The organism is Bifidobacterium pseudocatenulatum DSM 20438 = JCM 1200 = LMG 10505, from assembly GCF_001025215.1.
GTDB classification, from domain to species: domain Bacteria; phylum Actinomycetota; class Actinomycetes; order Actinomycetales; family Bifidobacteriaceae; genus Bifidobacterium; species Bifidobacterium pseudocatenulatum.
In genome coordinates, this window is the sequence record NZ_AP012330.1 from 115,343 (window position 1) to 173,013 (window position 57,671).

The 57,671-nt window shown below is 56.5% G+C and carries 42 protein-coding genes and 1 tRNA gene (2 of these 43 running past the window's edge); 30 read left to right on the plus strand and 13 right to left on the minus strand.

Features of this window, described 5'->3' with window-relative positions; genetic code table 11:
• The 3 genes from BBPC_RS00435 to BBPC_RS00445 form a co-directional block, all read left to right on the plus strand.
• Window positions 1–778, plus strand: the 3' portion of a protein-coding gene (locus tag BBPC_RS00435; RefSeq protein ID WP_004223015.1) for a SpaA isopeptide-forming pilin-related protein. The gene continues 758 nt to the left of window position 1, outside the view; the window shows 778 of its 1,536 coding nt (coding positions 759–1,536); the start codon falls outside the window, past its left edge; it ends in the stop codon at window positions 776–778.
• A gap of 325 nt (window positions 779–1,103) precedes the next feature.
• Window positions 1,104–1,610 (plus strand): hypothetical protein, encoded by a 507-nt coding sequence (locus BBPC_RS00440; protein WP_022244792.1) that lies wholly within the window; start codon window positions 1,104–1,106, stop codon window positions 1,608–1,610.
• A 390-nt stretch (window positions 1,611–2,000) separates the two neighbouring features.
• On the plus strand, window positions 2,001–3,515 hold the full coding sequence (locus BBPC_RS00445) for an amino acid permease (protein WP_004223025.1): 1,515 nt from the start codon (window positions 2,001–2,003) through the stop codon (window positions 3,513–3,515).
• Between the two features lie 127 nt (window positions 3,516–3,642).
• Here BBPC_RS00445 and BBPC_RS00450 read toward each other — a convergent pair whose 3' ends face one another.
• The 3 genes from BBPC_RS00450 to thiS all read right to left on the minus strand — a co-directional run bounded on the left by BBPC_RS00450 (window position 3,643) and on the right by thiS (window position 5,676).
• Complete coding sequence (locus BBPC_RS00450; protein WP_003833695.1) at window positions 3,643–4,557, minus strand: thiazole synthase; 915 nt, start codon at window positions 4,555–4,557, stop codon at window positions 3,643–3,645.
• A gap of 83 nt (window positions 4,558–4,640) precedes the next feature.
• Window positions 4,641–5,354 (minus strand): sulfur carrier protein ThiS adenylyltransferase ThiF, encoded by a 714-nt coding sequence (thiF, locus tag BBPC_RS00455; protein WP_004223027.1) that lies wholly within the window; start codon window positions 5,352–5,354, stop codon window positions 4,641–4,643.
• 127 nt (window positions 5,355–5,481) lie between these two features.
• Window positions 5,482–5,676: a sulfur carrier protein ThiS gene (gene thiS / locus BBPC_RS00460; RefSeq protein ID WP_003833700.1), complete on the minus strand. Its 195-nt coding sequence runs from the start codon at window positions 5,674–5,676 to the stop codon at window positions 5,482–5,484.
• A 402-nt stretch (window positions 5,677–6,078) separates the two neighbouring features.
• Here thiS and BBPC_RS00465 point away from each other — a divergent pair, with 402 nt between their 5' ends.
• The 4 genes from BBPC_RS00465 (at window position 6,079) to BBPC_RS00480 (ending at window position 11,573) form a co-directional block, all read left to right on the plus strand.
• Window positions 6,079–7,152 (plus strand): aldo/keto reductase, encoded by a 1,074-nt coding sequence (locus BBPC_RS00465; RefSeq protein WP_193345784.1) that lies wholly within the window; start codon window positions 6,079–6,081, stop codon window positions 7,150–7,152.
• 211 nt (window positions 7,153–7,363) lie between these two features.
• Window positions 7,364–7,855: a MarR family winged helix-turn-helix transcriptional regulator gene (locus BBPC_RS00470; RefSeq protein WP_004223035.1), complete on the plus strand. Its 492-nt coding sequence runs from the start codon at window positions 7,364–7,366 to the stop codon at window positions 7,853–7,855.
• Between the two features lie 107 nt (window positions 7,856–7,962).
• The gene (locus BBPC_RS00475; protein ID WP_004223038.1) at window positions 7,963–9,714 is read left to right on the plus strand and encodes an ABC transporter ATP-binding protein; all 1,752 of its coding nucleotides are present in this window, start codon (window positions 7,963–7,965) and stop codon (window positions 9,712–9,714) included.
• A 14-nt stretch (window positions 9,715–9,728) separates the two neighbouring features.
• Window positions 9,729–11,573, plus strand: coding sequence for an ABC transporter ATP-binding protein (locus BBPC_RS00480; protein WP_033524176.1), 1,845 nt, complete (start codon window positions 9,729–9,731; stop codon window positions 11,571–11,573).
• A gap of 60 nt (window positions 11,574–11,633) precedes the next feature.
• Here the strand turns inward: BBPC_RS00480 and BBPC_RS00485 are convergent, their stop codons facing one another.
• On the minus strand, window positions 11,634–12,695 hold the full coding sequence (locus BBPC_RS00485) for an FAD:protein FMN transferase (protein ID WP_004223043.1): 1,062 nt from the start codon (window positions 12,693–12,695) through the stop codon (window positions 11,634–11,636).
• Window positions 12,696–13,103: 408 nt separating this feature from the next.
• Between BBPC_RS00485 and BBPC_RS00490 the strand changes: the two genes are divergently transcribed.
• The 7 genes from BBPC_RS00490 to BBPC_RS00520 all read left to right on the plus strand — a co-directional run bounded on the left by BBPC_RS00490 (window position 13,104) and on the right by BBPC_RS00520 (window position 21,332).
• Window positions 13,104–14,798: an FTR1 family iron permease gene (locus BBPC_RS00490; protein WP_004223048.1), complete on the plus strand. Its 1,695-nt coding sequence runs from the start codon at window positions 13,104–13,106 to the stop codon at window positions 14,796–14,798.
• An 89-nt stretch (window positions 14,799–14,887) separates the two neighbouring features.
• A complete protein-coding gene (locus BBPC_RS00495) occupies window positions 14,888–15,550 on the plus strand; it encodes an iron transporter (protein ID WP_003833714.1) in 663 nt (220 codons plus the stop codon).
• 345 nt (window positions 15,551–15,895) lie between these two features.
• Complete coding sequence (locus BBPC_RS00500) at window positions 15,896–17,167, plus strand: DUF2318 domain-containing protein (protein WP_003833716.1); 1,272 nt, start codon at window positions 15,896–15,898, stop codon at window positions 17,165–17,167.
• Between the two features lie 16 nt (window positions 17,168–17,183).
• Window positions 17,184–18,548 carry an ABC transporter permease gene (locus tag BBPC_RS00505; protein WP_004223055.1) on the plus strand — a complete coding sequence of 455 codons (1,365 nt, stop codon included), beginning with the start codon at window positions 17,184–17,186 and terminating at the stop codon, window positions 18,546–18,548.
• Between the two features lie 125 nt (window positions 18,549–18,673).
• The gene (locus BBPC_RS00510) at window positions 18,674–19,894 is read left to right on the plus strand and encodes an ABC transporter permease (RefSeq protein ID WP_033524177.1); all 1,221 of its coding nucleotides are present in this window, start codon (window positions 18,674–18,676) and stop codon (window positions 19,892–19,894) included.
• 26 nt (window positions 19,895–19,920) lie between these two features.
• On the plus strand, window positions 19,921–20,718 hold the full coding sequence (locus tag BBPC_RS00515) for an ABC transporter ATP-binding protein (RefSeq protein ID WP_152595402.1): 798 nt from the start codon (window positions 19,921–19,923) through the stop codon (window positions 20,716–20,718).
• A gap of 56 nt (window positions 20,719–20,774) precedes the next feature.
• Complete coding sequence (locus BBPC_RS00520; protein WP_004223060.1) at window positions 20,775–21,332, plus strand: FMN-binding protein; 558 nt, start codon at window positions 20,775–20,777, stop codon at window positions 21,330–21,332.
• Window positions 21,333–21,469: 137 nt separating this feature from the next.
• Here BBPC_RS00520 and BBPC_RS00525 read toward each other — a convergent pair whose 3' ends face one another.
• From BBPC_RS00525 to BBPC_RS00535, 3 genes are read right to left on the minus strand one after another with little or no spacing between them, the layout of a single operon-like run.
• Window positions 21,470–22,123, minus strand: a complete 654-nt coding sequence (locus tag BBPC_RS00525; protein ID WP_004223062.1) for a TetR/AcrR family transcriptional regulator — start codon at window positions 22,121–22,123, stop codon at window positions 21,470–21,472.
• Window positions 22,120–24,312, minus strand: coding sequence for a YhgE/Pip domain-containing protein (locus tag BBPC_RS00530; protein WP_004223064.1), 2,193 nt, complete (start codon window positions 24,310–24,312; stop codon window positions 22,120–22,122). The genes BBPC_RS00525 and BBPC_RS00530 overlap by 4 nt, the downstream gene beginning before the upstream one ends.
• Window positions 24,309–27,056 carry a YhgE/Pip domain-containing protein gene (locus BBPC_RS00535; RefSeq protein WP_004223066.1) on the minus strand — a complete coding sequence of 916 codons (2,748 nt, stop codon included), beginning with the start codon at window positions 27,054–27,056 and terminating at the stop codon, window positions 24,309–24,311. Before BBPC_RS00535 ends, BBPC_RS00530 begins: the two co-directional genes overlap by 4 nt.
• A gap of 370 nt (window positions 27,057–27,426) precedes the next feature.
• Between BBPC_RS00535 and BBPC_RS00540 the strand changes: the two genes are divergently transcribed.
• Window positions 27,427–28,698, plus strand: a complete 1,272-nt coding sequence (locus tag BBPC_RS00540) for a putative ABC transporter permease (protein ID WP_004223068.1) — start codon at window positions 27,427–27,429, stop codon at window positions 28,696–28,698.
• Between the two features lie 18 nt (window positions 28,699–28,716).
• Here the strand turns inward: BBPC_RS00540 and BBPC_RS00545 are convergent, their stop codons facing one another.
• From BBPC_RS00545 to BBPC_RS00555, 3 genes are all read right to left on the minus strand, one after another.
• Complete coding sequence (locus tag BBPC_RS00545; RefSeq protein ID WP_003833732.1) at window positions 28,717–28,953, minus strand: glutaredoxin family protein; 237 nt, start codon at window positions 28,951–28,953, stop codon at window positions 28,717–28,719.
• A gap of 911 nt (window positions 28,954–29,864) precedes the next feature.
• A complete protein-coding gene (locus tag BBPC_RS00550; RefSeq protein ID WP_047749553.1) occupies window positions 29,865–31,682 on the minus strand; it encodes an InlB B-repeat-containing protein in 1,818 nt (605 codons plus the stop codon).
• Window positions 31,683–32,111: 429 nt separating this feature from the next.
• A tRNA-Lys gene (locus BBPC_RS00555) sits at window positions 32,112–32,184 on the minus strand.
• Window positions 32,185–32,342: 158 nt separating this feature from the next.
• On the opposite strand from BBPC_RS00555, the gene BBPC_RS00560 reads away from it, so the two are divergent.
• The gene (locus BBPC_RS00560; protein ID WP_004220350.1) at window positions 32,343–33,998 is read left to right on the plus strand and encodes a C69 family dipeptidase; all 1,656 of its coding nucleotides are present in this window, start codon (window positions 32,343–32,345) and stop codon (window positions 33,996–33,998) included.
• A gap of 212 nt (window positions 33,999–34,210) precedes the next feature.
• Here the strand turns inward: BBPC_RS00560 and BBPC_RS00565 are convergent, their stop codons facing one another.
• Together BBPC_RS00565 and BBPC_RS00570 are read right to left on the minus strand one after the other, a co-directional pair.
• Window positions 34,211–35,242: a glycosyltransferase family 2 protein gene (locus BBPC_RS00565; protein ID WP_004220348.1), complete on the minus strand. Its 1,032-nt coding sequence runs from the start codon at window positions 35,240–35,242 to the stop codon at window positions 34,211–34,213.
• Between the two features lie 301 nt (window positions 35,243–35,543).
• On the minus strand, window positions 35,544–36,353 hold the full coding sequence (locus tag BBPC_RS00570) for a TetR/AcrR family transcriptional regulator (RefSeq protein WP_231857839.1): 810 nt from the start codon (window positions 36,351–36,353) through the stop codon (window positions 35,544–35,546).
• Window positions 36,354–36,519: 166 nt separating this feature from the next.
• Between BBPC_RS00570 and ftsY the strand changes: the two genes are divergently transcribed.
• The 9 genes from ftsY to BBPC_RS00615 all read left to right on the plus strand — a co-directional run bounded on the left by ftsY (window position 36,520) and on the right by BBPC_RS00615 (window position 48,529).
• Window positions 36,520–37,782 carry a signal recognition particle-docking protein FtsY gene (gene ftsY, locus BBPC_RS00575; protein WP_004220345.1) on the plus strand — a complete coding sequence of 421 codons (1,263 nt, stop codon included), beginning with the start codon at window positions 36,520–36,522 and terminating at the stop codon, window positions 37,780–37,782.
• Between the two features lie 322 nt (window positions 37,783–38,104).
• Window positions 38,105–39,400 carry an ammonium transporter gene (locus BBPC_RS00580; protein WP_033500658.1) on the plus strand — a complete coding sequence of 432 codons (1,296 nt, stop codon included), beginning with the start codon at window positions 38,105–38,107 and terminating at the stop codon, window positions 39,398–39,400.
• Window position 39,401: 1 nt separating this feature from the next.
• Window positions 39,402–39,740 carry a P-II family nitrogen regulator gene (locus BBPC_RS00585; protein ID WP_003807443.1) on the plus strand — a complete coding sequence of 113 codons (339 nt, stop codon included), beginning with the start codon at window positions 39,402–39,404 and terminating at the stop codon, window positions 39,738–39,740.
• Between the two features lie 183 nt (window positions 39,741–39,923).
• Window positions 39,924–41,750, plus strand: a complete 1,827-nt coding sequence (locus BBPC_RS00590; RefSeq protein ID WP_004220339.1) for a [protein-PII] uridylyltransferase family protein — start codon at window positions 39,924–39,926, stop codon at window positions 41,748–41,750.
• A gap of 418 nt (window positions 41,751–42,168) precedes the next feature.
• Complete coding sequence (gene dnaB, locus BBPC_RS00595; protein ID WP_003833756.1) at window positions 42,169–43,617, plus strand: replicative DNA helicase; 1,449 nt, start codon at window positions 42,169–42,171, stop codon at window positions 43,615–43,617.
• Window positions 43,618–43,619: 2 nt separating this feature from the next.
• Window positions 43,620–45,146 (plus strand): Mur ligase family protein, encoded by a 1,527-nt coding sequence (locus BBPC_RS00600; protein ID WP_004220338.1) that lies wholly within the window; start codon window positions 43,620–43,622, stop codon window positions 45,144–45,146.
• Between the two features lie 105 nt (window positions 45,147–45,251).
• The gene (locus tag BBPC_RS00605; RefSeq protein ID WP_004220336.1) at window positions 45,252–46,010 is read left to right on the plus strand and encodes a type 1 glutamine amidotransferase; all 759 of its coding nucleotides are present in this window, start codon (window positions 45,252–45,254) and stop codon (window positions 46,008–46,010) included.
• A 198-nt stretch (window positions 46,011–46,208) separates the two neighbouring features.
• Entirely contained in the window at window positions 46,209–46,457 is a 249-nt protein-coding gene (locus tag BBPC_RS00610) for a phasin family protein (protein WP_033512759.1), read from the plus strand.
• Between the two features lie 218 nt (window positions 46,458–46,675).
• A complete protein-coding gene (locus tag BBPC_RS00615; RefSeq protein ID WP_004220333.1) occupies window positions 46,676–48,529 on the plus strand; it encodes an ABC1 kinase family protein in 1,854 nt (617 codons plus the stop codon).
• A 2-nt stretch (window positions 48,530–48,531) separates the two neighbouring features.
• On the opposite strand, the gene BBPC_RS00620 is transcribed toward BBPC_RS00615, so the two are convergent.
• Window positions 48,532–49,551: a LacI family DNA-binding transcriptional regulator gene (locus BBPC_RS00620; protein ID WP_004220332.1), complete on the minus strand. Its 1,020-nt coding sequence runs from the start codon at window positions 49,549–49,551 to the stop codon at window positions 48,532–48,534.
• A gap of 486 nt (window positions 49,552–50,037) precedes the next feature.
• On the opposite strand from BBPC_RS00620, the gene BBPC_RS00625 reads away from it, so the two are divergent.
• The 5 genes from BBPC_RS00625 to hypBA2 all read left to right on the plus strand — a co-directional run.
• Window positions 50,038–51,363 carry an ABC transporter substrate-binding protein gene (locus tag BBPC_RS00625; RefSeq protein WP_033524183.1) on the plus strand — a complete coding sequence of 442 codons (1,326 nt, stop codon included), beginning with the start codon at window positions 50,038–50,040 and terminating at the stop codon, window positions 51,361–51,363.
• A 297-nt stretch (window positions 51,364–51,660) separates the two neighbouring features.
• Complete coding sequence (locus BBPC_RS00635; RefSeq protein WP_021913224.1) at window positions 51,661–52,587, plus strand: carbohydrate ABC transporter permease; 927 nt, start codon at window positions 51,661–51,663, stop codon at window positions 52,585–52,587.
• 19 nt (window positions 52,588–52,606) lie between these two features.
• Window positions 52,607–53,425: a carbohydrate ABC transporter permease gene (locus tag BBPC_RS00640; RefSeq protein ID WP_003836777.1), complete on the plus strand. Its 819-nt coding sequence runs from the start codon at window positions 52,607–52,609 to the stop codon at window positions 53,423–53,425.
• Window positions 53,426–53,555: 130 nt separating this feature from the next.
• Window positions 53,556–55,529 (plus strand): glycoside hydrolase family 127 protein, encoded by a 1,974-nt coding sequence (locus BBPC_RS00645; protein WP_004220327.1) that lies wholly within the window; start codon window positions 53,556–53,558, stop codon window positions 55,527–55,529.
• Between the two features lie 406 nt (window positions 55,530–55,935).
• Window positions 55,936–57,671, plus strand: the start of a protein-coding gene (hypBA2, locus tag BBPC_RS00650) for a beta-L-arabinobiosidase HypBA2 (protein ID WP_004220325.1). It continues 3,847 nt past the right edge of the window; 1,736 of the gene's 5,583 nt are visible here — the first part of the coding sequence; the start codon lies at window positions 55,936–55,938; its stop codon lies beyond the right edge, outside the window.

The following is a 57,671-nucleotide window of genomic DNA, read 5'->3' on the forward strand; positions in this document are numbered from 1 at the left end:
CACGCAGTACTACAGCGATTACGCCTACACCTACACGGATACCCCGAGCGCTGGCCAGACCGTGAATCTCAACTCCCTTAAGGTGAAGGTTGCTAACGCCGAACTGAAGAAGGATACGGATTACACCGTGACCGGGGGCGCTAATGGCCAACCTTTCACTGTTGCCATCCGCTCCATCCAGACGCAGCGCGCAGGCGCAGAGATCGCTGTGACCTACAATGCCACTGTTACCAGTGAGGAAGCCGCCGGCAGCAAGGCCGTGACTAATACGGTTGTGCTCTCCGACAATGGTGCTGAAGCTACTGACAGCACTACCATCACCAACGGTCAGTTCTCCTTCACCAAGACCGACGCCCAGGGCAATGCTCTGGCCGGTGCTAAGTTTGAGATCGAAGGACAGAACGGTGCCTCGACTCCGTCCACTGCTACTGCGACTTCCGAGTCAAATGGAACGGTGACTTTCAAGGGTCTTGCGGACGGTACTTACAAGGTCACCGAGACCGAGGTTCCTGCAGGCTTCCAGCCGAATCTCAAAGCTGCATTTACCGTTACCATTACGAACGGTAAGGCCGTCAAGTATACAGGTGCCGATATCTGGGGCTTGGCTCCGAGCACTGAGGTCTCCGATAACTACACGTACAAGGTCAAGAACGTGAAGAACGTCACCCAGCTGCCGCTTACCGGTGCTGCGGGCACGACCCTCTTCACCGTGGTGGCGCTGCTCGTGGCAGGTGCCGGCGTTACCGTCGCACTCAAGTCGCGCCAGCGCGTGCGCTGATATGCGCTCAATCGCTGAAACAATAAGCGAAAAAAACGAAATAAGCGGGCATTCGCGGAAACCATCCGTGGATGCCCGCTTATCGTGCCTTTCCATACTTTTTAGGGGTGAAGGTTTTGCACGGGGCAATACGGGATCGAAGCGGGTGAAATCCGGTACCAAACGGCGAAATCCGGCATGAAAAAGGTATCCGCAGGTGGCGAGTAGGTGGCAAAACAGGCGTCAACCAAAGCAATCATACAGGGGTTGCAGGTGGGGGCATCTCACGACAATGGCACCCTACAATCGCAAGCACATCCATGAAAACAGTGGAAAGGCGGGTGTCATGGCACGAGGTGGGGGAGCGTTCAGCGACGAGGAAATCCAACTATTGCGCGGACTGCCAGCGGTCGCCAACGTAACGCGCAATCGCATCACCTACGCCGATTCGTTCAAGCAAGTGTGCACCATCCGCTACTTGACAGGCGAATCGCCAACCAAAATCTTCCGGGAAGCGGGACTTCCGCCGGATCTCATCGGATACAAGCGCATCGAACGGTGTGTGGATCGTTGGAAAACGTCGGCCATCAAATCCGTGACCGGCAGCGGCAACATGAGCGACAGCGAGATCATCGCGCAACTCGTCAACCGGTATGAGCATGCGTTCGTGATGAGGCGCAACCTCGATAGCATCACCAACAGGACGATGGAACATATTCCCGTCAAAGCGCAAGGCGACGACGGCATCGACGTGGGAACCGCGAGCATCATCATCAAACAGCAGGCACGCCGTATCGACGAACTGGAGCGCGCGAACGCCGAACTGCGCGGGCAAATCGCCGCCACCGCCTGACCCAGACCATCGTTATGCTGCGTAAGTGTCTGATTCTGCAGAATCGGACAAGCGAGGCGCGATTTGTGTCGGACAGTTGGGCGTATCTCACTTATATATGGCAGTCAACCTGCGGAAATACGCCCAAAACGTACCCCCTAAGTGGTGTTTTGCCGTGAGCAAGTGCCATATATAAGCGAGAAAGTAGCGGTCAACCTCGTGAATCTGCCATATATAGGCGAGATAGGGCGGCAGGGGGTATGTCGAGGCGAAAATACGGGAATAAGGTGGTCGGATGGGCACGGTTGACCACAAACGGGATGCGCCAGTGCCGCAAAATCTGCGTACGTGCCCAAAAACAAAGCTTCGGCGGGCGCAATGTGCGGTTCGCGGGGTAGGGTAGTGAACATTATGACTTCCGAGAACACCAATTCCGCGGGCTCAAGCGCCGCGCACATCAAATCCGTCGAAAGCCTCGACCAGAGCAATGAAATGGAGCGAGGCCTGAAAAACCGCCATGTCCAGTTCATCGCCATCGGAGGCACCATAGGCACCGGCCTGTTCCTAGGCTCCGGCAAGTCGATCGCACTGACCGGCCCGAGCATCATTTTCGTGTACATCGGCGTTGGCCTGATCATGTTCCTGCTGATGCGTGCCATCGGCGAAATGATGTACAGCGACCCCAGCCAGCACACGTTCATCAATTTCATCACGCGCTATCTCGGCCGCGGGTGGGGTAAGTTCGCCGGCTGGACGTATTGGATCGTGCTCATTCTGACTGGCATGACCGAAATCACTGCCGTAAGCACGTATTTCGTAACGTTCTTCGGCACATTCGGCATAGACCTGAACTCGTGGAAGTGGCTGATCGAACTGTGCTTCCTCGTGGCGCTCACTGGCATCAATCTGATTGCGGTGAAAGTGTTCGGCGAGGCGGAATTCTGGTTCTCCATGATCAAGATCACGCTGATCGTCGGCCTGATCGTCACCGCCATCGTGATGCTAGTCATCGGCTTCAGCTACCCTGCCACGCATATCGAGGGCGTGGACGGCACAGTGTCGGGCGCCACGGTGAGCCTCACGAACATCACCGACGGCTTCCAGCTCGCGCCGAACGGCTGGATGAACTTCTTCATGAGCTTCCAAATGGTGTTTTTCGCCTACCAGCTCATCGAATTCGTGGGTGTCACGGTGTCGGAAACGCAGAATCCGCGCGAGGTGCTGCCGAAGGCCGTGAACGAGCTGATCGTGCGTATTCTGATCTTCTACGTGGGCGCGCTGATCGCGATCATGGCTATTGTGCCGTGGCGTAATTTCCACGAGAATTCCGACGGCTCGTTCGGTTCGCCGTTCATCATGGTATTCAAATATGCGGGTCTTGATTGGGCTGCCGCACTGGTGTTCTTCGTGGTGATTACGGCTGCCGCGTCGGCGTTGAATTCGCTGATTTATTCGGCCGGTCGCCACTTGTATCAGCTCGCTTCCGATTCTGAGTCGCCTGCGATGGCTCGTTTGGCTGAAGTTTCCGAACACAAGGTGCCTGCGAAGGCGATTGTCGCTTCGGGTTGCATGATTCTGTTCTCCCCGATTATCAACGCTATTCCAGGCATTTCCGGCGCGTTCGTGCTGTTCGCTTCGGCCGCCAGCGCTGTGGTGATTTTTATTTACGTGCTGACGATGCTCGCCCACCGCAAGTATCGTCAGAGCAGCGATTTTCTGCCAGACGGTTTCGTCATGCCCGCTTGGCAGGTGCTTGATTGGATTGCGATCGCGTTCTTTGTGCTCGTGTATGTCACGTTGTTCCTGTCGGCGGACACGATTGGTTCTGCGATCGCCGGTCTGATTTGGCTGGTTGCGTTCGGCGGATATTGCTTGCTGCACGAACGATTCCAGAATCGCGATCTTAAGGAAGCCTTGCCGCGGTAGCGTTTGCGGGTAACGCAGGATACAAGTAAGGGGCGTCTGCCGAACGTGAGTGCATCACATACGTTCGGCAAATGCCCCTTTTCAGTATGGTCTTTGCGCGAATCCCCATTATGGGATTCAGCGCACTTTAGCCGATGTAGTCGGCCTCGTTCGTTGGGCTGGACGGCACGGCATGATCTTCCGTAACCTTGCCCAAGCCAGACAAATACGCTTCACGACCAGCTTCGATCGCCTTCTTGAACGCGCGTGCCATCAGCGGAATATTGCCGGCGGAAGCGATGGCCGTGTATGCCATCACCGCGTCCGCGCCCATTTCCATGGCTTCCGCAGCCTGGCTCGGACGGCCAATACCAGCGTCGATAATCACCGGAACATTGGAATTCTTGATAATCACTTCAATGAAATCGCGTGCACGCAGACCCTTATTCGAGCCGATCATCGCGCCGAGTGGCATCACGCAAGCCGCACCAGCGTCTTCAAGACGCTTCGCCGCAATCGGATCGGGGAACATGTACGGCATGACCACGAAGCCTTCTTTTGCCAGCTGTTTCGTGGCTTTGATGGTTTCCTCATTGTCGGGCAGCAGATACTTCGCCTCATGCTCGATCTCCACCTTCACAAAATCCGTCTGGCACACTTCGCGCGCGAGACGGGCAATACGCACCGCTTCCTCGGCATTGCGTGCGCCGGACGTGTTCGGCAGCATGGTGATGCCCTTCGGAATGTAGTCGAGCAGATTGTTTTCGGTGGTACGGCAGCGACGCAACGCCATGGTGACGATTTGCGTACCCGCGTTCTCAATGGTCGCCTTGATGAGGTTCAGATCGTAGCGGCCGGAACCGAGAATGAAACGGCTCGTGAACTTGTGTCCGCCGAGGATCAACGGATCGGCGTCACCGGTGGCGATTTCGTCATACGCGTGCGCATCCGGTTCCGGCAGCAGTGCGGTGTTCGTGGTGGTGCCGACCAGCTCGTCGAGTGTGGCATTCGGTGCCGCTGCGAAGTCTTTTTCCGCGGTGGTGATCGTGTTTTCGGTGCTCATGGTTAATCCTTACTATGCGATTAGTGTCGTGTCATTCGTTGCGATTTGCGATTGCAACTTGCGTTTGCGTTTGCGTTTCGCTGTCAGGCGTCTTCTTCGCCGAGAATCAAGCGAGTGATCATATTGGCTTCGTGGCAGGCGACCACACCCACGCGCGGTGCCATCAGACCAGCGCCTGGCACCGGAGCGGTTTCGCCGTCGCCGCAGAAGTAGAAATTCTTCGAAACGCGACGAGTATTCACCAAATTGGAACTGCGGAATCCCGCCATTCCAGAAGCACTCACCAGCTTCTTGTTCGGCAGATTCTCAAGTACGGCATTCACCAGCATCGTCTTGTTTTCCGGCACGTCGAACGCTTCGCAGATAATATCTTCATTACCGAACAGCATCGGCACGTTCTCGTCGGTCACTTTCACGGTATCAATGGTGATATCGATAAAAGGATTGATCTGACGCAAGTTACTGCGCAATGCTTCCGTCTTGTACTGCCCAAGATCCTTCAAAAAATACTGCTGACGATTCAGATTCGTCATATCCACGCGATCAAAATCAATCAAATGCAGGTGACCGACGCCAATGCGGGTCAACGCCACTGCAATCGTGGATCCGAGGCCGCCGCAGCCGCAAATGGCCACGTGCGCCGCGTCGAGCTTGTCTTGCGTGGCCGCGGTGTGGCGGTCGAGCAGGGCCGCGCGGATTTCTTCGCGGCTGACGAGCGTGGTCGGGTCGGGCTGGTTGTCGAAAGCGTGCTGGCGGGCGTCGATCTGCGCCTGCGATATGGATGGTTCAAAAGTCATGGTTGTTCTCGTATTCTCGTTTTCCGTTCGTGTGTTGTTTTTGCCGGGTTGGTTGTGTCTTGTATGTTCTTGCGATTGTTACGCGTATATTGCGCCGGTCGTAATCGCAAGAAATTTTGAAAGTGGTTCAGCCGCCCTGCACGAACGTGACGATTTCCAACGTATCGGTGCCCTTGAGCTGCGTCTGCGCACGCTGGGTGCGAGGCACGATTTCGCCGTTGAGCTCGACAGCCACGCGGTCGGCGCGCAATCCCTTGCTTTCGATGAGTTCGGCCACGGTGATTGGCGTGGCGATGTTCTCTTCCTTACCGTTGATGATCATTGTGGTTCCCTTCTGCGTCTGTCGTGACACATGCTTCCTGCGCTCCAAATGTCCGTTTCTGCAGAATCGGACACTCAATGCTGGTACGAAAAAAGGGTCGCCGAAGGAACCGTACCCTATGAGGTGGTGCGCCCCTCCGTGACCCTAATCACGCGATATTCGGTTATCGCGAACGGAAGATGAGATACGCCTTGCGGCGCGAACAACCCGTCTCCTTACGGCGGCATTACCCGCATCAAGTCCTCGGTCGAAGCTTTATGAGCTCCCTCTCAGCCTTTCGGCTCCCGTTCGGTTGTGCCTTTATCTTCGCGCACGCGCCCGACAAGCTTGCGCCGGTTCACGTTGGGTTAGTCTTGATGTGAACATGTGCGAATCGGCTGCGTGCTTGCAAGGAAGGGGAAGATGATGATGAACGGTGAGTTGGCAGGATTTACGATTCCTCGGCTCGGCATGGGAACGATGGCTTTGGCGATTGAGGGGCGTCCGGATCGCGATACTGCGATTCGTACGATTCACGCCGGTTTGGACGCGGGTGTTCGCTATTTGGATACGGCTTGGTCGTATTATCTGCCGAGCGAGCCTGGCACTGGCACTGCGAAAGATTTGGGGTACGGCGAAAAGTTGGTGCGTGATGCGCTCGCTTCGTGGAATGGCCCCCGAGATGAAGTGCTGGTCGCCACGAAAACTGGCTATCGACGCACCATGGAGGTCCCCGCTTTTGTTGCTCCTGTGTCCGATTCTGGAGAATCGGGCACACAGGGTGCCGGATTTGGAGTACAGATGTCCGATTCACCAGAATCGGACACTCAGGGGCGGGATTCTGAGGGATGCGGCCGTCGGCCTGGCGAGGAACGCCAGCATTTGCAGGCGGCGGGCAGTCAATACGGGTGGATGGCGGATTCGCGCCCCGAAACCATGATTCGTGACGCCAAGGAATCCGCGCTGCACTTGGGCGTCGATACGCTCGACCTGTTGTATTCGCACGGCCCCGATCCCGCGGTTCCTTACGAAGACCAATGTGGCGCGTTGAAACAGCTGCTCGACGAAGGCGTGATCAAATATGCGGGCATCTCCCGTGTGAATAACGAGCAGATCGATCTTGCGCGCAGCATTATCGGCAACGGATTGATCGCCGTGCAGAACCAGTTCTCGCCATCGCACCCTGATCCTGAGCGTACGATGGAGCACTGCAAGGAGTTGGGGCTTGCATTCGTTTGTTGGAGTCCGCTCGGCGGCTTTCTTGATGCGTTCGACCATCGCGCGTACGACCTGTTCCGTGAAGTCGCAGGCAATCATGGCTGCTCCTACCAGCGCGTGGTGTTGGCATGGGAATTGACTCGTTACGGACGTCTGTTCACCATTCCTAGCGCCCGCAATCCTCAGGAGATCAACGATTCCTTTGCCGCCGCCGAATTGACGCTTACATCGGACGAACTGGCGATGTTGAACACGTCAGTTGACGCCCGTCGCGGCTGAGTTTCAAGCAGCCCGTACGGTTGGTCGCGCCCGATTTCGCACAATAATTGCGATTCGGGCTGCGGCCATTTTCGTCTCTTTCGTAATTTCCGCGGCTTTCGTACCATCTCGGCCTTTTGCGCAACGCAGAATCACCCGAAAATAACTTACGATATAAATTGTTTACACTGTAAGATATTATGACGGCGATTGCAACGTAAGGAGGTGCCGCGTGGGTTTTGAAGAGGAACTATTCCACGAATTGGCGACCAGCACATGGGATAAACGCTCGCGTATGCAGCAGGAGATGGCGAAAGGCGCGAAAGGTGAACCCTTTGCGGTGCAGGAACTGTACAGGAAGGGTCCGCTGACGCCATCGCAACTCGCCGCTTCGATGAAAACCACCACCGGACGCGTGTCCGCACTGTTGTCCGCACTGGAGAAAAAAGGCCAGATCACGCGCGAATCCGACCCTGACGATCGCCGTGTGGTGCATGTGGACCTTACCGAAGCCGGCAGGGAGCGCGCCGAACGTCAGCGCGAAAGCATGCGCGAGGCGATCTGCTGGATCTTCTCGCAAATGGGGGAGCGCCGCGCGCGCGAATTCGTTGAGCTTACCGAGGAATTCACCACGTACATGTCACTGTGCATGCCCGGCAAGCCGCGTCCGACCCCAGAAGAGGTCGCCAAGGCATTTTCAGAAAACACACAGGAAGTTGCATAATACTTCACACTGCAAGAAATTTACAGTATAAACAATCGTGGTTCGAGAATCGCAAATCAGCTAACCGAATTAACCAAGCCAACAAAACGTAAGAGAAGGAACCAAGCATGCTTCGCATTGTGCGATACCTCTCCAAAGCGGAGATAGTCCAGATGCTCATTGCACTGGTCAGCATCGTCGGTCAGATCTGGTTCGATCTGACGCTACCGGATTACATGGCCGACATCACGCAGCTCGTGGAAACGCCGGGCAGTGAAATGAGTGATATCTGGATAGCGGGCGGCAAAATGCTGCTCGTCTCGCTCGGCTCGGTGGCGTGCGCGGTCGTCACCGGCTTCATCGCCGCGCGCGTCGGCGCGTCGTTCAGCCAACGTCTGCGTTCGCTCGAATTCAAGAAGGTGGAAAGCTTCGGACCGGCGGAAATGAACCGTTTCTCCACCGCATCGCTCATCACCCGCTCCACGAACGACATCACGCAGATACAGATGTTCGTGACTATGGGTCTGATGATGCTGATCAAAGCGCCGATCATGGCCGTGTGGGCCGTATGCAAAATCGCGAACAAAGGCCTTGAATGGACGTTCGCCACTGGCGTCGCAGTAGCCGTGCTGCTGGCGGTGATCGGCGTGATCATGAGTTTCGTCATGCCGAAGTTCAAGGCCATGCAGCGCCTGACCGACAATATCAACCTCGTGGCGCGCGAGAACCTCACCGGCCTGCGCGTGGTGCGCGCATACAACGCCGAGGAGTACCAGGAAGACAAGTTCACCGAGGCCAACAAGGAACTCACCGAGACCCAGCTGTTCACCAACCGCTCCATGGCCATCATGATGCCGTTGATGAACACCGTCATGAACGGTCTGATGCTGGCCGTCTACTGGATCGGCGCCTACCTCATCGACGCCGCCGAAGCGCTCGACAAGCTCACCACCTTCTCCAACATGGTGGTGTTCTCCAGCTACTCCATCCAGGTGATTATGAGCTTCCTGCTGCTGAGCATGGTGTTCGTGCTCTGGCCACGCGCCGACGTGTCCGCGCAGCGCGTGCTCGAAGTCATCGACACCGATCCGATGGTCGCCGACGGTGTGAAGACCGCCGGCAAGCCTGGCATGGAAGGCGAAATCGAATTCCGCAACGTGAGCTTCGCCTACCCCGATTCGCGTCAAGCTATGTTGGAAGGCGTCAATTTCACAGCCAAGAAGGGCGAAACGGTCGCATTCATCGGCTCGACCGGCTCCGGAAAATCGTCTCTCGTCAACCTCGTGCCGCGCTTTTATGACGCGACGCAAGGCGAGGTTCTCGTCGACGGCGTTGACGTGCGCGACTACACGCTCAAGGCGTTGCGCGACAAGATCGGCTACGTGCCGCAGCAGTCGTTCCTGTTCAAAGGCACGATTGCCAGCAATGTCGCGTACGGAGATACGGAACGCAACGACGCCGACGTGAAGACGGCATGCGATGTCGCGCAGGCCACGGAATTCATCGACAAGAAGGACAAGAAATACGATTCCGGCATTGCGCAGGGTGGTTCCAACGTGTCGGGCGGGCAGAAACAGCGCCTGTCGATTGCACGCGCCGTTTACCGTCATCCGGAAATCCTGATTTTCGACGACTCCTTCTCTGCGCTTGATTTCAAGACCGATCGCGCCGTACGCGACGCGCTCGAACGGGAAGCGAAGAATTCCACGAAACTCATCGTCGCGCAGCGCATCGGCACCATTATGAACGCCGACCGCATCATCGTGCTCGACGATGGCAAAGTCGTTGGCCAAGGTACGCACCACGAACTGCTCGACAACTGCGAAGTATATCGGCAGATCGCCGAATCGCAGTTGAGCGAAGACGAGTTGAATCGCTGAAGGGGAGGACCAACATGGCAAGAGGACCAATGGGACGCTCTCGCGGACCCGTGGAAAAGCCGAAGGATTTCGGCGGTGTGATGAGCAAACTGGCGAAATTCTGCCGTCACTACATTCCTGTGATGATTTTCGCCCTGATTCTGGGTGCAGCCGGCACGATCTGCCAGATTGTCGGACCGGACAAGCTCAAAGACATGACCAACGAGATCACGAAGGGACTGCCGGCCATGGTGCATGGCAGGCCGGTCATGCACTCGATTGATATGGATGCTGTTTCGCGCATCGCATGGCTGCTTGTCGCGCTGTATGTTGGGTACGCGCTGCTGAGCTACTTGCAGAGCTGGTTGATGGCCAACGTTACGCAGCGCACCGCCCAGGAGCTGCGTGAGGCGATCAGCAAGAAGATTAATCGCCTGCCGCTCAAATATTTCGACAAGATCAGCTACGGCGATGTGCTCAGCCGCATCACCAACGATGTGGACGCGATCGGCCAGACGCTCGGCCAGTCGGTCGGTTCGCTGATCACTTCAATCACGCTGTTCGTCGGCGCGCTCATCATGATGTTCTACAACAACGTGATCATGACGCTGTGCGCCATCGGTTCCGCGTTGCTTGGCCTGGTGATCATGGGCGTGATCATGGTCGCCTCGCAGAAGTACTTCACCCGACAGCAGATCGCGTTGGGAGATGTGAACGGGCACGTTGAGGAAATGTACACCGGCCACACCGTGGTCAAGGCGTACTGCGGCGAAGAGGACTCCATCGAACAGTTCGAGAAATACAACGATGATCTGTACGTCTCCGGCTGGAAGAGCCAGTTCCTCTCCGGCCTGATGATGCCGCTCATGAACTTCATCGGCAACTTCGGTTACGTGGTCGTGTGCGTGGTCGGCGCGGTGCTGGCCATGGACGGCAAGATCGAATTCGGCGTGATCGTGGCGTTCATGATGTACATTCGCCTGTTCACGCAACCGCTTTCCCAGTTCGCGCAGGCGTTCCAGAACCTGCAGCGCTGCGCTGCCGCTTCCGAACGCGTCTTCGGTTTCCTGGAAGAGCCGGAGCTGGCCGACGAATCCGGCAAGAAAGCACTGCTGGGTGTCGGTGTGGATGGCAAGCCGCAGCCGGTGCGTGGCGATGTGGAATTCAGCCACGTGCGGTTCGGCTACGACCCGGACAAGACGATCATCCACGACTTCTCTGCGTCGGTGAAGGCCGGCCAGAAGGTGGCCATCGTCGGTCCGACCGGTGCCGGCAAGACCACGATGGTCAACCTGCTGATGCGGTTCTACGAGATTTCCGGTGGCACGATTTCGATCGACGGCGTCGACACCAAGTCGGTTCCGCGCTGGAATGTGCATGACCAGTTCTCGATGGTATTGCAGGACACGTGGGTGTTCCGTGGAACGGTGCGTGAAAACATCGCATACTCGAAGCCGGGCGTCACTGACGAGCAGATTGTGGCCGCCTGCAAAGCCGTCGGTCTGCACCGCTACATCATGTCTTTGCCGAATGGCTACGACACTGTGCTCGACGACAAGGCGTCGCTTTCGCAAGGTCAGAAGCAGCTGCTGACAATCGCCCGCGCCATGGTTGAGGACGCGCCGATTCTGATTCTAGACGAGGCCACGTCCTCCGTGGATACCCGTACCGAGGAGTTGATTCAGAAGGCCATGGACGCACTGACGGTGGGACGTACGAGCTTCGTGATCGCGCACCGACTGTCCACCATCCGCGACGCCGACATGATTTTGGTGATGAACGGCGGCGACATTGTGGAACGCGGCACCCACGAGGAACTGCTCGCTAGAAACGGCTTCTACGCCGACATCTATAACAGCCAGTTCACGCTGATCGACTGAGCGGCTGAGTGGCTGGCTTAAGTGGGGTGCTTTGGTTGGCTTGCTTGAGCCGGCTGACGATCAGAAGAAGCGGCCGGGAAAACCGGCGCTGATGGTGGCGTGACGGTCGGCGTCCAACGTGGCGCAATCGAAGGCAAAAGTGTTGCTCAGCTCGTTCGGATCGGCAACGAACAGCGCCGTAGCCAAACCGTCTGCCACCGCAGTCGGATAGTCGACGACCAACGTGGATTGCACAGTAATCCACGTGGCCTCCATCTGCTGCGCGGGCAGGCCGTCGACGGCGTTGAGCAGATGATGAATAGCCAGATGTGTCCGTTCGTCAACCGCCACCTCCCAATGGCGGCGACTGGGCGCGCTCGCGCAAAACGCGCCATCGCAAATCTCTGCCACACCCACCGCACGGGACGAATCGTCCGGATCCTCAAGCGCCACACGAATCGGGCTGGACGTGTGTACTAGCAGGTCGCCTCCAGCATCAATCACAAATTCCGGGAAGGTGTTCTCTCGATTGAAATCTGTTGCCCCAGCAGTGTGCGCCGAATCCTTCCGCATGGCGTGCTGTGGGTGCGGTTCACGAGACACGCATGACGGTTCCAAGCCACCCAACAAGCCACCCAACAAATCAACCAGATAGCCTTTGCCGCACGCGCCGAAATCCAAATGAACCGAGCCATGCGTGACCAACGTCGTACTATCTGAACGTACTACGTCGTGCCCCCATACAGGGCGTCCGCGCAAAGCGCCCAAGCGCTCGGCGGCGTCGGCTTCGACGGTGAAGCTCAGCGTGGGATTGTAACCGAGACGAATCAGATCCTCACCCACGCACGGGTCGATCGCGCCGCGTGTGACGTCGTGTAGTGCGTCGTACAAATCAAACAGTGGGCCGGCCCAATTGGGAAAATCGAAATGCCCGCCATGCTCCGCGTTTCCGATGCGCGTAACCAGCGAATCGGCGCGGAATCGCGAAAGCACATGCTCGTATCCGTCGATGAGTCGTTCCATTTTGGCACGCAGGCCCGTGGAAACCGGGCGGGCGGTCGAAACCAGCAAACCGGTGCCGAGCGCCTTGGGAAACGCGGTGGTGTAGGGCATGCGCTGCACGAGCGAAACGGAAGCATCCATAATCCTGATGCTAGCGCGTTCGTTCGTTGAGAGTGAGGCCTTATGTGCCCGTTTTGTCGATGCTGGTGCTTGGCTGCGGAACGTCCGGCGCGTCGAATTCAACAAGCATGCTGCGAGTGTGCCACTATGTGAGATGACACGCCGAAGATGGTAAAAACAGGAATGGCGGAATTCCGCCGATTCTCCATACTCGATACATCAGAACAAATTAAAAATCAAGACTGTTCTTTAAAAAACTTTCGTTTTATCTTGGCTTTCGGTGCGCACGTCGCACACTGAAAAGTTTTGAGAAGGAAGGTTTGGAACATGTCATCTCGCGTTGCGCAGCGCTACGCAACCGGTTCCTATGATCCGTGCGATCCACGAGTCTCGGCTTCCGGCCGTCTCGTCACGCTCGTCGCCGCGCTGATGATTGCGCTCGCCACGCTTTTCGCGACTACCGCGGTTCCGCAGTCGGCAATCGCCGCCGATGACGGTCAAACGAATTTTGATTCCTGGACTGCCGCCGCGAAGAATATCGAAGACCAGCTTGCAACCGCCGAAAAAGACTATAATGACGGCAATTACGGTCAGGCTGGCACCGATTTCCAGACCGCGCATTGGATCGGTTACGACGCATCCAACTTCTCGAAAGTCGTCAACGACACCATCAGCGCCGACAAGCAGAAGGAACTGCTACAGCAATTCACCGATCTTGAAGGGCTTGCCTACCAGCAGGACCAAGGCGACGCCATCGCAACCAAAATCGACGCGCTGACCGCCGAAATCAACGCAACCGCGCAAACGCTCGATGCGAACGCAGACCTCGCCAATCCTAAGGAATACGCGAAGCAGCGTGCCGCACAAACCGCGGAAGAGCGCAAGAAGCTTGACGCGGCCAAGAAGAATTCGTCCAAAGGCAAAGGCGACCGCACGTGGAGTGAGGTTGCCAACGAAATGACCGTTATTCTCGACCAGGCATACGAGGCTGCCGCTGCTGGCAAGGGGGACGAAGGCGCCACGCTGGTCAACAACGCCTACTACCAGTACTACGAGAAGCTCGGCTTCGAAAAGAACGTGATGAACGCTATTTCCGGCGACCGTGTTTCGCAGGTCGAATACCAGTTCAAGATGACTCGTAAGACCATGCGCGACGGCGGTTCCGACAAGGAAATCAAGCAGCTCGTCGACGATTTGAAGAGCTGGCTCGTGAAAGATGCGGCCATCCTCGACAGTGGTGCGTCCGGCAATGTCAACGGCTTCACCAAGCTCGTTACCAGTTCTGCCGGTCAGGCGTTCCTCATTCTGATCCGTGAAGGCCTCGAAGCGCTGCTGGTGGTGGCCGCAGTAATCGCCTATCTGGTGAAGTCCGGCAACAAGCGTTTCGCCAAGTGGATCTACCTTGGTGTGGTCGCAGGTCTGGCCGGCTCCGGTTTGGTTGCCGTGCTCTTCACGTTCCTGTTCGGCGGTTCCGGCCCGATTCAGGAGATTTCCGAAGGCGTGTGCGCGCTTATCGCCACCCTCATGCTGCTGTGGACCAGCAATTGGATGCTCAACAAGAGCTCCGTGGAAGCGTGGAACAACTACATCAGGAACAAGACCGAAGCTGTTGTTGCCGGCGCGCAAAGCAAGGTCGAATCCGGTCAGGGCCTGGGCTTGGGCATGGTCACCTCGCTTGCCATGTTGAGCTTCCTTGCCGTGTTCCGTGAGGGTGCCGAAACGGTGATCTTCTACGAATCCATCTACTCCATGAGCCAGGATGCGCACGGCATGTGGGTTGGCGGTCTGACCGCCGCCGCGGTGCTGATCGTCATCTTCCTGATCTTGCGATTCACTTCGGTGAAGATTCCGATCGGCCCGTTCTTCCTCGTAACTTCGATTTTGATGGCTGCATTGGTTGTCATTTTCGCGGGTGGCGGCATCCATGCGCTCATCGAGGGTGATCTTATTGAAGGTACCTACTTGAGCATTGTGCCAACTAACGATTGGATCGGCTTGTATCCGTACGTCGAAACTATTGCGGCACAGGTGATTGCTGCGATCGCGGTGGTTGCGCTGTTCGTAGTCGGCTTCATCAAGAAACACAGGATGAAGTTGGCCGCACAAGCGGAACAGGCTAAGTAAGCGCCAATCAATAATCACAAGTAAATATTTAGAGATTTCCATAAGTTCCCAACGTTCCTCGAGGAACCAAAGAAAAGGAAGAGAACACAATGAAGAATAAGAAGATCGCCGCCCTGCTCGGCGTCCTGCTGGCCGGCTCCATGGCTTTCTCCCTGTCCGCATGCGGCAACTCCAACGATTCCGCATCCGACGCCAAGTCCGACACCTCCACTTCGAACGCCACCGACAGCTCCAGCGATTCCAGCGCTGACGACAGCTCCAATGCCGGCTTCGAAGAGATCCAGGTCGACGAGAAGCACTCCGATCAGGATGTTGACGCTCTGACCGTCAACGCCGTGTACTTCCAGCCGATCGATATGGAACCGTCCGGCATGGGCCTGAAGGCTGCCGACGCTTCCTTCCACTTGGAAGCCGACATTCACGCCAACGAGAAGGGCACTAAGCTCGGCTACGGCAAGGGCGACTTCGTGCCGGATCTGACCGTGAACTACGAGATCATCAACAACGCGAACAACGAGACCGTTGATTCTGGTACCTTCATGCAGATGAACGCTTCCGATGGCCCGCACTACGGCGCCAACATCAAGCTCGACGAAGCTGGCTCCTACAAGCTCGTGCTGAAGATCGAATCCCCGGAGAAGAAGGGTTGGATGCTCCACGTTGATCCGGAAACCGGCGTTGAGGGCCGCTTCTGGACCGAGCCGCTCGAGGTCACTTTCCCGGAGTGGAACTACACCCCGCAGGAGTGGTGATCTGGAACGTGAATTCCGGCACATGCCAAGCGAAACGGTTTGGATGTAAGCCTGAATTCATGTTGGGATTCAACTCGTGATCAACGCCGTTCCCGTATCGCGAAACGTATGCAAGTAGCGCGAATATGGGTACGGCGTTCGCGGTTGCTTGGATAGTCGTTCGACGTACTTAAGGCCGTCTGGCCGAGTCTACGGGCGAACAACCATCCAGGCAACCGCTTTCTTGCGTTTTAGGGGATGCGCTTTTGGGAGATAACGCGCTTTTTTGGGAATCTTGGTAAGGGGGTTCCTTTTGCGCGCTGAATTCACTAGGCTTTGACAGGGATATACGACGAAAGGTGTGAGATGCTGACGCAGTACGTCACGGTGTTGCAGGGAACGCTGGCACCGGCTTTGCTGATTATGGCGCTGAACGTGATGCTCACGGTCGGTGAGGGTCGTGACAAGCCGTTGAGCGCGTACTGGCGTCTTGCGGGCTTCATTATCGGATTCGCGGGTGCCATTGTGTTCGCCGCGTTGCGTGCGACCGCGGTGATCAATCAGCGTACGTTCGTCAATTACCCCACGTTGTGGTGTTGTGTGATTTTCGATGTCGCAGTGTTCGTTGTTGTGCTGTTCGCGCGTCGCATCACTACGAATTGGCATGATCATCGCGCGTTGCTTGATATTGCGAATGCGATTGGCGCTTTTGCGATTGCCGCCACCACCTTCCGTGCGTTGCCTGATGTAGTTTTGCGTTTGACGATTTTCGTGGAGCCGGGAGATCCGATCTTCACTTCGGATATGCTGCTTCGTGCGCTTGGTTTCGTATTGGGTGCGGTCACTGCGATTGTTGCGGCGTTGATTTTCCGTACGATGCGTTCCACTGCGATTCGTTGGTCGTTCACTACGGCCGTGCTGCTGCTGATTGCGCTGCTGTTTGTTTCGCATTTCACTGATCTTGCGCAGATTCTGCAGTCCAAGCGCATCGTTCATTTCCCTACGGAAGCGTTCCTGGCGTTGGTATGGTGCATTAATCATCAGCGTCATATGGTCATTGCCATGGTGTTGGTGTTCATTATTCCGGTGGCCGCCAGCATTGTGATGGGCTTCAAAATCAAGCCGGAAGGCGCCAATGAGGCCATTGTGCGATCGCATATCGCGTTCCGTCGTCGTGCGAAGGCGGCCGGCGCATGGAGCCTTGTTGCGATGATTGGCATCACGTTCGCGCTCACATATGGTGTGGCGCAAACGAAGAGGGTTATTACGCTGTCTCCGCCTGAGGATTATTCGCTGAGCGACGGCGTGGCCACCATCAAATTCAGCCAAATCAACGACGGTCATCTGCATCGCTTCCAATACAAGGCGAAAGACGGCACAGTGATGCGTTTCATCATCATCAAGAAGAATGGTGGAGCGTACGGTGTCGGTCTTGATGCTTGTGATAACTGCGGTGACGCGGGCTATTACGAGAAGGATGGCAAGATCATCTGCAAGAAGTGCGATGTCGCCATCAACCTCGCCACTATCGGGTTCAAGGGCGGCTGCAATCCTGTGCCGTTCGATTATCAGGTTGAATCCGGCAAAATCGTAATTCAAACTTCAACGCTCGACGCATTGTCGACGCATTTCCAGTGAGCGGAAAGAGGTAGTCATGTTCTTTCTTCGAATGATTTTCCGCTCGTTCAGCAGGCAGTTCAAACGCAGGCTGCTGATCGCGGTCACCGTGTGCTTGTCGGCCACGGTCAGCGTGGCCATGTTGGGCGTGGTGTTCGACGTTGGAGACAAGCTGAACGCCGAACTGTCGACGTACGGTTCCAACATCATCGTGCAGCCCAAGGCTGATGCCGTCGTCAACGACCTGTACAACACGGGTGGTGATGCTGACAGCAGCGCTTCCGGCACTTCCGAATCCGATCCGACCACATTTTTGAAGGAATCGGATGTACCGAAGATCAAAACCATCTTCTGGGCGTTCAATATCACGAATTTTGCCCCCGAACTTAATATCCATGCTGACGTGAACTGCGCGTCCGAATCGGCGGCATCGGCGGATTCCAGCTCCTGTAAGGCTTCCGGAGTGCCGATTGTGGGCACATGGTTCGCGAAGACCCTGCACATGGATTCCGGCGAATCCACGGTGGCGGGTATGAACGGCATGCGTTCGTGGTGGAAGCTTGACGGCTCTTGGCCGAAAGATGATAGCGCGCAAGGTCTGATCGGCACCACGCTCGCATCCAAGCTCGGCGTGGCCAAGGGAGACACCGTAACCCTCTACAAAACCACCGCCGACGGCAGCCGCAACAAGCAGCAGATCACTATCACTGGCATTTACGATTCCGGCGATAGCGACAACAACGCGATGTACATTCCGTCATTCACCGCGCAGGTGCTTGCGAATCTGCCTGATTCTATTGACGAGATCGAAGTCAAAGCGCTGACCACGCCAGACAATGATTTGGCGCGAAAGGCGTCGAAGAATCCGAACGCGCTCACGCAAGACGAGTGGGAAACATGGTATTGCACCGCGTACCCTTCGTCCATCGCCTACCAGATCGAAGAGGTTATTTCCGGTTCCGTAGCCAAGCAGGTGCGTCAGGTGGCCGCATTGCAGGGCGATGTGCTGCAGAAAACGCAGGCGGTGATGGTGCTGATGACCGTGCTTTCGTTGGTTGCGGCCGCTATTGCAGTGGCGAATCTGATGGCCGCCTCGATCGGTGAGCGCGGTTCCGAATTGGCGTTGCTGAAGGCGATTGGTGCCACCGATGGTGCGGTTTCCCGCCTGATGCTCGCTGAGACGGCTGTGATTTCGTTGGTTGGCGCGATTGTTGGTGCGCTGTTGGGTTCCTGTGTTGCGCAGATTGTGGGACACGTGGTATTCGGTTCCGGCATTACGATGCGTCCGATGGTGTTTGTGCTGGTGTTTGTGCTGCTGACGCTTACCGTGCTGATCGCCTCGTTCTCGTCGATCCGTTCGATTCTGGGACTCAAACCCGCGGAGGTGTTGCATGGCCGCTGATTTCAACCTGAGTTCCGTAAACTCGGCCGCGGCTGCGGCCTCGGTCACGAACGGCACACTGTGCTGTTCGTCCGCGGAGGTGTTGCATGGCAGGTGAGTTCAAGACAGTCCGTAAGGGGCATGAGATGACTAATCGCAAGATGTTCTTCACCATGCTGTGGGGCGCGGTGTTCCGCCGTCGTTCGCGAGCCGTTATGGCCGTGATCGCCTCCATGGTGGGTGCTGCCACGCTGTTCTGCCTTGCTGCAACGTGTATTGCCGTTCCACAGCAGATGAACGAGGAAATGCGCGCGTATGGCGCGAATCTTATCGTCACACCGTCCGAATCAACCGAAAAGTCCAACGGCATCGACACCGATACCACCAAAGCGTTGAACCAGATGGTGAAAGGCTCATACAGCGCCCGTTCCGCCGCCTACCGGTATGAAAGCGTGCGCATAAACTCGGCGCCATACACGCTGGCCGGCATCACGACCAAAGATGTGAAAGCGCTCAACCATCATTGGAATGTGACTGGCGATTGGCCCAGCGAAGGCAATGTGATGCTCGGCCGTGACGTGGCCGACGCGCTCGGCGTCTCCATCGGTTCGACCGTGACCATCGGCTACCGTGCATCCGACGATGCGCAGGATTCCGGCGCTCCCGGCCAAACCGAAGCGCAAGCCATGGAAAACGGCCGCGTTTCGTCCGACATTATGGAGAACACCGGCACCGAATTCCGTGTCGGAGGCATCGTCGATACGGGCGGCAGCGAAGACGGAATCGTCTACGCAGTCAATGCTGACGTGGCCAAACTGGCCGGTTCCAAACGCGGTGCGGACGTGATCGAATATTCCGTCAATGCGGTAGGTAGCGAACTCAACGACGTCGTCAAATCAATCAATGCGAATCCGTCAACCGGCGTGAAAGCGCAGACCGTCACCAAAATCACCTCATCCGACACCCGCATCATCGCCATGCTGCAAACCCTGTTCTGGATCGTGTCGCTGGTCGTGCTCGTGCTGACGCTGGTCGGCGTGGGCACCACCATCAGTTCCATCGTGTCTCAGCGACGCAACGAAATCGGCTTGCGCAAAGCGTTGGGTGCATCGTCGCAGGCCATCGGCATCGAATTCTATGTGGAATCCGCCATCTACGGACTGATTGGCGGCCTGGTCGGCACTATCATCGGCTACTTGCTGGCCCGCGTGCTGTGCGTGTCCGTATTCGAGCGTGCCATTGGCTTCAACTGGCTGTTGGGCGTCGCTTCGCTGCTGTTGAGCGTGCTCATCGCCGTCATCGCATCCATTCCGCCGGTTCGCCGCGCAACCCGTATCGACCCCGCCATCGTTTTGAGGGAGGAATAATCATGAGTTCCGAGAATACGTTGAATATGTTGCTTGAATTGGATCATATTTCCAAGATTTACGGCGATTTGCGTGCCGTCGACGATTTGACTTTGACCGTTCCGCAAGGTGAATGGCTTGCGATTGTCGGTTCGTCGGGTTCCGGTAAAACCACGCTGATGAACATGATTGGCTGCATGGACACGCCTTCAAAGGGTTCCGTCATGCTGGAAGGCCGCAAGTTGGAGGATTTGAACGCCAAGCAGCTTGCCGACGTGCGTAAGAACATGATCGGATTGGTGTTCCAGAAGTTCTATCTGGTACCGCATCTGACGGCTGTGGAAAACGTGATGGTGGCACAGTACTATCATTCCGTAGTCAACGAGCAGCAGGCGTTGGAAGCGTTGGAACGCGTCGGTTTGAAGGAGCGTGCCCACCATCTGCCCGGCCAGCTTTCCGGTGGCGAACAGCAGCGCGTGTGCATCGCACGTGCGCTCATCAACTGCCCGAAATTGATTCTTGCGGACGAACCGACCGGCAATTTGGATGAGAAGAACGAGAAAATCGTGCTTGACCTGTTCCGTCAGCTGCACGAGCAGGGCACTACCATCATCGTCGTGACCCATGATGCGCTCGTCGCATCTTGTGCCCAGCGCGAGATTATGCTCAACCATGGCGTGCTCGTCGGCGAGAAGTGGAATGATGAGGCCGCACGGAAGGCCTATGAGCAGGCGGGTGGCAAGCCGGCATACACCGGTTCCACTACGGAAGGCGCACAGAATGGCGAGACGGCCATCAGCTTCGCCGATCCGACCAAAGTCGCGAAAACCGGGGGTGAGGAATAAGCTGAAATCAGCCGAATAATCCAAGCCATAGCACTGACGAATCGTACGGAGCGAACATGAGCAACGAATCATCGAATGCGATCAAAGTAATCGCACTGTCTGCGGCAAGCCTTGCATTGCTGTCGGCATGCGGCGAACCCACGGCGACGCCAATGGACGATGAATATGCCGGAAATTCCGGCGAAAGCGTGCAATCGCAGGAAGAAAATTCAAAGAACAGCGGTAGTGCCACCGACTCCGGCGATTCTGCGGATACGGACGTCAAAAACCATGCCGACGATCCGAACAGCACTACATCCGATAAGCAAGACACCGGCAACTACGCCGACGGTACCTACTCGATCAACGGCCAGTACGGGCCGGTGAGCGAAGACACTATCGACGTGCATGTGACGGTCAAAGACCAGACCGTCACCAATGTGGAGGTTATCGGGCATCCGTTCACGTCCATCTCCAAAAAGCACCAGAATGCGTTCGCCGAAGCCATCAACGGTGTGGTGGACGGCAAGCCGCTCAAAGACCTCAAGGTAGACAAGGTGGCCGGTGCCAGCTGGACGTCGGAAGCGTTCAACAAGGCGTTGGACGTGGCCCGTCAGGAAGCGTCAATCCAGTAGGGCCAGTAGCGGCGAAAAGCCCGCAAACGTACAATGAGCGCCTCAGCTACAGCCGCACCCAAAGAGTGATCAAAGGCCGTAGCGGGGGCGCTCACTAAGTTTCAGATTACTATGGCAGCTCTGCTCTGCGATGCCTTTCAGACGGCCATAACGGGCCACAGAACGGCCGCCATGTTCTCAGGCCAAGGAATACTCGCATCGCCATGCAACGCCTTACAGGCGAGCATGGAGCCGAGTATCGTGCTGAACAGGAATTGCGGATTCAATCCATTACGGAACACTCCGGCCTTCATGCCGCGTTCAACAAACTCAGAAAAACGCTTTTCCGCAGGAACAAGTACTTGATTGGCAATCGCATTCAACGAAGTGTTATCAGACGAAAGCACCACACCAACGGCCTTCAAACCAAAATCGCTGTCGAAAAAACAACCTTGAATGCGTTGCAACATCGTCAGCAAACCGTTTTTCGACAACTCGACATCGCTGAAATCCGGTAATCCCGCAACTTCCAGCTGCACACGGTGCAACAGATCATCAGCATTCTTATAGCGGCGATAGATCGTGGTTTTCGCAACGCCAGAACGACGAGCGACCTCTTCGATGGTCACCGCGCCGACGCCATCGGAAATCACAATCGCAAGCGTGGCCTTCATAATCTTATGATCGGTCTGCTCACGAAGCTGCTCGCGGCGGCTCTGCGCCTTGCGAACAGCCTCATGCACGTCACTGACCGCGTCGGAAACCACATCGGAAACGGCTTCGGAAACCGCCTCATGCACTCCGGTAATCATGAGATCACCTTGGTGCTTTCCACCTTCGCCACATACCACTTGTTGAACTTGACCAGAGGAATACGCAGCACCAGGCCAATCAGCAGCAGCGGAATCAGGAACAACAGTAGCGAGCCGAGCGCATGCCAGTAATCGTTGTTGTAAATACCGGCAATTGCCGCACGCAACGCCACAATCGAATGCGTGGCCGGCAGGAACGGGCTGATATCGCTGATGATCTTCGGCAGCACGGCCAGCGGATATGCGCCATTCGAGCCGGAAATCTGCGCCACTAGCACCAGCACGCCAATAGCCTTGCCTATATTGCCGAAACTCGCCACCATCGTGTACGTGAAGAACGAGAACACCAAGGAGCTCGTCCAGCCAGCCAGCATGAACAGCCATGGATGCACCGCCTGCACATGCAGAAACAGGAGATTGCCGCCCAGCGAGAACGTGCTCTGCAGCAGCGCGATCACACCGAACACGCCATAATGGCCGAGGAACAGCTGATGCGGCTTCGGATTGTCAAGACCCTCACGGTTCTTGCGTGAAACGCCGGGTTTCAGCGTTACAGCCATAAGCAGCGAACCTACGAATAGTGGAAGAATCGTGTAGAACGGCGCCAACTGCGAGCCGAAATTCTTAACAGGGAACACAGCTGTGCGCTTCACCTGGACGGGGGCCGCGAGAGCCGCCGCCAGTGAATCGGTGTTATTGCCGAGCACTTCCTTGACGGTGTCCATATTGCCGCTGTTCAGTGCGTCGGAAAGCGTGCCATTGAACGAAGACAGCGCGGTGCCCGCCTTGGTGAGGCTTTCGGCGGTGGAATCAAGCACCGTGCGAATATTGGTCAGCTGCTTGTCTGCCGACTTCGTGGTGCTGTTGAGATCTCCCAACGCGCCCTTCAGATCGGCGGCCGTGCTGCTCAATGCGGTGACCGTGTTGCTGATCGAATCGGAAATATCGTTGAGCTGCGGCTTGAGCTGGCTGTCGAAATCGGTTTTGATGCCGTCGATGGAGGCCTTCGCCTGCTGGGCGAGCTGGTTCACGCGCTCGCGGTCGGCTGTGGTGTCGCTCACTTTCGTGTCGATATTGTCGGCGCTGGTGTTGAGTGAGTTCGCTAGATCGTTGAGTTGCGTAATGGTCGCGCCCACGTTGGTTTTGAGATGATCGATGGCGATTTTCGCGACTTCCGGCATCAGATTGTTGTTGCTGAGCTCGTCGAGGGCGTCGTAGATGTTCTGGTAGCTTTGCGCCTGCTTGGTTACGTTTGCGGCCTGATTGCGCAGGGCAGTGGCCGTATTGCCGGCTTGGGTGCCCGCATTGTTGAATACGCTGTCAATATCGGTGGAGACCGCGCCGAAGCTGTTCGCCGAGCTGTTCAACGCGGTGCTGAGAGCGTTCGTGCTGGTTTTGACGGCTCCGGTCAGATCGTTGATGCTGTTTTTCGACTGTTTGAGCTCGTTGCCGGCGTTCTTCGCGCTGTCGCTCACGTTGGAAAGCAGGCTGTTGGAACTGTCGAGCAGGTTCTGTGCGCTCAATGTCAGTGAGCTGAACGTGGTCAACGCGGATGACGTGTCGGTGAGCGTGTTCGCGAAATTGCCCATGTTGTTGCTGAAGTTGGTGAGCGTGGCCTGCGATTCCGGTTTGTCAAGCTCGTCGGCCAGCTGCGAGGTGATGCTGAGCGCGGTGCTCGTCAACGTTTCGGAGAACATTTCGTTGATCTGCGCTGCTACGGTGTCGGCTCCTTGGCCGGTGATCTTTGGGGCGAGTGCGTTCTTCTTCTCGTTGTTGTAGTAGGTGAGCGTGGCATGGTCGCCGTCTGCGGTGAAGAACGTCATCATGCGGGTGCTGAAATCCTTCGGAATCACCACTGCCGCATAGTATTTGCCGGATTTGGTGCCGTCGATGGCCTCTTTTTTGGTGGTGAAGGTCCAGTCCATCTGGTCGTTGGCGCGCAAGGTGTTGACCACTTGGTCGCCGATGCTGATCTTTACTGGAATGAGGTCGGACTTGTAGCCTTCATCGTCGTTGGCGACGGCGAATTTCAGATTGCCGGTATTGGCGAACGGATTCCAGCTTGCGCTGATGTTGAACCAAGAGAACAGACCCGGAATCACCACCAGTCCGGTAACGATGATGATGGAGACGATGTTGCTGGTCAGGCGTCGAACGTCGCCGACGAACAGTTTCCAGATGTTTTTCATGCGTTGCTCCTTTCGCTGTTACCGTTGGGATTGGCGTTGCTCGCTGTGCCGGTGTTGCCGGCCGCGTTCATGGCCTGTACCAGTGTTGCGACGCCGTCGGCGTCGGCTTGGTTGGTGCCTGCGACGTTGGCGATCGCCTGTTTGGTTTCGTGTTTTCTTCGTCGTGCCTTGCGCATCAACTTGTCTCGCCTGTTTTGTTGCGCGCGCTTCTTGCGGCGCAGCCTCGCAGCTTGACGTTCCACCAGCTGTTCGCGAATCGCTTCGTCGCTGAGGCTGCCGAGTTCCACCTGGCGTTGCAGGCTGAAACGCATGTATTCGATGACCATCAGGAATCCGATGATGAGCAGCACCCAAATGATCCAGGTGGCAAGCACCACGCTCTTCTCGCCGTTGGTGAAGGAGAAGATCAGCACCAGAATCACTGGCACAATGAAACCGGCGATGAGCGCGCCACGCTTGAGCTTCGGATACAGTTCGGCGAAACGGCTTGCGCGTTCCTCGATCGCCTCACGGTAGCCGCCCTTGTCGGCAAGCACCTGAATGGCTTGGGACACGTTGTATCCGCGTTCCGGAAGCTGCACTTCCTCGCCGATGATCATGTCGCTTTCCTTGATTTGACGGGCGAACAGGCGGTTGAGATTGACCAGCAGCGGGCGAATCGCAAGTCCAATGAAGAATGCGGCCACGGCGAACAGCAGCAGCGTGCCAATCGACTTGAGCCAATGCCCATCGTAGAAGCCGGCAATCGTCTCTCGGAACGCGTCAATCGAATAACTGAATGGCACGAACGGGTAGACCATGCGGAAGAATTTCGGCATCATCTCAATCGGATACAGGCCGGAAGCGCCCGGAATCTGCACGATAACCAACGCGACACACAATCCCTTGCCGATATGCATGAACGTGGTCGATAGTGCGAATGTGATGCTCAGATATACCAGCGATGTGATGGCGCCGGTAAGTACGAACAGCGGTGCGTTCACGGTCTGCACGCCAAGCAGCAGGTCGCCGATGGTGGTGATCGTGCCTTGGGCCGCGCCCATGATGCCGAGCAGCATGTAGCGGGCGAAATATTTTTCGGAAGCGGTCAGGTCGAGGCCTTCGAGGCCTTCATCGTCGACTTCCACCTTGAAGATCACCACGAAGGCGAACGCGCCCACCCACAGGGCCAGATTGGTCATGAGCGGAGCCATGCCGGAACCGTAGGAGTTTATCGGGTACACGTTCTTCGTGTCGATCACGGTGGGGGACTGCATGAACGAGGCGATTTTCTCCGTGTCGAGGGAACTGCCGCCGGTCAGGTTTTTCAGCATGTCGACGCTGCCGAGTGCCTTCAGGTCGGTGCTGACGGTGATGAGCTTGTTCTCCACATGTTCAAGCTGCTTGTCGGTGTTCTGCAGGGTGGTGCGGGTGTCGTTCGTTACCTGGTCGAGCTGGTCGAGCACGGCGGAGGTTTGGGTGACGATGGTGTTTTGGCTGGTCACGGTGCCAGACAGCGTGCCAGCGGTCATGGCGAGCGAGCTCAGGCCTGAGTTGAGCTGGGGGAGCGCGCCGGAATTCAACGTGTTGCGGGCATCTCCCATGCTTTTCAGTGAATTTTGCGTGCTGGTGTTGAAGTCGGTGGCGAGTTTGGACACGCTGTCGGACGTGGATTGCGTGTTCTCGCTCAACGTTTTGAGGTCGTTGAGCGTGCCAGCGGCCGTGTTGTTGGTGTCTTCAAGCTTCTTGATGATGTCTTGGTACTGCGTGTTGTCGCTGACGTTCTTGAGCTTCTCGATGAGCTGGGCGTTACGGTCGGTCACGCTTTGCATGCTGCTGACGGCCTGCTGTGCGGCTCCGCTCGCGGAAGAGACGGCTGTGGTCACCTTGTTGATGCTGGTGGTGGTGTCGCTGGTGGCCTGCGAAATCAGGCCGGAACCGTTTTCCAAAGCAGTGTTGGCGTTGGAAGTGAAGGTATTGAGACCGTTCTGTGTGGTGCCGATGGCGGTGGCGGTGTTCGCCAGGCCCTTGCCGGCGCTTGCTGCGGCCAGTTGCACGTCGTTCATTGCCTGACGTGCGGATTGCGTTTGTTGCGGCACGTTGGCGAGCTGTGCGTCAAGATCTTCGATGGTGGAGCGGATGAGGTTTACGTTCTTCTGGGTTTTGTCGAGTTCTGCTGTGGTTTCGTTGACGAAGGAGTTGGTTTTGCCGTTGATGGTGCCGTTCGCGGAGTTCACGGCTTTAGTGAGTACTTCGCTGACAGTGGAGACGAAGGTGTTGTTGACGGTACGGTCGACGGTGGTCGCGCCTTGATCGGTGATTTTCGGGGAGATTGGGCTCGATTTTTCGTTGACATAGTATTCCAGCGTCGGCCGGTTCTTGCTGTCGGTCACGACGTTGGCGAGATCCTCGCTGAAATTGGAGGGGATGATGATTGCCGCATAGCAGTCGCCGGACTGTATCGCTTCCATCGCTTCGGCCTTGCCCATGAATTCCCAGCCAAGCTGGTCGTTGTCTTTCAGCGTGTCTTCGATCTGGTCGCCGAGGTTCATTTTGCCGAGCAGGGCGTTGTCGGTGCCTTTATCGACGTTGGCCACGGCAACTTTGATGCCTTGGGTGTTGCCGTACGGATTCCAGAATCCGTAGATGTTGAACCATGCGTACAGCGGCGGAATGATGATTATGCCGATCATGATGACCCAGGCGGCGGGTACGGTGACGAGTCGTTTGAGGTCACGACGCAGAATCTGCAGTACGTTGCGCATTGTCTCCCCAGTCCAATGGATGTTCGACCGTGTTCGCGCGTAGCGATACGTTATCCGTAGCGCTACGCCTCCCGTATCGTAATACCCGTTCTCGGACAAATTTGGGCACGGACGTAAATGCGCTCCGCCCATGACTGAAATAAACACGACAAACTGCGGCGGAACTGTGAATCTTGCCGTTAATGACCGCACAACTTGCATTCTGTGCATGCGCAAGTCGAGTCTGTTGTCTGCGATCTTGTGATTACGAGATGGCACGTGACTTGTGCAGACAGCAATCGCAGGTTGTGCTGGTTGCGCACAAACAATCCTCTCGTGTAGCGCACTGCGATTGGGTTTTGGTAGCGTTGTACAAGGAAGGACGAATAGTATGGGCAGAACCGAAGAAGTGAGCGCGGCCATCGCCGACGAAACCGAAATCACAGCGATCGAAGAGGCCGGAATCATTGCGCAATCAAAATCGGCGGAAGCCGACGACAATCCGGCCGACCGTAGACTGCCGCTGATTGCACGCATTTACGGCATCGTCATGCTGGTCGAAGGCGTGGTGACGTTGCCGATCATCGTGATTTCCTGCCTGTATGCAGTCCAAGCCGCGCTTTCCGGCAGGCTGGCGTTTGGCGCGCTGAACCTCACCACTATTCTGTCGGTTATTCATGCTGCGGTGCTGCTGGTCTCCACCGCATGCCTTGCGATTTTCGGCATGCTGCTGATTCTCAACAAGCGTCGGCACATCGCGCAATGGACGTATTTGATGATTCCGCTCACGCTTGCGGAAGGCCTATTGTCGTTGTCGTTGCAGGGTTTGGGTGTGAATCTGATCAGTCCGGTCGTGCAGCTGCTTGTATTGGTTGCGTTGCATATTACGGCCGATCCGTCGCTGCGCGAGGAGCGTCGTTTGCAGTTCGCGCTTCGTCGTTTGGATGCGCGCAGCGAGTATGAGACGGCTGTTTCGAAGGGCATGGCCGGCCGTGATCTGACTGGCAAAGGCTATATTTCGTTGGATTTCTTCAACTTATTCTGGCTGTTTGTGGTCGGTTGCGTGTTTGGTCTGGTGGTGGAGACGCTGTACCACTATGTGCTGTTCGGCGAATGGCAGGATCGCGCCGGATTTTTGTGGGGGCCGTTCTCGCCTATCTACGGTTTTGGCGCGGTGATTCTGACGGTGTTGCTCAACCACTTGTGGCGGTCGAATTGGATGCTGATTTTCTGCGCGAGCGCGGTGATTGGCGGCGCGTTTGAATATTTCACCAGCTGGTTCATGGAAGTTGCGTTCGGTATTCGCGCGTGGGATTACACAGGCAAATGGCTGTCGATTGATGGGCGCACATCCGGCAAATACATGTTTTTCTGGGGAATACTTGGCTTGGTGTGGGTGAAGCTGATTCTGCCGCATTTGCTTGCGATGATTCAGCGTATTCCGTGGAAGATTCGCTATACGTTGACGGCGGTGTGCTTTGCGCTGATTTTCGTTGACGGCGTGATGACGTTGATGGCGCTGGATGCCTGGTATTCGCGTATGGCGGGTATTGCGCAGAATTCGCCTGTTTCGCAATTCTTCGCCACGTATTTCGACGACGACTTCATGGCCAATCGGTTCCAGACCATGACGCTCGACCCGTCTACTGCCGGTCGCATGTAGCGGGCTGGCTGGGCTGGGCTATGCGGCGAAGCTTTGTGCGAGCTGGCGGATCAGATCCGGCCTATGTCCGCTCCATGAGGAGTTCGGTGAGATGACGACCGGAATCTGTTTGAAACCAGCGTTTTTGATCTGTTCGAAGGTGGACGGGTTCTTCGTCAGATCGACGGTGTCGTAACGCACGCCCAGCTTTGCAAGCTCTTGTTCGGTGGCTTCGCATTGCGGGTTGCTCGGATTGGTGAAGACGGTCACGGTCATTCGATTTCCTCCCTATGCAAATGGCTTTCGTCGTTTGTGAAAGCCGTGTCGGCCACGTTCTTCGGTTATGCTCGCTTACGCAAGCCACTATCTAGCATACACACTACCGGTAGTGGTGTGTCGTGAGATCCTTCACTGTATATAGTGGGGAATTCCCCAGAATTCCCAAAAATACGAACGTTTGTTCGAATATGCTCCAGTGTACCTCAAACTACGGAATTCGCGTCTGAGCGCATGTCGCAATCCAGTTGCCATTTATGGTGGGCGCATCGATTGAAAATGTGTGTTGATGGGTGTGGGGCGAATGCAAGCGGCTTTCGCGTGCGGATGTGGCCGTGACTACTCGATTGAGGGAAGGGAAGTACATGTCACCCCCCCCCATAGGATGTCTGATGGGGTGTAGCGCGAGTTTTCCCGTGCGAACGTGTCGAAAAATCCGACTTCCTGACTTACTTTGGCGTGGTAGTGCGCTTGGTGTGTGTGGGGAACTTCAAGGGGGTTTTGAGCGTTCTTTAGGGAAATGTATCTACGCTATGCTGAAGTCTGGCGGTTTTCCGTCGGAAATAGGAAAACCCTGGAAGTCGAATGGCTTCCAGGGTCGTGGATGGTTGGTCGCTGGCAAGGGCAGCGCATCAGAGTGCGGAAGTGTTTTCGAAGGCTCTTCCGCACTTGTCAACTGCGTTTGAGGTATAGCCCTCGCCGGCAGCCAGCCAAGTCTTTATACTACCCCCCCCCCATAGGCATACTCGGATTATGAGAGGGCGTGTTTGCGAAGTCACGTAATCAATAGAACGACGATTTGGCTTCGTGCAAGCTTTCCTTGAAAATCATCCCGGAAATCATCTCACACGAAGCCAAACCAGATCATTCCTACGTGAACGACGCTTCGGCTAAGCTAAGCTCAACTGGGCTCAGGCGCGCTTGCGCAGCACGGTGATGCCAGCGAAGCCGAGCAGAGCGAGCACAGCGAACACCGCAACACCGCCGACGGTGGCACCGGTGTTGCCGAGAACGGCCTTCTTGATCTTCTGGGCAACGGTCTTCTTGGTGTTGCTCTTGGTGTCGTTCTTCTTGGTGGTGTCGGCCGGCTTGCTGTCATCCTTCTTGGAGTCGTCGGTCGGAGCGTCCTTGTACATGGCGTACACGGCCCAGTTGCCGGTCACGACCATGTCCGGGTCGACCGGAACGTCGCCGTCGTTGGAGGCGAAGCCCCAGCCGGTGAAGATCTTGCCCTCGACGGCCGGTGCCTGGATGCCGAGCGCGTACTGGGAGAACTTGACCTTGTCCTTGGCGTAGTAGCCGACGGTCTGGATGAGCTTGTCGGTGCCTGCGTAGAAGGAGACCACGTTCTGGGTGGTGTCATCCTCGGTCGGAGCGTCCTTGTACATGGCGTACACGGCCCAGTTGCCGGTCACGACCATGTCCGGGTCGACCGGAACGTCGCCGTCGTTGGAGGCGAAGCCCCAGCCGGTGAAGATCTTGCCCTCGACGGCCGGTGCCTGGATGCCTGCGGCGTAGGTGGAGAACTTGACGTGGTCCTTGGCGTAGTAGCCGACGGTCTGGATGAGCTTGTCGGTGCCTGCGTAGAAGGAGACCACGTTCTGGGTGGTGTCATCCTCGGTCGGAGCGTCCTTGTACATGGCGTACACGGCCCAGTTGCCGGTCACTTCTGCGTCCGGGTCGACTGCGACGTCGCCGTCGTTGGAGGCGAAGCCCCAGCCGGTGAAGATCTTGCCCTCGACGGCCGGTGCCTGGATGCCTGCGGCGTAGGTGGAGAACTTGACGTGGTCCTTGGCGTAGTAGCCGACGGTCTGGATCAGCTTGTCGGTGCCTGCGTAGAAGGAGACCACGTTCTGGGTGGTGTCATCCTTCTTTTCCGCGTTCTTGTACATCGGGTAGACGGCCCAGTTGCCGGTCACTTCTGCGTTCGGGTCGACCGGAACGTCGCCGTCGTTGGAGGCGAAGCCCCAGCCGGTGAAGATCTTGCCCTCGACGGCCGGTGCCTGGATGCCCAGTGCGTACTGGGAGAACTTGAAGTGGTCCTTGGCGTAGTAGCTCACGGTCTGGATCAGCTCGTTCTTGGTGTTGTAGAAGGAAACCGTGTTCAGAGTCTTATCTTCCGAAGCCGGAGTGTTCTTGTACATCGGGTAGACGGCCCAGTTGCCGGTCACTTCTGCGTTCGGGTCGACCGGAACGTTGCCGTCGTTGGAGGCGAAGCCCCAGCCGGTGAAGGTCTTGCCTTCGACTGCGGGTGCCTGGATGCCTGCGGCGTAGGTGGAGAACTTGGCCTTGTCCTTGGCGTAGTAGCTCACGGTCTGGATGAGCTTGTCGGTGCCGGCGTAGAAGGAGACGGTGTACTGGGTATTGTCGTCCTGTGCCGGAGTATTCGCGTACGTCGCGTATACGGCGATATTCCCGCACACCGGATCGGTGTCCTTGAGCATGGGGCCCTCGGAGTAAGCCCAGCCGGTGAAGGTCTTGCCCTCAACAGTCGGTGCTGTGATGCCTGTGGCGAACATGGAGAACGCGGTGCCCTTTTGGTAGCCGGTCTTCTGGATAAGAGTGCCATCTGCGGCATAGAACGAGACTTCGACAATCGTGGAGTCGCTCTGAGTGGACACGGCCGAGTTCTGGTTCTGGTCACCTTCGGCCATTGCGACTGCCGGTGCCAAGGCAGCCAGAGTCGCTACAGCTGCAACGCCCGCAATAATCTTTTTGCTAAAAGACATTTGGGGAAACCCTTTCTTAGTTACGTAACTAATTGCCCCAAAGCGATGCCTTCGAAATACCGCCCTGAATGCGTGGCGTTCCCCCTCATAAGAATTCCAGAAAGCCATGATAGCTGCCCCCTAGCGACTTTTTCCAGAGGCTAGGGCGTGTTCGTTGGAATTGCAATCTTTCTCGATTCCCACACTTTCCTATTGCCGTTGTATTGGCGGAAGCCTTTTGGAATCGGCAAGGTGCCATCCCGTCAAGGCGTCTTGCCTGTAAGGGAGGAATCCGACGGTGGCGATGGCAGGGTGTTTGCCGGTGCGGATGATGATGTGACAATCCGTGTTTGGGGTGCGAACAATGTGAGCTCGTCTAATTGCATCTGGAGCCAAAACCGCGGGAATTGAAAAACCCTTGGAATCTAATGTTTCCAAGGGTTTCATATGTGCCCCCCGTGGGATTCGAACCCACAACCCACGACTTAAAAGGACGCTGCTCTAACCGTTGAGCTAGAGGGGCAACAAAGAGCTAGTATACAGCATATTTACGCAAAACGCCACACAAATCAGCTATAAGTGACAAAAAACGTGGATTATCACCAAGTCATCGCCGAATCATCATCGAATTCCCGCGAATCGCAGCATCATTTCTGCATATCTGCTCGTACAGTGGAATGCATGTCATGTACCACGATTCTTATAGGAAAGAAAGCCAGCTACGACGGCTCCACTATCATCGCACGCGACGATGATTCCGGTTCCGGCCGTTACGATCCGAAGAAATTCATTGCGGTCGCGCCGCAAGACCAACCGCGGCATTATCGCAGTGTGCTCAGTCATGTCGAAATCGATCTTCCCGACAATCCATGCCGATACAGCATTGTGCCGAACGTGCTGCCAAATCGCGGAATTCTCGCGGAAGCGGGCGTCAACGAGCACAATGTGGCGATGAGCGCCACCGAAACCATCGCAGTCAACGAGCGCGTGCTGGCCGCTGATCCGCTCGTTGAGTTGCAACCGGCGAACAAAGCCGCTAATACCCCTGAAATTCCGGGCGGAATCGGAGAAGAAGACATCATCACCCTTGTGTTGCCTTACGTAACCACGGCACGCGAAGGCGTCGCACGTCTCGCCGAACTGCTTGAAACATACGGCACCTACGAATCGAATGGCATCATCATTTCCGACGTAAACGAAATCTGGTATGTCGAAACGATCGGCGGACATCATTGGATCGCCCGCCGCGTGCCTGACGACTGCTATGCGACCATCCCCAACCAGCTCGGCATCGACGATTTCGACTTTGACGACGCCTTCAACACCCAACGTGAATTCATGTGCAGTGCCGATTTGCGTGAATTCATGGATGCGCACCACCTTGACCGCACTATGAGCGCGGCTGCAAGTAGCGGCTTCGGATTCCAGCCGACGAGCGCTTTCGGAAACGTCAATATGAACGGTGGCAGTAATAGCAGTAGCGGCGCGGCGCTGAGACGCAACCATTTCAATCCGCGCACAGCTTTCGGCACCGCCACCACCAAAGACCGCATCTACAACACTCCGCGTGCCTGGTACATGCAGCGCTACCTCAATCCAAGTGAGGATTGGGATTCGCCGGCCGCCCGATATACGCCCGCGTCCGACGATATTCCGTGGTGTCGCGTGCCTGAGAACGCTGTGACGCTCGAAGACGTCGATTTCCTGATGAGCGCACACTTCGAGGGAACCCCTTACGACCCGTACGGTACTCTCGGAACGTCGGAAAGCCGCCATCGCTACCGTCCGATCGGCATCAACCGCACCGGGCATATGGTGGCCATGCAGATCCGCCCGTACGCGCCGGAAACCAGCCGCTCGATCATGTGGATTTCGTACGGTTCCGGCCCCTTCACCGCGGCCACGCCGTTCTATGCGAACGTCGACGATACGCCCGCCTACCTGCGCGACACCACGCCGGAAGTCTCGACCAACAATCTGTACTGGGCGAACCGTTTGATCGCCGCGCTCGCCGACGCGCATTTCTACGAAACCAGCAATGCGATCGAAGAATTTGCGGAATCGGCCCGCGCGTATGGTCATCGTCTGGTGGAACGTACTGATGCCGAATTGCGTGAGATGACCGCGCAGTCGAGCGCGTCCGAATCACAAAAGAGTACAGAAACCGCGGAGATTACGGAAGACGCAAGTATTGCAATCATCGCCAGACTGCAGCAGTCCAACGAAGAAATGGCGGAATACTTGCGCACTCACGTTACGAAACTGCTCAACGACGTGCTCTACACGTCCAGCAATCTCATGCACAACAGTTTCGCCATGTCCGACCGCTGGAACTGAGCATAAAGTCTTGAAATCCGGCAAAACCCGTCCCAATGAGCTAGGTTTCCGCGCTCGGGGCGGTTCCGCATGAACGTAGGCTGTTGGAAGCGTCAGTGCTGCTTCCAACAGCCTCACGACTGCATCCTCGCCCCGTCGTCAGTTCTGCCATATATAAGGCAGATAGTGCCATCCAGACCGTCGATTGACCATCAAATCGTCGGAAATCGCAATCAGTTGAACCCGACGACGTGTTCCGCCACGAAATATCCCTTGCGAATCACGAAACGACCGATTGACCCGCGCAAATTCAACGCACGAGACATGGCTTTCTTGCGCACATCCTTGTAAATAGTGGGGGAGTACGCCTTAATGTCGTCCCACATATCCTTTTTCTTCTCATAATTTTCCGGATCGCGAGACAAAATCATGAACACACTTGCCACGGAACTTTCAATCGCCAGGAAGTGGATCATATAACGGTACAGGCCGTCCGGTACCGTGTCGCGTTCCGGAGTGGCGTGCACCATGCACTGGTTGACGAGGCGCAGCTGGTCGACACGGCGGATCATCACATCGGTCTGCACGCTTTGCCCGTCGCGCCCGATGAAATAGTGGTAGAACGGCGTATCCAAATACTTCATGGTCTTCACCCACGGGAATGGTTGGTACGCGTAAATGAAATCCACGTAGAACGTGTGCTCCGGCAGTTGCATGCCGGACTCTCGCACCACGGAAGTACGGTACGTCAGCGCGTGCATGAGAATGTATTCAGCCAAGCCGAAATGCCCAAGATCGTTCCAAGTCAGGCGCTCGCCGGCCTTCATGGCATGGCGGAAGTTCACTACATGCTTGTTGCGTTTGCCAACCTTGTCATACACATAATTGGTGACGAGCATGTCGATCGGCTCGGTGGAATCGGCCTCTTCGCGCAGCACGGCCATGACTTGTTCGAGTGCTTCGGGACCGACCCAATCGTCGGCGTCCACGACCTTCACATACATGCCGTTTGCTGCCGCGATGCCGGTGTTGACGGCCCCTCCGTGCCCCCTGTTCTCCTGGTGGATGGCGCGCACGATGCCTGGATAGCGGGCCTCGAATTTCTGTGCCATTTCCAGCGTGCCGTCGGATGATCCGTCATCCACGATCAGCACTTCGATATCGTCGTTGCGCTTCGCTGCGATTAACGACATGACGCATCGTTCCAAATATTCGGTCATATTGTACGCGGGCACCACGAAGGTGAGCGTCTTCTTCTCCTGCATAGTCTTCCTTGGTCGGCCGAGGTGACCTTCCGCGTGCGCGTGGTCACTGCGTAACGAAACTAACGTAGCACCTTGTTCGCTTCAGGGGAACGGTTTGTGCGCAATAGGCACCCTGAATAGTTCAATCTGCACCTGAAATTTCCCTTAAGGGTATCGTTGTTGACGATTCGTCGGTTTTCGTCGATGTTTATTGGCTGTTGTGCTGCTTACGATTCCTCTGTTGCGGGCACTGTTTAATTCCTGCGCTTGGCATCTGTTGGAGTGGGCTGCGATGCTTGCGGTGACAGGGTGCGGCTGGGTCTTACGACTGCTGTTCGGCTTGTGTGTCTTGGCTTCCGGCTGCGCCTTGTTCGGTGTTCTGTTCAGCGTTCTGCCCGGCTGGGCTTTCCGTATTGTTTTGTGATTGTGCCTCTTTTGCGGCCTTGCGCTCACGTTTCGCGATTTCCTTGATTTCGCGCCTTTCCTGCTTCTCCGCCTCTTTTGCGGCTTTGTCGCTTTCGAAACGCAGTTCCGGCTTGGCTTCCATGCGGCTCAAGCCATGCCAGGCCAGATTCACGATGTGCGCGGCGAGCTGCTCCTTGCTGAGCTTGCGCTGGTCGGCCCAATATTGGCAGGTGTAGACGGTCATGCCGATGAGCATCTGCGCGTAGTACGGCACGCCCTTGGCGGGCAGATGCTGCCGCTTGAACGCCTCGGTGAGTATGTCTTCGACGCGGATGGAGATGTCGCCGAGCAGCGAGTTGAATGATCCCGCGGGATCGGTTTTCGGCGAATCGCGGGTGAGCACGCGGAATCCCTCGGCGTTCTCCTCGACATAGGTGAGCAGTGCGAGGGCGGTGCGTTCGACGATCTGCCGCGGATGCGCCTGCGGATCGGATAGCGCGTTGATGAGGGTGTCGGTGAGCGCGCGCATTTCGCGGTCCACCACCACGGCGTACAGGCCCTCTTTACCTCCGAAATGCTCGTACACAATGGGTTTTGACACTTTTGCGGTGGCGGCGATCTCCTCCACGCTCACTGCTTCGAAACCCTTCGACGCGAACAGCGAACGACCGATTTCGATGAGCTGCTCGCGCCGCTGATACGACGTCATTCTGGATGTGTTAGCCATGCTGTCCAGTTTTTCACGTCCCGTGGATAGTCTGTCCGATTCTGCAGAATCGGACAATTGTGGTGCGTTTGACGGTGCTTACTTGTCCGTTTCTCCCGAATCGGACATTCGTGGTGCGTCCGCGGGGCGGGGCCGGAGTGTCCGTTGCGCTTTTTAGGCTGGAGCCATGGATACGAATGTGATTATTGCGATTGTCGCTGTTGTCGTTATTGCGGCAATTCTAGTGATTGGTGGTTGGTGGCTCGGTAAGACCCGCAAGAACGCCGTCAACAAGTCCACTGAGGATGCGAAAGCGGCTGCTGATGCCCGTCTTGCTGCGGAAGCAAAGTCGGCTGCGGCTGATTCTTCCACGGTGAAGCCGTCCGTTGATTCCAATGTTGATGCAGCTGAAAAAGCTCCGGCTGAAAGCCAGCAGAAGTCCTCAGCTCAAGCTTCCTCTTCCGAAACGGCGGCTCCTGCACCAGCCACCGAAGCCAAGCCCGAACCGGTTCATGAAACCCCCGAAGCCGCCGGCACACGCATGCAGCGTCTTAAGGCGCGCCTGTCGAAATCCGGCAATCCGTTCGGCAAGGCCCTGTTCAACATCCTCGCCAAGGATCAGCTCTCCGAAGCTGACTGGGAGGACGTCGAAGACACCCTTCTGCTTGCCGATGTTGGCGCGGAAGCCAGCGAACAGCTTGTCGAGGAACTACGCAACGACGCCCGAATCTCAGGCCAGTCCGATCCGGCCGAAGTGCGTGCCGCGCTGAAAGACAAGCTGCTGAAGCTCGTAGGCACTGACACGGATCGCCGCCTCAATGCCGATAAGGAAGGCGCGAACAAACCGAACGTCATCATCATGGTCGGCGTGAACGGCACGGGCAAAACCACCACTGCGGGCAAGCTTTCCCGCCTGCTCGTTTCCGAAGGCAAGCAGGTCATGCTGGGCGCTGCCGATACCTTCCGCGCGGCGGCCGCCGACCAGTTGGAAACTTGGGGTGCGAAGGTGGGCGTTCCGGTCGTGCGTTCCGACAAGGACGGCGCCGATCCGGCGTCCGTCGCATTCGAGGCCAGCGCCAAGGCCAAGGAAGAGAACGTCGACGTGCTCATCATCGACACCGCCGGCCGCTTGCAGAACAAGGCGAACCTCATGGACGAGCTCGGCAAGATCCGCCGCGTTACCGAAAAGAATCTTCCGGTCGACGAGGTGCTGCTCGTGCTCGACGCCACCACCGGCCAGAATGGCATGACGCAGGCCAAGGTGTTCGCCGAAGCCATCGGCATTACCGGTGTGGTGCTCTCCAAGCTTGACGGTTCCGCAAAGGGCGGCATCGTGATTTCCGTGCAGAAGGAGCTTGGCGTGCCCGTCAAGCTCGTCGGCCTCGGCGAAGGCCCGGACGATCTCGCCCCGTTCGATCCGGAAGGCTTCGTCGACGGCATCCTCGCCTGAGATGATTACGCTCTCGAGAAAGCCTCCCCGCGTGGGAGGCTTTCTTTTTACCCCCGACCAGTCCTATCTCGCCTATATAAGGCAGATACGCTGAAAAATGGGCTGATATTGGTTTTGTCCTGGGAGTGGTGCGCAATCTGAAACAAAACATGCCAGCCGCTTTATTCCGCCATTTTCGGTTGGCGTAATGGCGAGATGGCGTTACCTTGCTGTAACACGTCGTAACGTTTTCAAAACGCGGGCGGCGTTCCATACCGTTTTGTCAGCCCCATACGATGGGGCCGGAAATGTGAACTCAAAAAGAAAGAAAGAGGAGGGTGACATGGGTCAGCTTGATTCTGGAAATGCCGCGTGGATTTTGACTTCCGCGTCCCTTGTGTTCCTCATGACGCCGGGTGTGGCGTTCTTCTACGGTGGCATGGTCCGCGCAAAGGCCGTGCTGAACATGATGATCATGGAGGCGGCCGCTCTGTCCGTCACAATGGTGATCTGGGTGCTGTGGGGCTGGTCCATCGCCTACGCAGGAACTTCGGTCGGCGGTGTCTTCGGTGATCCGGCCACGGGCTTCCTGTTGAAGGATTCCATGGTTTCCGACGGTGGCGTCTTCACGTCGGCTTCACTGAACTCCAACAATTACCCGGTCAGCGTCGATGTGGCGTTCCAGTCCGCATTCGCCATGATTACCGTCGCTCTGATTTGCGGCGCTATCGCTGAACGTGTCAAGTACTCCACTTGGATGATTTTCGTCGCGCTGTGGATTACCTTCGATTACGCTCCGCTCGCCCACATGGTGTGGAATGGCGGTCTGCTGAGCGCTGACGGCGCGATCTCCCAGGCCATCGGCGCTGCCGCCCACGATTTCGCAGGTGGTACGGTCGTGCACATCAATGCTGCAGTCGCCGCTCTGGTGATCGTGCTGATCATCGGCAAGCGCAAGGGCTTCGGCACCCAGCCGTTCCGTCCGCACAATGTTCCGTTCGTGATGCTTGGCGCTTTCCTGCTGTGGTTCGGATGGTTCGGCTTCAACGCTGGTTCCGCGTTCGCAGCCAACGGCACCGCAGGCTACGCTTGGGTTTCTACTTCCGCTGCAACCGCCGCCGCAATGCTCTCTTGGGGCTTCACTGAGAAGATCCGTACCGGCCACTACACCGCCATGGGTGCCGCTTCCGGTATCGTCGCAGGTCTGGTCGCTATCACCCCGGCCGCCGATGTGGTTTCCCCGCTGTGGGCCATCGTGCTCGGCGCCATCGCTGGCGTGCTTACCTGCCTCGCTTGCGGCCTGAAGTTCAAGCTCGGCTACGATGATTCTCTCGACGTTGTCGGCGTCCACGGCGTCGGCGGCTTCACCGGCACTGTGCTCATCGGCTTCTTCGGCGAAGGTACCGGCCTGTTCGCAGGCGGCGACTGGAAGCAGCTGGTTGTGCAGCTCCTCGTTGCCCTCGTTGCCATCATCTGGTCCGCTGTTGTCACCGGCATCATCGCCTTCGCTCTGGAGAAGACGATTGGCTGGCGTGTCACCGAAGCTCAGGAAGTCGGCGGTATTGATCTTGCCGATCAGGGTGAACGTGCTTACGATTTTGCTGGTACCGCCAGCTCTGTTCTCAAGGAGGTGAAGTGAGATGAAGCTCATTACCGCTATCATTCAGCCGCATAAGCTTGACGATGTCAAGGAAGCCCTCGCTGCCGCAGGTGTTCACGGTCTGACCGTGTCTGAGGCTAACGGTTACGGCCGCCAGCGTGGCCACACCGAGGTTTACCGTGGTGCGGAATACACCGTGGACCTCATTCCGAAGATTCGCATCGAGGTGCTGTCCGACGACGCCGATGCCGAGACTCTGGTCGGTGTGATCGTCAAGTCCGCCGGCTCCGGCACCATCGGCGACGGCAAGGTCTGGGTTGCCCCGCTTGACTCGGTGACCCGCGTGCGCACCGGCGAGACCGGCTCTGCCGCTATCTGATAATTCATTCGGATAGATATTAAGGACTCCGGGCTTAGGTTCGGGTTATCAATAGACAGATCCCCGTACGTGCTTCGCGCCGTGCGGGGATTTTCATACGATTTTCGCGTCAGATTGTCTGCTTCGGATTTCCCTTATCTGCTCAGATTTGCTTGTTTTTGCGAAGATTCATAAGGATTTGCTATGACTTCAGCGGTTGATGGTCTTAAACAACGTTTCATGAATATAAGTCAGCCGGATGCCGACGGCGTGTACCGCAATGGTGCGGCGAAGCGCAAGGCTCGTACGGATCTGGCCATGGATTGCCTGACGAAGTTGTGGCAGGAGGCCTGCCAGACGGTTTCTTTTGACGTTCCGCAAGTTGGTATTGGTCTTGGTGCGGTCGGTTCGTTGGCTCGCGGCCAAGTTGGACCGAGTTCCGATCTTGACTTGGTGGTCATTTATGAGCTTCACGCGCTTACTGACCAGCAGCTCAATGAGCTTGCCAACAAATTGTGGTATCCGATTTGGGATTCTGGCCTTGATCTTGACCAGTCGGTGCGCACCCGCGCGCAGTGCGAGGCGGTCACAGACCATGATCTGCCCGCCGCGATGGGTTGGCTGGATGTGGTGCCGATAGCGGGCGACACGCAGCTGATCGAATCCACGGCCGTCTCCATTTTAGAGCGTTGGCGTAGGGCCGCCCGTAAGCGCTTGCCTGAATTGTTGGGTTCCGCCAAGTCTCGTTTGGACGAGTTCGGCCGTATGGCGTACGGCAATCAGCCTGATATTAAGGAGTCTCGCGGCGGTTTGCGCGATTCCGTGCTGGTATCCGCGCTTGCCGCTTCTTGGCTTGCCGACCGCCCGCACGGCCAGTATGACGATGCTGTCGAACGGTTGTTGGATGTGCGTGACTGCATTCATTTGGTTGCCGCCAAAGACACGAATATGCTGCTTGCTCCCTATCAGGCGAGGGTTTCGGCGATGTTGGGTTTGGCTGATCCGACGTTGCCGAGCGGCGAGCGTGAGGCGAAGTCGATTGATGATTTGCAGACGTTGCTCGCTCGTGTTGGCCGTCAAATCGCGTTTTCGCTTGATTCTACGGCTTCCCGCGCCGAGCATTCGTTGACTCATGAGAAGCCTCGTTTTGCGTTTTTTCAGGTGTTCCAGCCTCGTGGCGGTGGCAAGCGTCAGGCGCCTACGTTTGATGTGGTCGCGCCCGGTATTGCCAAGCATGAGGAGGAGATTGTGCTTGCGCCGGGTGCCGATCCGAAGTCTGACCCGTGCCTTGCATTGCGTGCGGCTGTTGCTGCGGCTGAGTTTGGTCTGCCGATTGCGCCCGGCACGTTGCAGAATCTGAAGTCATGTCCGATTGATGATCGCACTTGGAATGATGAGTCGCGCAGTCTGTTCTTGCGTTTGCTTGCGAGCGGTCCCGCGTTGTTGCAGGTATGGGAGGAGATTGATTTTGTTGATATTCCGGGTCGTTTGATTCCGGAATGGTTGGCGATTCGTAATCGTCCGAGCGCTTCGGCTGCTCATCGTTACACGATTGACCGTCATTCGGTTGAGGTGGTCACACGGCTTGGTCGTGAAACACCTCGTGGAAACCGTTATGATGATCGGCATTATCAGGCGTTGCTGTTGGCTGGTATTTTGCATGATATCGGCAAGCGTCCGTGGGTTGCCGATCATGCTGCGGAGGGTGCCCGTCATGCGTCCACGGTTTTGAAACGTATGGGTTTTGACCGTGACATTATTTGGTGGGTCACGTTGCTGGTGCGCGAGCATCTTACGTTGTCGGAATTTGCGACTGGCCAGAATCCTAATGATCCGAATGTTGGTGACGAATTGGCCTCCCGTCTTGATCATGATCCGCTGCTGCTTGACATGCTCTTTGACCTGACTCGCGCTGACGGTTCGTCATTGGGTGCCACGTCCGGCGAGACCATTTCCAAACAGTACGGCTGGAGCAAATGGCGCGAAACCCTCGTCCGAACCATGTACAACGCCACCCGCTATCACATGTGAGTCCGTGTAGGCCGTGGGCGAGTGTCCGGCAAAGCGACTGGTTACCAATATGGCGCCCGCCGCGCTGTCGTATATGCGCTATTTAAGAAAAAGTGGGGAACATATCACCTTCAGTTCACTTAAGCAAGTCAAAACCAGGGGAATAGACGCCTGTACGAAAGATGTCCCCAAGTTGTCCACTTGGTTATCCCCATTTGGTGGATAACTCGATATGTTTTCCACATAGTTATCCCCAATATGTGGATAACTTGGCTTTTTTCGACTTTCTTATCCACAGCGAACCGATTCGCGCGTGTCGTGTATCATCAACTCCAGCAATGCGGAGAATCCTCGATAATCTCAGCACAATACTGTTCGTGAAGTGGCACAGGTATTATGGTTTTTCCCGGTACACCACACATCGAAGAGCTGGAGAAGCATGGCGGAGAGCAATTCTTGGAACAACGGCCTGAATCAAGGGCAAAACCGCGGTTTTTCAGGCAATGGCAGCACTTCCGGAACATCCGGAGCAGCCATTCGCGACGCCATCTTTGACCGTGTGCCGCCACATGACGACGCCGCCGAAATGGCGGTGCTCGGCGGCATGCTCATGAGCAAAGACGCCATCGGCGAAGTCTCACAGATGATCGACATCACCGATTTCTACCAGCCGCGTAACCAAACCGTGTACGAAGCCATCATCAACCTGTTCTCCGCATCGCAACCCGTCGACGCGGTGCTGGTAGCCAATCAACTGCTCAAAGACGGCGACCTCGAAAAAGTGGGGGGATCCGACTATCTGCACAGCCTCGTCGCATCCGTGCCGACCGCAGCCAACGCAACCTTCTATGCCGACATCATCCATCAGCGCGCCATCTTGCGCAATGTGATCGCAGCCGGCACCAAAATAGCGCAGCTCGGCTACACGGCCGAAGGATCCCAAGCCGAAGACGTCGTCAACCTGGCGCAGGCCGAAGTCTACGAAATGTCGACCGGCAAAGTGAGGCAGGATTACGCGCCGATCGGCACCGTCATCACCGACACCCTTGACCAAATCGACCGACTGCAGAACGGCGAAGTCTCCAAGGGCGTACCAACCGGATTCCGCGACATCGACGAAGTGACGCAAGGCCTGCAGCCGGGCCAGATGATCGTTGTGGCAGGACGCCCCGCCATGGGCAAGTCCACGCTCGGCGTCGATTTCGCACGATCCGCCGCGTTGCACCACAATATGACATCCGTGATCTTCAGCTTGGAAATGAGCAAAAACGAACTTGCGCAACGAATTATCTCCGCGGAAACGAATATTCCGTTGGCAGCCATGCGCCGAGCGGAAGATATCACGCAGGAACGTTGGAATATCCTTAATAATCTGCAAGATAAACTGCAGAACGCACCATTATTCATCGACGATAGTCCGAACATGAGTTTGATGGAGATCCGTGCGAAATGCCGTCGATTGAAGCAGACGAATGACCTGAAATTGGTGGTGATCGACTACCTGCAGCTCATGACTTCCGGCAAGGCCGTGGAAAGCCGCCAGCAGGAAGTGTCTGACTTCTCGCGTGCATTGAAGCTGCTTGCCAAGGAATTGGAAGTGCCGGTGGTGGCGCTGAGCCAGCTGAACCGTGGCCCCGAAATGCGTCAGGACAAGAAGCCGCAGCTTTCCGACCTGCGTGAATCTGGTTCTATCGAACAGGACGCCGACGTGGTGTTCCTCGTGCACAGACCGGACGCCTACGACAAGGAGGACCGCCCGGGCGAGGCCGACATCATCATGGCGAAGCATCGTAACGGTCCGACCGATACCTTCAACCTCGCGTTCCTTGGCGCGTACTCCAAGTTCAAAGATATGCCGCAGGACTATCAGAGCCAGCAGGAGGTATAAGCATGGCGTGGAACTCATTCGCAACGCCGTTGATCGGCAAAGCCGTGCGAGCGGCCTCCCGCTTGGCACATGGTGGCGGCAGCGCGTTCCCCGGCAAAATCGTGGAACAGATCGACCCACAATTCCTCGCACGCACGCTACAGCAGCTGCCGCTCGGCGTGGTGCTCGTATCCGGCACGAACGGCAAAACCACCACCACTCGCATGGTGGCAAGCATGCTGGAATCGTTGGGATTAAAAGTGTTCACCAACCCGACCGGATCGAACTTCACCCGTGGCGTGGTTTCGTCGCTGCTGGCCGAAGTCTCGCTTGGCGGCAAACTGGACGCCGATATCGCCGTGTTGGAACTCGACGAAGCGTATGCGGTGCATTTCGTCAAACAAGTGCAACCTGACTACTGCCTGCTGCTCAACGTGATGCGTGACCAGCTCGACCGTTTCGGCGAAATCGACAATACCGCCCGCCTGCTGAGCAAAGCTGCCGAAGCGACCACCGGAACCGTGGTGCTCAATCGTGAGGATCCGCGCATCGCACGGCTTGCAGACGTCACGCATACTGAAGATGGTGTGGAAGTGCGCTATTTCGGACTTGACAAGTCGCTGCGCAGCTTCTTCCCTTCCGACGATGACATGTGCACGACGGTTGATACGGAATCGGCAGCTGATACTGAAGCGTCAGTTGGTATTGACTTGTCCGAATCTGCAGAATCGGACGAAAATATTGAGATTGGCGATGCTTCCGCAATTGCGAAAACTGGGGAACATGCAGAAAAATCGGAAAATGCAGAATCTGCGGAACAGCTACCGGCTGACGTGACCCTGCTTGCCGTAGGCGACCATCGTGCCAGCTTCGGCATCGATGGCGAAACGTACGAAACCGGCGTGAAACTGGAAGGTGTGTACAACCTGTACAACGCGGCGGCCGCGCTGGCTGCCGTGCGAGCGGTCGTGGCCGACGCGCAGGCAATGTTCCTGCCGTTCGAAGAGAACGTAACCGACGAACTGCTGCGCCAAGTGGGAATCTCACAGCGCATGATCGATTTCGCGCACTCCACCACGCAATCCATGATCGACGCGGCATCCGAAGTCACTCCGGCATTTGGACGCGGCGAAGTCATCGACGTGAACGGTTCACCGGTGGAGCTGCTGCTCGTCAAAAATCCCATGGGATTCCGTCTGTCGCTCGCATCCTTCGCCCCCGAAGGCTGCGACACCATGATCGCCATCAACGACGAATACGCCGACGGGCGTGACATGAGCTGGCTGTGGGACGTGGACTTCTCCTCGCTGCGAGGCACCGGTGTATCTATGGTTTCAGGCGTGCGCGCATGGGATATGGCGTTGCGTCTCGAATATGATCAGGTGCCGGTGAATAGCGTCAACACGGAACTTGAAGAGGCCGTCTCAACGTTCGTGAACGCGAATCCGGGTACCCCCAAGCATATCTACTGCACATACACGGCAATGCTCAAAACGCGAGCCGCGCTCGGCAGAATCGCCGAAGTCGCCGACGCTGGCGTGGGCAAGTGACGGCGCACATCCGCACAATCCGGCAAAACGTGCGAAAAACGCATGAAAATCGGCGCAACGCATGAAAACGCATGAAGAACGTATGAAACGCATGAGGGAGACGATATGAGCCAGACAATCGACATCGTGTCGCTATATCCGAAAGACATGAACATCTACGGCGACTCCGGCAACGTACTCACCATCCAGCGCCGACTCGCGCTGTACGGCTACGAACCGCACGTGCACGCCTACAATCAGAGCGACGCGTGGCCCGAACATGTCGATATGATTCTGGGCGGCGGCGGCCAAGACACCGGCCAGAAGAAAATCATCGACGACTTCTTCAAACGCGCCGACCTGTTGCGCTCGCTGGCTGCCGACGGCACCCCCATGCTCATGATTTGCGGCCTGTACCAGCTGTTCGGCGAATATTTCGAAACGGTGGATGGTTCCCGACTCGACGGCATCGGCGTGATCGGCGCGTACACGGTTGGTCAGGAAGTGCGCATGATCGGCAATCTGACCGAGCATTCCGCCGATTTTGGCGATATCATCGGCTACGAAAACCATTCCGGTCAGACCTTCCTGCGCGAAGGCGTGCAGCCGCTCGGTACTGTCGACGCGGACGGCACCGGCAACAATGGCGAGGATCATACGGAAGGCGCGCGCGTCAACAATGTGATTGGCACATACATGCACGGTTCGCTGCTGCCGAAGAATCCTGCGCTCGCCGATTTTCTGATCCGCACCGCCGTGGAACGCCGATACGGTTCGTTCGATCCGGTTGCTGCAGGGCAAACGCAAGCGCAGCGTGCGGAACTTGACAGCATCAATACGATTGCAGGCAACGCGCGTCGCGTGGCCATGTCACGCCCGCGCTGATCGGCCGTTCATTTTTTTGCGCGAGTTTCGCACGATCACGCTGTCCTGTGTTTTTGCGGCTTCGTTTTCGTTTTCCGTACGCTGTGAGCATACGGCAGCGAGCCTTCCGCAGAATTGCGACAATTGATCAGTTTCGTTGACTTTATTTGTGAAGATAATGCGATAGAGTGGGTACTACCATCACCTAAGGAGGTAATCATGGCTGATTTTGATTTTGGTGACGGCCTGCGTAAGGTCTTCCTCGCCGGCGTTGGCGCTTTGGCGACCACGGTTGAGAAGAGTCAGGAAATTGTCGACGATCTCGTCAAGAAAGGCGAGCTGACCGTCGAACAGGGCAAGGCCCTCAACGCCGAACTCAAGCACAAGGTCGCGGAGGTCAAGGAAGCCTCCGACGCCAAGGCTGCAGAGGAAGTCAAGGAAGCGAAGCCTGAAGCCAAAGCCGAGTAACGTTCAATCGTTCCCATCGCCGTCTGCGCGTCGCATCACGTTCAGACGGCGATTTGCTATGCGGAACTTGCGCGTCATGCGAAACTTGCGTGCCATGCGAAACATGCGAACAATCGCGTGCGATTCGCATGAAACGTGCGAATCGCATGAAATACGCGGGACGCAAGCCCCTATGAATCCTACTCATCGTAATCCGACCAACGTTTGCGAGCAGCGATATGTCTTTGAATTCCCCAATCGAGCCGGACGCGGCCCGCCCCGAAAGCGTGGAACCGGTCACACTCTCTGACCGAGTCAACGCGGTGATCAATCCGACGGCGGACCCCTCGCCCGACGCGGCGGCGGCAACGGCAGCCAAATCCGCGGAAAAAACGGGAATGCCGCAATCGCGCAAACAGAACAGCGCAACCTTTACGCAACCCGAAACCATCGGACTGTTCGGCTCTCGCAAAGACTCCTTCTCGCAGCGTTACCATCTAACGCGACGCGGCAAACTGAAACGACTTGCGCAAATCGCACAGATCGTCAATCAGTTCGACATCGTGCACGGACTGACGCCCATCAAAATGCGTCTCATGTTCGAAGCGCTCGGTCCGACCTTCGTGAAAGTCGGGCAGATTCTATCCATGCGCTCCGAAATCCTGCCCCAATCGTTCTGCGACGAGTTGTCCAAACTACGCGCCGACGCCGATCCTATGCCGTACGGTACGGTATTGCAGGTGCTTGAGGACGAATACGGGCGCCCAGCAAGCGAAATCTTTGACCATATCGACGCCACACCGCTCGGATCGGCAAGTCTCGCGCAAGTGCATCGTGCGAAACTTACCACCGGCGAGGACGTGGCCGTCAAAGTGCAACGTCCGGGTGTGCGCGAAACCATGGCGCAGGATGTGTCCATCATGCGCACCATTGCACGAATCGCCGCCAAAACCATGCGCAGCGCGCAAGTGGTCGATCTCTCCGGCGTGGTCGAGGAATTGTGGGACACCTTCGAATCGGAAACGGACTTCCTGATCGAAGCGCGGAATCTGGCGGAATTCAAACGATTCTGCGAACGCTACAAATATATGGACTGTCCGAAGCCCTACCCGGAACTGTGCACCGAACATGTGGTGGTCATGGATTACGTCGAGGGCATTTCCGTCTCGCATCCCAACGAACTTATCGAAGCGGGCTACGATCTGAAGGAAATCGGCACCAAACTGGTCGACAATTACGCCACGCAAGTGCTTGACGAAGGTTTCTTCCACGCGGATCCGCACCCGGGCAACATTATGGTGCGCGGCGGGCAGATCGTGCTACTCGACCTAGGCATGACGGGTCGGCTCAATGCGAAAACCCGTTCCGTGTTGAAAGACATGATTTTCGCGGTCGCCGAACAGGATTCGCCCGCGCTCGCCGACGGATTGCTGCGGTTTGCCGGAGCTGAAGCCGATTCCGAAGACTACCCGGCCTTGCTGGCCGACCTGGATGTGATCGTTAAGGAATTCGGCACCGTCGACCTTGCCGAACTCGACATCGCCGCCATGCTCACCGCATTGACGCAAATGGCGCAACGCCACGGCATTGAAGTGCCGAGCACCGTCACCACGGTCGGGCGTGCGCTGGTCACTTTGGAAGGCCTGCTCGACGAGTTCATTCCAGACGTGAATATGATTCAGATCATCTCCGACCATATCGCCGCAAGCACGTCGAAGAAGGATTTCGCCAAGGATGAGGCGAAATCGCTGGTTATCGAAGGTCATCAGGCGCTGCACAGCCTGCTCGCTGCCGCCAATGAGCTGAAAGTGGCCTCCCGTATGCTTACGCGCGGCCAGTTGCGCGTGAATATGGAGATGGTCGGTTCGCAGGAACCGATCCATCTGCTTGCCAACATGGTGAACAGGCTTACGATGGCGCTGATCGTCGTCGGATTGTTCATCGGCTCGTCGATTGTGTACTATGCGGGCATCAAACCGGTGATTTTCGGTATTCCGATCGTTGGTTTCCTCGGCTATGTGATCGCGTTCGTTTTGTCCGTCTGGATCGTGTTCGACATTTACTTCAAGGGACGTTCCAACAAAAAGCGATGACGCTAGTCTAGGGGGAGAGTGGATTCGCGTTGGATGAGGCGGCAGGGAAGGTATTCCGTGCCGTGGTGGGGCTGGCCGTTGATGGCGTCCATCAGGTAGCGGGCGGCTTTGCGGCCGATGAGTTCCGTTTCATTGTCGATGCTGGTCAGCGGCGGGCGGGAGCTCTTGGTGAGCACGTCCCAATTATCGTGGCCGATCACCGCCACATCCTCAGGAATGCGTAGATGCTGCGACTTCAACGCGTCAATGCATCCTCGTGCCAGCTGATCGCTCTGGCATACCACGGCGTCGAACTTCACGCCTTGGTCGAGCAGCAGTCTGGTGGCGGCACGCCCCCAATTCTCGTCCCAACGGCCATAGCGAATCGGGCCAGCCGGTTCCAAACCAACCTCGGCCAACGCTTCCAACGCGCCCTTGGTGCGGTCGGTGGAGGCCGTATACGTTTCATCGCCGCCAATAATGGCGATACGGTTGCGTCCGCACGAAATCAAATGATTTACGGCCATGCGCCCGGCGTCCACATTGTCACACGTCACCGAACAATCGTTGGTGTCGGTGGAAGGACCATACACATACACCAGCGGCACGCCCCAATCACGCCCCAGCGACGGGCGCGGATTCGTCTCGCACTGCACAATCAGCAGGCCGTCCACTTTCAGCGACAGCAGTTTCTCTACATGGCTGCGTTCCAGCGCATCGTCACCGCGAGCATTGGCGAGTAGTACCGATGTCGATTGTGCGCGCAGCTCGTTTTCGGCGCCAATAAGAATAGGCGTGGAGAAACGGCCTTGCAGATCGGAAGTGACCAAACCGATGGTTCCGCTTCTGCCGCTTGCCAACGATTGCGCCAGCTTGTTCGGGGAATAGTTGAGTTGCCGCGCTGCCTCCATCACGCGCTCGCGGGTGTCTTCACTGACGCGCGGTTTGCCATGCAGCGCCTTTGAAGCCGTTGCCAAAGACACGTTGGCCAGCGCTGCTACATCTTCAAGCCTTGCTGTTGAGTGAGTATCTGCAGTTGCCATGATGTTCCCCTTTTTTTACGGTGTGACGAAAACGTTGGCTGCGCGTCGATGCGCTTCGCCGCCCTTGTATTGCGTAATATTATACGACAAAACTGCGAAAGTTTTCGCATCGTGTCAAAAAGTGGACAAAACGGCTTTATATAGCCGATTGCTGACATTTTCACTTGCAAATTGCGAAACTTTCGCATTTGCGAAAATGAACACATTTTTCTTTCGCATTTTCTGCATCTCACGTCATTTTTTGCTGTCATAAACGATTCTTAAAATGCTAAGAATCGTTTATTTATAACGGTTTTATCGACATGAATACCTTTGCATTCTGATGTGCGAAAGCGATTTTGCAAAATCTGGAGAAAACCATATACTGAGAAAAGGCTTTCGCACTACGGTTCAATCGAAGGAGAACAACCGGAAATCGTGAAGGCAGACGGCGGAAGGCCCGCCGGATGGCTCAAAGCTGAGCGATACATAGAGAAAGAAGTAGACATGGTGTCTTTCAACAAGGTCACTCGCGTTATTGCCGGCATCGCGGCAACCGCGTTGCTTATTCCGATGGCTGCATGCGGCGGTGGTTCCAGCAGTGGTGGATCCGCGGCTCCGGCCGATATTCCGGCAGCCGGCACTGATGACGGCACTGAGATCACTCTGTGGACCCGTTCTCCGCTGGAGCGTCAGGCCAAGAACGCGGTGAAGGCCTACAACGCCTCCCACAAGAACCAGGTCAAGCTGGAAATCATTCCGAACGACGATATGGAAGGCAAGGTTGGTGGTGCCTCCCAGACCGATTCCCTTCCGGACATTCTCGCCGGTGACGTGGTGCGTATTCCGTACTGGGCTTCTGAAGGCATCTTCACCGACATCACCAAGCAGATCGACGGACTCGACAACAAGTCCGACCTGCAGCAGGGCCACATTGAAGCCGGTACCGTGGATGGCAAGGAATACACGCTGCCGTTCATCACCGACGTTTCCGTGATGGTATGGAACAAGAATCTGTACAAGGAAGCAGGCCTTGACCCGGAGAAGGGCCCGAGCAGCATCGACGAGTTCGTTGAGCAGGCCAAGGCGGTCGCGGCCCTCAACAAGGACGGCGTGGCAGGCTCCTACTTGGCCGGCCAGTCCGGTGGCGCTCTCGTGTTCGACCTGTTCCCGTCCGTGTGGGCTGACGGCGAATCCGTGATGAACGCAGATGGCACCGAAGCCACCCTCGACAACGATTCCATGAAGGCCGTGCTCGACGCCTACAAGGAACTCGCCAACACCACCAACGGCTTGGGCGCAGGCTCCAAGGAAGAAACCGGTGCCACCTGGACCGCTCCGTTCGCCAACGGCAACATCGGTGTGATGCCGTATCCGAACACCTCTTCCACCGCACTGTTCGAAGCTGAGAAGGACGGCGGCTTCGAAGTGGGTGTCACCCCGATCCCGGGCACCAAGGAAGGCAAGACCTCCACGTTCCTCGGCGGCGATGCCATGGGCATCTCCAAGGACTGCAAGCACGTCGCTCAGGCTTGGAACTTCCTCGCATGGCTCATGAGCGATGACGCCCAGAAGGAAGTCTTCGCAGCCAACGGCGACACCGCATCCAACATCCAGACCCTGAAGACCTCCTACGACGATGCCGATCCTCGCGTCCAGACCATCAACTCCGTAATCATCGACGGCAATGGCCAGACCCCGAAGTCCGCAGCTTTCAATGAGGCCTTCAACGCAGCCGGTTCCCCGTGGCAGCTGCTCATCCAGAACGCAGTCTGGGGCGATGGCGATCTCAAGGCCGACAACCAGGCCATCACCGACGTGCTGGGTCAGTGAGGTGAGCCACTGAAAACGAACTTCTCCTCCTTTTTCTCCTTTCCCCGATTTACATAACTTAAGAACAACTGAATATCGAATAACTGAATATCGAAAACAAAAATCGACAGACCACAGTTGTGGTCTGCCATGAAGATCGACAATACTTCAAAAACAATGTCGGTCTTCATGGCGGATTTCAACGGCCGCACGAGACGGAATCGCACTTCCAAACGCATATCCAATCGCTTGGCCATTTATGTCGAAAACCCCGAACGATTCAAGAGAGAGTCGCCAAAAGTGTTCCAAGGAGGGAATATGACTACTGTTTCCAAGAACGCTGCGCCAGTGAAGACGCATCGTTCCAAGGCCAAGGCGGAGGCAACCCGTCGTGGCCTGCTGTATGCGCTGCCTGATTGGCTGATGATCATCATGCTGTTCTTCGTGCCAATCGTACTGCTCGTCATCATGGCCGGTTCCCGCTGGTCGTTGATGGGCGGTAACCGTGGTTGGAATTTCCCTGAGAATTTCGTCAAGGTTTTCGAAAATAAACTGCTCGGACAGTCGGTGTTGTTCACACTTGAATACACCGTGATCGTCACGATTTTCCTGCTGGTGCTCGGCCTTGGCCTGGCGCTGATCGTGCAGGAAAGCACCAAGTGGAACAATATGCTGCGCACGTGCTTCCTGCTGCCGTCCGCAACCGGTCTCGCCTCTGCTTCGCTGCTGTTCTACGCGCTGTACTCCCCGCAGGTGGGCCCCGTCACCAAGATCCTGAGCTTCTTCGGATTGATGGATGAGGGCGGCTCCGTGCTCGCCACCGGCCAGAGCGCGCTGTGGGCCACCATTATTGTGATCGTCTGGCGTTTCTCCGGCTACTACATGCTGCTCATGATGATCGGCCTGCAGGCCATTCCGGGCGACCTGTATGAGGCCGCGCGCATGGACGGTGCTGGCACGTGGCGCATTTTCCGTTCCATCACCCTGCCGCTGATGAAGCCGACCATCGTGATGTGCCTGATCTACTGCGTCACCGGTTCCATCCTCGCGTTCGACCAGTTCTTCATTCTGACCAAGGGCGGTCCGAACAATTCCACCATGACCGTGGTGCAGCTTATCTACAACTTCGCATTCGATTCCAAGAAGGATCTGGGCATGGCGGCCGCACTGTCGCTGATCGTGCTTGCGGCCCTCGTGGTGATCAATTCCATCCAGATGCGCGGTATGCGCGACAACACCAAGTGAGCAAGGGGAGGGAACTCACATGACTACTCCATTGTGGAAGCGCGTAATCGTCTATATTCTCGAAGGTCTGCTGGCTCTGGTCTTCATTTCGCCGCTGATCTGGGTGGTGGTCTGCTCGTTCAGTCCGCAGCCTGGTTCCGCACAATCCAAGGGCTGGGGTGTGAACAACTATCTGACGTTGTTCGGCTACCAGGAAGGCCTGCCGAAGTACCTGTTCAACTCGGTGGTGGTGACGTTGGTCGCCGTGGTGTTCTCCGTGGTGGTGTGCACGCTCGCAGGCTATTCGTTCTCCCGTTTCGACTATCCGGGCCGCAATCTCGGATTCATGGTGACGCTGTCCATTTTGATGGTACCGTATGCGTCTCTGCTGATTCCGCTGATGGTGTGGTACAAGGATATTGGTCTGAACGATTCCTTGCTGGGTGTCGGTTTGGTTATTACCTTGTTCCAGCTGCCGATGAGCACGTTCATCATGCGTAATGCTTTCGATGCGATTCCGAAGGATATGGAAGAGGCCGCCATGGTCGATGGCTGCAACTCCCTGCAGTCGTTGATTAAGATTCTGGTGCCGGTCGTCAAGCCGTCGATGGTCACTGTCGGTCTGCTTGCTTTCCTTGAGGCTTGGAACAATTTCATGATTCCGCTGTACCTGTCGAGTTCGTCGAACGCCACGCTGCCGCTCGCTTTGGTGAACATGCGTCAGCAGACTATGGGCGTCATTGATTACGGTGCCACCGAAGCTGGCGTCGTAATTCTGATGATCCCCGCAGCCATCCTCTTCCTAGCCCTCCAGAAGTACTACGTCAAAGGGTTTATGGCTGGAGCCGTCAAGGGCTGACACCTGGCGATGTCAGCCCTTGGGAGACAGCCCAGTGGACTGTTTCCAGGCTCCGGCCTGAGCAGAACCGAAGGCGGAGTAGCCAAGAGCCGTCAAGGGCTGGCGAAGTCCTTAATCTTAAGGAAATATCATGAATGTAACTATTACTTCTCCTTTCTGGAAGCAGCGTCGCGACCAGATCGTTGAATCCGTCATTCCCTATCAGTGGGGTGTGATGAATGATGAGATTGCCACTGAAGTTCCGGATGATCCGGCTGGCAATCAGCTTGCCGATAATAAAAGTCATGCCGTGGAGAATCTGCGTATCGCAGCCGGTGATGAGACCGGTGAATTTCATGGCATGGTCTTCCAGGATTCTGACATATATAAGTGGTTGGAGGAAGCGGCTTACGCACTGTCGTATCATCCTGATCCGCAATTGCGGGAACTGTGCGATAAAACCGTCGACCTCATCGCACGTGCGCAACAATCGGACGGATATTTGGACACTCCGTACCAAATCAAAACCGGTGAATGGGCGCATCGTGAGCGTTTCACACTGATTCAGCAAAGCCATGAAATGTATGTCATGGGCCACTATATTGAGGCTGCTGTCGCCTATCATGAGGTGACCGGTAACCAGCAGGCGCTTGACGTGGCGTGCCGTATGGCGGATTGCATCGATGCCAATTTCGGCCCGGAGGACGGCAAGATCCACGGTGCTGATGGACATCCGGAAATCGAATTGGCGTTGGCGAAGCTGTATGATGCGACCGGTGAGGAGCGCTATCTGAATCTGGCGCGGTATCTCATCGACGTGCGTGGTCAGGATCCGCAGTTCTACGCCAAGCAGATCGCCGCTGTCGACAACGACTACATTTTCCGGGATCTGGGATTCTACAAGCCCACGTACTTCCAAGCCGCGCAGCCGGTGCGCGAGCAGCAGACCGCTGACGGCCATGCTGTGCGCGTGGCCTATTTATGCACTGGAATCGCACATGTGGCGCGTATTACCGGCGATCAGGGCTTGCTGGATGCGGCGCATCGTTTTTGGAACAACATCGTGTCGAAACGCATGTATGTAACGGGTGCGATCGGTTCCACACATGTGGGGGAGTCGTTCACGTACGATTACGATCTGCCGAACGACACCATGTATGGCGAAACGTGCGCTTCTGTGGCGATGAGCATGTTTGCCCGCCAAATGCTTCTGTTGGAACCGAATGGTGAATATGCCGACGTGCTTGAGCGTGAGCTGTTCAATGGTGCCATCGCGGGCATCAGCCTTGATGGCAAGCAGTATTACTATGTGAATGCGTTGGAGACTTCGCCGGACGGTTTGGACAATCCGGATCGGCATCATGTGCTTTCGCATCGTGTCGATTGGTTTGGCTGCGCATGCTGCCCAGCTAATGTCGCGCGATTGATCGCGTCGGTGGACCGTTATGTGTATACCGAACGTGACGGCGGTCGCACGGTGCTCGCTCACCAGTTCATTGCGAATCAGGCAAGTTTTGATTCCGGGTTGCATGTGGAGCAGCGTTCCGATTTTCCGTGGAACGGTCATATTGAGTACATGGTGGAATTGCCCGCTGAGGCGGCTGATTCGGTACGTTTCGGCGTGCGTATTCCCACATGGTCGGCTGATTCCTATGCGCTGACATGCGATGGTGTTGCTGTGAAGACGGCTCCGGAAAACGGTTTCGTATATTTCGCAGTTGCTCCGGGAACTGCATTGCATGTGGTGCTGGATCTTGATATGGCAGTGCGATTGGTGCGTGCCAACTCTCATGTGCGTTGCGATGCAGGTCGTGTTGCGGTGATGCGCGGTCCGCTCGTCTATTGCGCGGAGCAAGCCGATAATGCCGGCGATCTGTGGACGTACCGTCTTGCTGATGGCGTGGATGTCGCGGATGCCACGGTTACTTTCGAGAGTGATTTGCTTGGAGGTGTTGACGCGGTGACGTTGCCTGCCGTTCGTGAGGCTGCGGATGCCGTGGACGCCCCGTTGTACATGTCCGCTCAGCGTGACGCCTCAGATGAGCGGACGTCGCTCAAGCTGGTGCCCTACTACGCATGGGCCAACCGCGAACTCGGCCAAATGAACGTGTGGTTGCGCAGCTAAACAAAAGAAAGACTTGCTACCCGGCGCTATGAGTGCCATGGTGCCGGGAAGCGGGTGAGCGCGGCGTGATCGATTGGAGCCGAATGCGCCGCGCTGACTGGAATGAGAGACCGGCTGCCCCTTATGGGGTGGCCGGTTTTGTCATAGCCCCTAGTATAAGACGGGAAAATGCGAAAACTTTCCTTTTCGCATAAAAGCCATCGTATGGCAGTTCACTTAGAAAGCATTGGAGAAAACTGAAAGAAAATTTGCGAAACCGTATTCGCGTCATGTATTCTTGAAATGTCGGTGGACGCTCCAATCTCATGTCCATCGCACGACTCTCATTCCTACAGAAAGAAAGTTGGATGCCAGGGAACGAGCCTTGGCAACCAAGGGCCAACGATGGTCCATGTAGGAGGAATTGATGACACCATCAACAAGGAAGAAAGGGATTGTCACGTCATTGGGCGTGCTGACGGCAGTGGCCACACTGTTGTCTGGCGGTGTGATGACCGCATACGCCAATGACGCGCTGGCCAATCCGAACTCTGCCATGGGGTATCCGAGTTTCAAGGGGGCCGCCGACCCGATTCCGGGCACCGGCGTCGCTTTCGATCCCTCGACAAGCTACCTCAAGCAGGTGTTCGATGCGGATGTTGCCAACGGTGCCGGAACCGACACCGCACACGACTTCTGGATCGACAAGATGCTGACGCGCACAGGCACCGCACCAAACGGTACCGGCACCAACGATGCTGGCGACTACAACTATGCGGGCGCAGACAAGAACGAATACCTGTTCTCACGTGGCCGTGCCGCATTCATGTACACGCATACGCCGGAAGCACTTGGTTTCGTAGGAGATGTCGCATACTGGGATCAGACCGGCAACGACGGCTTTACCGTTGAGGTAAGCATTGGCGGTTCCAAGCAGACCCTGCGCGAGAACACCGACAAGCGCAAGCAGACGCCAAGCTACTTCACCACGGAATTCACCAACGGCGACAAGACCATTACCGTCACCGAAGTCAAGTACATCACCTACACCAATGTGATGGTCGCGAATTTCACCATCACCAGCACCACCGGCGGTGACGTAACGCTGACAGCAGCCTCGCCATTCGCACAAGACGGCAATGACGGCGACACTGAACTGACCGGTCGCTTCAATGTGAAGAACGATCTGACCACCATCTATCCACGGTTCTCCGGCAACGGTTTCACCGTAAAGGACGGCAAACTCGCTTCCACCCTCACCTTGGAAGCGAACGTGCCACAAACCACCAAGCTGCAGCTTGGCCTGATCGCCAACGAGTTGCCGGACTCCACCGCGGAATACGAAGCCCGATTCAACGGCGATCTCACCGATCCGGCCGCTTCCTACAAGGATTCCGTGACCACCTACAACCAGTGGTGGGTCGATAACATTCCTTACGTGGAAACCCAGGAACACAATATCGACAAAACCGTGTTCTACCGCTGGTGGCTGAGCCGTTTCAACATGTTGGATGCCAATATGCCGGGCAATACGTTCCAGTATCCGACCTCCATCGAAGGCGTGCTCGGATACAACAACCAGATCGTGCTGACATCCGGCATGTTCATCAACGACACCAAGTGGTTCCGTAACGCCGAATACTCGTACGGCACTTGGGTGTCGGCCGGGCAGACAGCCAAGAAAGGCCAGTCCGGGTATTACTACTACCACGACAATCCGGGCGATCCAGCCAATTGGAACCACAGCTACACGCAGTACATCACCAAGGCCGGTTGGGACTCCTACAAGGTGCACGGCGGCCCGTCATCATTGGCTGAAGCGTTGGGTGATTACGGTTCCGAAGATGTCAAAGGTCTGCTCAATTCGCAAAGCGAGCCAGACAGCAACGACAACCAGAATAGCAACGGCAACAAGCTGATCGACTGGTCGTGGTGGTCCATGACCGGCAACGATGCCGACGCGGTGTCGTTCTCCGAACCCGGTCGTTCCGGCCAGCGTATGGACCGTGCCGACGGTTCCGCCAACATGTGGGCCAACGCCAATGCCGCCGCGCAAGCATACAAGGCTGCCGGAGACACCGAAAAAGCCGCTGAAATGCAGCAGATCGCCGACGCCATCAAGCAGGATGTGCTCGACAACCTGTGGGATTCCGACAGCAAACT

What these genes read in the sequence shown, in the direction of transcription:
- dnaB (WP_003833756.1), top strand. Translation starts at nt 42,169, where the DNA reads ATGGCGGAGAGCAATTCTTGGAACAACGGCCTGAATCAAGGGCAAAAC.
- BBPC_RS00465 (WP_193345784.1), top strand. Translation starts at nt 6,079, where the DNA reads ATGATGATGAACGGTGAGTTGGCAGGATTTACGATTCCTCGGCTCGGC.
- BBPC_RS00605 (WP_004220336.1), top strand. Translation starts at nt 45,252, where the DNA reads ATGAGCCAGACAATCGACATCGTGTCGCTATATCCGAAAGACATGAAC.
- BBPC_RS00520 (WP_004223060.1), top strand. Translation starts at nt 20,775, where the DNA reads ATGAGCAACGAATCATCGAATGCGATCAAAGTAATCGCACTGTCTGCG.
- BBPC_RS00535 (WP_004223066.1), bottom strand. Translation starts at nt 27,056, where the DNA reads ATGCGCAACGTACTGCAGATTCTGCGTCGTGACCTCAAACGACTCGTC.
- BBPC_RS00485 (WP_004223043.1), bottom strand. Translation starts at nt 12,695, where the DNA reads ATGGATGCTTCCGTTTCGCTCGTGCAGCGCATGCCCTACACCACCGCG.
- BBPC_RS00530 (WP_004223064.1), bottom strand. Translation starts at nt 24,312, where the DNA reads ATGAAAAACATCTGGAAACTGTTCGTCGGCGACGTTCGACGCCTGACC.
- BBPC_RS00625 (WP_033524183.1), top strand. Translation starts at nt 50,038, where the DNA reads ATGGTGTCTTTCAACAAGGTCACTCGCGTTATTGCCGGCATCGCGGCA.
- BBPC_RS00610 (WP_033512759.1), top strand. Translation starts at nt 46,209, where the DNA reads ATGGCTGATTTTGATTTTGGTGACGGCCTGCGTAAGGTCTTCCTCGCC.
- BBPC_RS00490 (WP_004223048.1), top strand. Translation starts at nt 13,104, where the DNA reads ATGATTGCGCTCGCCACGCTTTTCGCGACTACCGCGGTTCCGCAGTCG.
- BBPC_RS00545 (WP_003833732.1), bottom strand. Translation starts at nt 28,953, where the DNA reads ATGACCGTGACCGTCTTCACCAATCCGAGCAACCCGCAATGCGAAGCC.
- BBPC_RS00550 (WP_047749553.1), bottom strand. Translation starts at nt 31,682, where the DNA reads ATGTCTTTTAGCAAAAAGATTATTGCGGGCGTTGCAGCTGTAGCGACT.
- BBPC_RS00620 (WP_004220332.1), bottom strand. Translation starts at nt 49,551, where the DNA reads ATGGCAACTGCAGATACTCACTCAACAGCAAGGCTTGAAGATGTAGCA.
- BBPC_RS00500 (WP_003833716.1), top strand. Translation starts at nt 15,896, where the DNA reads ATGCTGACGCAGTACGTCACGGTGTTGCAGGGAACGCTGGCACCGGCT.
- BBPC_RS00600 (WP_004220338.1), top strand. Translation starts at nt 43,620, where the DNA reads ATGGCGTGGAACTCATTCGCAACGCCGTTGATCGGCAAAGCCGTGCGA.
- BBPC_RS00645 (WP_004220327.1), top strand. Translation starts at nt 53,556, where the DNA reads ATGAATGTAACTATTACTTCTCCTTTCTGGAAGCAGCGTCGCGACCAG.
- BBPC_RS00445 (WP_004223025.1), top strand. Translation starts at nt 2,001, where the DNA reads ATGACTTCCGAGAACACCAATTCCGCGGGCTCAAGCGCCGCGCACATC.
- BBPC_RS00450 (WP_003833695.1), bottom strand. Translation starts at nt 4,557, where the DNA reads ATGAGCACCGAAAACACGATCACCACCGCGGAAAAAGACTTCGCAGCG.
- BBPC_RS00540 (WP_004223068.1), top strand. Translation starts at nt 27,427, where the DNA reads ATGGGCAGAACCGAAGAAGTGAGCGCGGCCATCGCCGACGAAACCGAA.
- BBPC_RS00635 (WP_021913224.1), top strand. Translation starts at nt 51,661, where the DNA reads ATGACTACTGTTTCCAAGAACGCTGCGCCAGTGAAGACGCATCGTTCC.
- BBPC_RS00585 (WP_003807443.1), top strand. Translation starts at nt 39,402, where the DNA reads ATGAAGCTCATTACCGCTATCATTCAGCCGCATAAGCTTGACGATGTC.
- BBPC_RS00640 (WP_003836777.1), top strand. Translation starts at nt 52,607, where the DNA reads ATGACTACTCCATTGTGGAAGCGCGTAATCGTCTATATTCTCGAAGGT.
- ftsY (WP_004220345.1), top strand. Translation starts at nt 36,520, where the DNA reads ATGGATACGAATGTGATTATTGCGATTGTCGCTGTTGTCGTTATTGCG.
- BBPC_RS00565 (WP_004220348.1), bottom strand. Translation starts at nt 35,242, where the DNA reads ATGCAGGAGAAGAAGACGCTCACCTTCGTGGTGCCCGCGTACAATATG.
- BBPC_RS00495 (WP_003833714.1), top strand. Translation starts at nt 14,888, where the DNA reads ATGAAGAATAAGAAGATCGCCGCCCTGCTCGGCGTCCTGCTGGCCGGC.
- BBPC_RS00475 (WP_004223038.1), top strand. Translation starts at nt 7,963, where the DNA reads ATGCTTCGCATTGTGCGATACCTCTCCAAAGCGGAGATAGTCCAGATG.
- BBPC_RS00580 (WP_033500658.1), top strand. Translation starts at nt 38,105, where the DNA reads ATGGGTCAGCTTGATTCTGGAAATGCCGCGTGGATTTTGACTTCCGCG.
- BBPC_RS00480 (WP_033524176.1), top strand. Translation starts at nt 9,729, where the DNA reads ATGGCAAGAGGACCAATGGGACGCTCTCGCGGACCCGTGGAAAAGCCG.
- BBPC_RS00590 (WP_004220339.1), top strand. Translation starts at nt 39,924, where the DNA reads ATGACTTCAGCGGTTGATGGTCTTAAACAACGTTTCATGAATATAAGT.
- BBPC_RS00560 (WP_004220350.1), top strand. Translation starts at nt 32,343, where the DNA reads ATGTCATGTACCACGATTCTTATAGGAAAGAAAGCCAGCTACGACGGC.
- BBPC_RS00505 (WP_004223055.1), top strand. Translation starts at nt 17,184, where the DNA reads ATGTTCTTTCTTCGAATGATTTTCCGCTCGTTCAGCAGGCAGTTCAAA.
- BBPC_RS00570 (WP_231857839.1), bottom strand. Translation starts at nt 36,353, where the DNA reads ATGGCTAACACATCCAGAATGACGTCGTATCAGCGGCGCGAGCAGCTC.
- BBPC_RS00510 (WP_033524177.1), top strand. Translation starts at nt 18,674, where the DNA reads ATGACTAATCGCAAGATGTTCTTCACCATGCTGTGGGGCGCGGTGTTC.
- thiF (WP_004223027.1), bottom strand. Translation starts at nt 5,354, where the DNA reads ATGACTTTTGAACCATCCATATCGCAGGCGCAGATCGACGCCCGCCAG.
- thiS (WP_003833700.1), bottom strand. Translation starts at nt 5,676, where the DNA reads ATGATCATCAACGGTAAGGAAGAGAACATCGCCACGCCAATCACCGTG.
- BBPC_RS00515 (WP_152595402.1), top strand. Translation starts at nt 19,921, where the DNA reads ATGTTGCTTGAATTGGATCATATTTCCAAGATTTACGGCGATTTGCGT.
- BBPC_RS00615 (WP_004220333.1), top strand. Translation starts at nt 46,676, where the DNA reads ATGTCTTTGAATTCCCCAATCGAGCCGGACGCGGCCCGCCCCGAAAGC.
- BBPC_RS00525 (WP_004223062.1), bottom strand. Translation starts at nt 22,123, where the DNA reads ATGATTACCGGAGTGCATGAGGCGGTTTCCGAAGCCGTTTCCGATGTG.
- BBPC_RS00440 (WP_022244792.1), top strand. Translation starts at nt 1,104, where the DNA reads ATGGCACGAGGTGGGGGAGCGTTCAGCGACGAGGAAATCCAACTATTG.